The sequence below is a fragment of the Blautia sp. MCC269 genome (assembly GCF_018785655.1).
Classification (GTDB): Bacteria; Bacillota; Clostridia; order Lachnospirales; family Lachnospiraceae; genus Blautia_A.
In genome coordinates this window covers 57,672-112,276 of sequence record NZ_WQQE01000038.1, presented here as the reverse complement: position 1 = coordinate 112,276, position 54,605 = coordinate 57,672, and the positions used below count along the sequence as shown (strand labels likewise).

The 54,605-nt window shown below is 43.6% G+C and carries 48 protein-coding genes and 1 pseudogene (1 of these 49 only partly in view); 41 read left to right on the top strand and 8 right to left on the bottom strand.

From position 1 onward, the window contains the following. Positions 1-964 (top strand): RNA-guided endonuclease InsQ/TnpB family protein (locus GPK88_RS11960; RefSeq protein ID WP_252197763.1); only part of this gene is annotated, 964 nt, incomplete at its 5' end. 121 nt (positions 965-1,085) lie between these two features. On the opposite strand, the gene GPK88_RS11955 is transcribed toward GPK88_RS11960, so the two are convergent. Continuing rightward, positions 1,086-1,949 (bottom strand): AraC family transcriptional regulator, encoded by an 864-nt coding sequence (locus GPK88_RS11955; protein ID WP_173741623.1) that lies wholly within the window; start codon positions 1,947-1,949, stop codon positions 1,086-1,088. A gap of 199 nt (positions 1,950-2,148) precedes the next feature. Here GPK88_RS11955 and GPK88_RS11950 point away from each other — a divergent pair, with 199 nt between their 5' ends. The 6 genes and pseudogenes from GPK88_RS11950 (at position 2,149) to uvrB (ending at position 12,088) form a co-directional block, all read left to right on the top strand. Then, positions 2,149-5,187, top strand: a complete 3,039-nt coding sequence (locus tag GPK88_RS11950; protein ID WP_173762413.1) for a glycoside hydrolase family 2 TIM barrel-domain containing protein — start codon at positions 2,149-2,151, stop codon at positions 5,185-5,187. Positions 5,188-5,354: 167 nt separating this feature from the next. Then, positions 5,355-6,752 carry an MFS transporter gene (locus GPK88_RS11945; RefSeq protein WP_195566921.1) on the top strand — a complete coding sequence of 466 codons (1,398 nt, stop codon included), beginning with the start codon at positions 5,355-5,357 and terminating at the stop codon, positions 6,750-6,752. 351 nt (positions 6,753-7,103) lie between these two features. After that, positions 7,104-7,904: a helix-turn-helix transcriptional regulator gene (locus tag GPK88_RS11940; RefSeq protein WP_195566919.1), complete on the top strand. Its 801-nt coding sequence runs from the start codon at positions 7,104-7,106 to the stop codon at positions 7,902-7,904. A gap of 161 nt (positions 7,905-8,065) precedes the next feature. Beyond that, positions 8,066-8,877, top strand: a pseudogene (locus GPK88_RS11935) (HAD-IIA family hydrolase). A gap of 32 nt (positions 8,878-8,909) precedes the next feature. Beyond that, a complete protein-coding gene (locus GPK88_RS11930) occupies positions 8,910-9,458 on the top strand; it encodes a hypothetical protein (protein WP_117539071.1) in 549 nt (182 codons plus the stop codon). A gap of 551 nt (positions 9,459-10,009) precedes the next feature. Beyond that, complete coding sequence (uvrB, locus tag GPK88_RS11925) at positions 10,010-12,088, top strand: excinuclease ABC subunit UvrB (protein WP_173762410.1); 2,079 nt, start codon at positions 10,010-10,012, stop codon at positions 12,086-12,088. A gap of 86 nt (positions 12,089-12,174) precedes the next feature. On the opposite strand, the gene GPK88_RS11920 is transcribed toward uvrB, so the two are convergent. From GPK88_RS11920 to GPK88_RS11910, 3 genes are all read right to left on the bottom strand, one after another. Further along, complete coding sequence (locus GPK88_RS11920) at positions 12,175-12,444, bottom strand: hypothetical protein (RefSeq protein WP_173762409.1); 270 nt, start codon at positions 12,442-12,444, stop codon at positions 12,175-12,177. 117 nt (positions 12,445-12,561) lie between these two features. Beyond that, positions 12,562-14,157: a response regulator gene (locus GPK88_RS11915; RefSeq protein ID WP_243279008.1), complete on the bottom strand. Its 1,596-nt coding sequence runs from the start codon at positions 14,155-14,157 to the stop codon at positions 12,562-12,564. After that, complete coding sequence (locus GPK88_RS11910) at positions 14,132-15,958, bottom strand: sensor histidine kinase (protein WP_059085385.1); 1,827 nt, start codon at positions 15,956-15,958, stop codon at positions 14,132-14,134. The genes GPK88_RS11915 and GPK88_RS11910 overlap by 26 nt, the downstream gene beginning before the upstream one ends. Before the next feature lie 245 nt (positions 15,959-16,203). Between GPK88_RS11910 and GPK88_RS11905 the strand changes: the two genes are divergently transcribed. The 13 genes from GPK88_RS11905 to thiI all read left to right on the top strand — a co-directional run bounded on the left by GPK88_RS11905 (position 16,204) and on the right by thiI (position 30,947). Next, positions 16,204-17,439, top strand: coding sequence for an ABC transporter substrate-binding protein (locus tag GPK88_RS11905; protein WP_092071267.1), 1,236 nt, complete (start codon positions 16,204-16,206; stop codon positions 17,437-17,439). A gap of 78 nt (positions 17,440-17,517) precedes the next feature. Further along, a complete protein-coding gene (locus GPK88_RS11900; RefSeq protein WP_044961978.1) occupies positions 17,518-18,396 on the top strand; it encodes a carbohydrate ABC transporter permease in 879 nt (292 codons plus the stop codon). 11 nt (positions 18,397-18,407) lie between these two features. Then, positions 18,408-19,262 (top strand): carbohydrate ABC transporter permease, encoded by an 855-nt coding sequence (locus GPK88_RS11895; RefSeq protein ID WP_021652326.1) that lies wholly within the window; start codon positions 18,408-18,410, stop codon positions 19,260-19,262. 41 nt (positions 19,263-19,303) lie between these two features. Beyond that, a complete protein-coding gene (locus GPK88_RS11890; RefSeq protein ID WP_215707842.1) occupies positions 19,304-20,413 on the top strand; it encodes a glycoside hydrolase family 172 protein in 1,110 nt (369 codons plus the stop codon). A 15-nt stretch (positions 20,414-20,428) separates the two neighbouring features. Next, a complete protein-coding gene (locus GPK88_RS11885; RefSeq protein WP_252197762.1) occupies positions 20,429-21,625 on the top strand; it encodes an ABC transporter substrate-binding protein in 1,197 nt (398 codons plus the stop codon). Between the two features lie 232 nt (positions 21,626-21,857). After that, positions 21,858-22,901: a heat-inducible transcriptional repressor HrcA gene (gene hrcA / locus GPK88_RS11880; RefSeq protein ID WP_059085387.1), complete on the top strand. Its 1,044-nt coding sequence runs from the start codon at positions 21,858-21,860 to the stop codon at positions 22,899-22,901. Positions 22,902-22,919: 18 nt separating this feature from the next. Then, positions 22,920-23,555: a nucleotide exchange factor GrpE gene (gene grpE, locus GPK88_RS11875; RefSeq protein WP_059085388.1), complete on the top strand. Its 636-nt coding sequence runs from the start codon at positions 22,920-22,922 to the stop codon at positions 23,553-23,555. A gap of 53 nt (positions 23,556-23,608) precedes the next feature. After that, positions 23,609-25,501, top strand: a complete 1,893-nt coding sequence (gene dnaK, locus GPK88_RS11870; RefSeq protein WP_148447345.1) for a molecular chaperone DnaK — start codon at positions 23,609-23,611, stop codon at positions 25,499-25,501. Positions 25,502-25,522: 21 nt separating this feature from the next. Further along, a complete protein-coding gene (gene dnaJ, locus GPK88_RS11865; RefSeq protein ID WP_021977659.1) occupies positions 25,523-26,722 on the top strand; it encodes a molecular chaperone DnaJ in 1,200 nt (399 codons plus the stop codon). A 159-nt stretch (positions 26,723-26,881) separates the two neighbouring features. After that, positions 26,882-27,835 carry a 50S ribosomal protein L11 methyltransferase gene (gene prmA / locus GPK88_RS11860; RefSeq protein ID WP_118071205.1) on the top strand — a complete coding sequence of 318 codons (954 nt, stop codon included), beginning with the start codon at positions 26,882-26,884 and terminating at the stop codon, positions 27,833-27,835. A gap of 4 nt (positions 27,836-27,839) precedes the next feature. After that, the gene (locus GPK88_RS11855; protein WP_118062783.1) at positions 27,840-28,583 is read left to right on the top strand and encodes a 16S rRNA (uracil(1498)-N(3))-methyltransferase; all 744 of its coding nucleotides are present in this window, start codon (positions 27,840-27,842) and stop codon (positions 28,581-28,583) included. 3 nt (positions 28,584-28,586) lie between these two features. Next, positions 28,587-29,741: a cysteine desulfurase family protein gene (locus GPK88_RS11850; protein ID WP_021977656.1), complete on the top strand. Its 1,155-nt coding sequence runs from the start codon at positions 28,587-28,589 to the stop codon at positions 29,739-29,741. Positions 29,742-29,765: 24 nt separating this feature from the next. Continuing rightward, positions 29,766-30,947, top strand: coding sequence for a tRNA uracil 4-sulfurtransferase ThiI (gene thiI, locus GPK88_RS11845; protein WP_021977655.1), 1,182 nt, complete (start codon positions 29,766-29,768; stop codon positions 30,945-30,947). A 166-nt stretch (positions 30,948-31,113) separates the two neighbouring features. Here the strand turns inward: thiI and GPK88_RS11840 are convergent, their stop codons facing one another. Continuing rightward, positions 31,114-31,350, bottom strand: coding sequence for an HPr family phosphocarrier protein (locus GPK88_RS11840; protein ID WP_015527084.1), 237 nt, complete (start codon positions 31,348-31,350; stop codon positions 31,114-31,116). Positions 31,351-31,481: 131 nt separating this feature from the next. Here GPK88_RS11840 and mtaB point away from each other — a divergent pair, with 131 nt between their 5' ends. The 9 genes from mtaB to GPK88_RS11795 all read left to right on the top strand — a co-directional run bounded on the left by mtaB (position 31,482) and on the right by GPK88_RS11795 (position 38,524). After that, the gene (gene mtaB, locus GPK88_RS11835; protein ID WP_118062784.1) at positions 31,482-32,810 is read left to right on the top strand and encodes a tRNA (N(6)-L-threonylcarbamoyladenosine(37)-C(2))-methylthiotransferase MtaB; all 1,329 of its coding nucleotides are present in this window, start codon (positions 31,482-31,484) and stop codon (positions 32,808-32,810) included. Positions 32,811-32,926: 116 nt separating this feature from the next. Then, a complete protein-coding gene (locus GPK88_RS11830; protein ID WP_015527087.1) occupies positions 32,927-33,199 on the top strand; it encodes an IreB family regulatory phosphoprotein in 273 nt (90 codons plus the stop codon). A 1-nt stretch (position 33,200) separates the two neighbouring features. Next, positions 33,201-33,653 (top strand): Holliday junction resolvase RuvX, encoded by a 453-nt coding sequence (ruvX, locus tag GPK88_RS11825; protein ID WP_118062785.1) that lies wholly within the window; start codon positions 33,201-33,203, stop codon positions 33,651-33,653. 48 nt (positions 33,654-33,701) lie between these two features. Then, positions 33,702-33,971, top strand: a complete 270-nt coding sequence (locus tag GPK88_RS11820) for a DUF1292 domain-containing protein (protein ID WP_118062786.1) — start codon at positions 33,702-33,704, stop codon at positions 33,969-33,971. Further along, positions 33,953-35,890 carry a ribonuclease J gene (locus GPK88_RS11815; RefSeq protein ID WP_420314377.1) on the top strand — a complete coding sequence of 646 codons (1,938 nt, stop codon included), beginning with the start codon at positions 33,953-33,955 and terminating at the stop codon, positions 35,888-35,890. The genes GPK88_RS11820 and GPK88_RS11815 overlap by 19 nt, the downstream gene beginning before the upstream one ends. A 4-nt stretch (positions 35,891-35,894) precedes the next feature. Then, complete coding sequence (locus GPK88_RS11810; RefSeq protein WP_021977650.1) at positions 35,895-36,233, top strand: YlbF/YmcA family competence regulator; 339 nt, start codon at positions 35,895-35,897, stop codon at positions 36,231-36,233. 14 nt (positions 36,234-36,247) lie between these two features. Next, positions 36,248-36,652: an endolytic transglycosylase MltG gene (locus GPK88_RS11805; RefSeq protein ID WP_021977649.1), complete on the top strand. Its 405-nt coding sequence runs from the start codon at positions 36,248-36,250 to the stop codon at positions 36,650-36,652. Further along, positions 36,649-37,341 (top strand): O-methyltransferase, encoded by a 693-nt coding sequence (locus GPK88_RS11800; RefSeq protein WP_215707841.1) that lies wholly within the window; start codon positions 36,649-36,651, stop codon positions 37,339-37,341. The genes GPK88_RS11805 and GPK88_RS11800 overlap by 4 nt, the downstream gene beginning before the upstream one ends. Beyond that, positions 37,301-38,524: a peptidase U32 family protein gene (locus tag GPK88_RS11795; protein ID WP_215707840.1), complete on the top strand. Its 1,224-nt coding sequence runs from the start codon at positions 37,301-37,303 to the stop codon at positions 38,522-38,524. The genes GPK88_RS11800 and GPK88_RS11795 overlap by 41 nt, the downstream gene beginning before the upstream one ends. Before the next feature lie 40 nt (positions 38,525-38,564). Here the strand turns inward: GPK88_RS11795 and sigK are convergent, their stop codons facing one another. After that, entirely contained in the window at positions 38,565-39,194 is a 630-nt protein-coding gene (gene sigK / locus GPK88_RS11790; RefSeq protein WP_021977646.1) for an RNA polymerase sporulation sigma factor SigK, read from the bottom strand. 172 nt (positions 39,195-39,366) lie between these two features. Here sigK and GPK88_RS18895 point away from each other — a divergent pair, with 172 nt between their 5' ends. Genes GPK88_RS18895 through GPK88_RS11775 form a run of 3 tightly spaced genes read left to right on the top strand, consistent with a single transcriptional unit; the run spans position 39,367 to position 44,953 of the window. Then, complete coding sequence (locus GPK88_RS18895; protein WP_252196565.1) at positions 39,367-42,906, top strand: DUF5717 family protein; 3,540 nt, start codon at positions 39,367-39,369, stop codon at positions 42,904-42,906. Beyond that, a complete protein-coding gene (locus GPK88_RS11780) occupies positions 42,903-44,177 on the top strand; it encodes a DUF5716 family protein (protein ID WP_021977643.1) in 1,275 nt (424 codons plus the stop codon). The genes GPK88_RS18895 and GPK88_RS11780 overlap by 4 nt, the downstream gene beginning before the upstream one ends. Beyond that, entirely contained in the window at positions 44,174-44,953 is a 780-nt protein-coding gene (locus GPK88_RS11775) for a hypothetical protein (protein WP_118170419.1), read from the top strand. The genes GPK88_RS11780 and GPK88_RS11775 overlap by 4 nt, the downstream gene beginning before the upstream one ends. On the opposite strand, the gene GPK88_RS11770 is transcribed toward GPK88_RS11775, so the two are convergent. Further along, positions 44,950-45,669 carry a hypothetical protein gene (locus GPK88_RS11770; RefSeq protein ID WP_215707839.1) on the bottom strand — a complete coding sequence of 240 codons (720 nt, stop codon included), beginning with the start codon at positions 45,667-45,669 and terminating at the stop codon, positions 44,950-44,952. The two genes, GPK88_RS11775 and GPK88_RS11770, sit on opposite strands and share 4 nt — an antisense overlap. A gap of 153 nt (positions 45,670-45,822) precedes the next feature. Then, a complete protein-coding gene (locus GPK88_RS11765; protein WP_215707838.1) occupies positions 45,823-46,389 on the bottom strand; it encodes a helix-turn-helix domain-containing protein in 567 nt (188 codons plus the stop codon). A gap of 169 nt (positions 46,390-46,558) precedes the next feature. On the opposite strand from GPK88_RS11765, the gene GPK88_RS11760 reads away from it, so the two are divergent. The 9 genes from GPK88_RS11760 to GPK88_RS11720 form a co-directional block, all read left to right on the top strand. Then, complete coding sequence (locus GPK88_RS11760) at positions 46,559-47,281, top strand: LytR/AlgR family response regulator transcription factor (RefSeq protein ID WP_021977640.1); 723 nt, start codon at positions 46,559-46,561, stop codon at positions 47,279-47,281. Positions 47,282-47,373: 92 nt separating this feature from the next. Continuing rightward, a complete protein-coding gene (locus GPK88_RS11755) occupies positions 47,374-48,261 on the top strand; it encodes an amino acid ABC transporter substrate-binding protein (protein ID WP_118062792.1) in 888 nt (295 codons plus the stop codon). Positions 48,262-48,488: 227 nt separating this feature from the next. After that, positions 48,489-49,139: an amino acid ABC transporter permease gene (locus tag GPK88_RS11750; RefSeq protein WP_118062793.1), complete on the top strand. Its 651-nt coding sequence runs from the start codon at positions 48,489-48,491 to the stop codon at positions 49,137-49,139. A 21-nt stretch (positions 49,140-49,160) separates the two neighbouring features. Further along, the gene (locus tag GPK88_RS11745) at positions 49,161-49,853 is read left to right on the top strand and encodes an amino acid ABC transporter ATP-binding protein (RefSeq protein WP_118062794.1); all 693 of its coding nucleotides are present in this window, start codon (positions 49,161-49,163) and stop codon (positions 49,851-49,853) included. Positions 49,854-49,975: 122 nt separating this feature from the next. Beyond that, positions 49,976-51,409 (top strand): adenylosuccinate lyase, encoded by a 1,434-nt coding sequence (purB, locus tag GPK88_RS11740; protein WP_118062795.1) that lies wholly within the window; start codon positions 49,976-49,978, stop codon positions 51,407-51,409. A 121-nt stretch (positions 51,410-51,530) separates the two neighbouring features. Beyond that, positions 51,531-52,805 (top strand): adenylosuccinate synthase, encoded by a 1,275-nt coding sequence (locus GPK88_RS11735; protein WP_022426147.1) that lies wholly within the window; start codon positions 51,531-51,533, stop codon positions 52,803-52,805. Positions 52,806-52,933: 128 nt separating this feature from the next. Beyond that, entirely contained in the window at positions 52,934-53,755 is an 822-nt protein-coding gene (locus GPK88_RS11730; RefSeq protein ID WP_118062796.1) for an HAD family hydrolase, read from the top strand. Positions 53,756-54,002: 247 nt separating this feature from the next. Continuing rightward, positions 54,003-54,512, top strand: a complete 510-nt coding sequence (locus tag GPK88_RS11725; RefSeq protein ID WP_021977629.1) for an SEC-C metal-binding domain-containing protein — start codon at positions 54,003-54,005, stop codon at positions 54,510-54,512. Beyond that, positions 54,512-54,605 carry the 5' portion of a YdcF family protein gene (locus tag GPK88_RS11720; protein ID WP_118062797.1) on the top strand. The gene runs 389 nt beyond the window's last position, so only the first 94 of its 483 coding nucleotides appear in the window; the start codon lies at positions 54,512-54,514; its stop codon lies beyond the right edge, outside the window. The genes GPK88_RS11725 and GPK88_RS11720 overlap by 1 nt, the downstream gene beginning before the upstream one ends.

The following is a 54,605-nucleotide window of genomic DNA, read 5'->3' as shown; positions in this document are numbered from 1 at the left end:
AAATCCGCCCCGTTTTAAACAGGACAATATCCCGGTCACATACATGCAGATGGGGATCCGGCATGAGAAAGGTTCAGACCAGCTGCGGCTGTCTCTGCCAAAGGATCTGAAAATCTATATGGAAGAAACCTATGGGATCCATGAAAGATTTCTATATCTTGAAAATAAGATTTTCAGGGACATGGATCATATAAAACAATTGCGGATCTATCCGCCGGAAAACGGAAAATGTGACCTTATCGTTATCTATGAGATTGAAGGACCAGAGCAGCTTTCCCAGAATGGACATTATTTATCTATTGATCCTGGACTTCATAATCTGATGACCTGTTATGATTCCGGAAATGGCCGGACTTTTATCCTTGGAAGGAAATATCTTTCATTGGAAAGATACTTTCATAAAGAGATCGCCAGAGTGCAGTCTGTTTGGTATGCGCAGCAATCGGAAAGAGGGATAAGATATCCAGGATCATCGAAACATATCCAGAGACTTTACAGAAAAAAGCAGAATACAGTGAAGGATTATCTTCATAAAGTGACCAGATGGATTGCAGAATACTGCAGAAAAGAAGATATCCGCTGTGTGGTTGTGGGAGATATCCGAAATATCCGTAAAGAGAAAGATATGGGGCATAAAGTCAACCAGAAGTTTCACGGACTGCCATATAACAGGCTTTATATCATGCTGGGATATAAGCTGAAACTGTATGGGATCCAATTGATAAAACAGGAGGAAAGCTATACCAGCCAGTGCAGTCCGTTATCACCGGAAGTATCAAAAAGATATGCAGAAGCAACAAACCGAAAAGAACGGGGTATGTATATAACTGACAGAGTAAGCTACAATGCAGATGCAGTAGGCGCATTTAATATCCTGCGGAAATATCTTTCCGTATCCGGAAAGCAGAAGGAACTGTCCGTAACCGGACTAAAAAATCCAGAAGTAATAAAAGTAGCTGTATAGCCGAAAGGCAAGCAGTATTGGTGTCATGGACGCACCCTGAAAAAAGGCGGTATCCCGCCAGATTTCAGATGCTCTGGTAACTAAGTTGCCGAGTAGTTCACTTTTTATGACATTATAGATTTCATAACCTATTTCTTATTTTTCGGTATTCTCTTGGCGAATATCCTTTCAATTTGTGAAAAAGCCGACTGAAATAAAGCTGGTTATCATATCCGACAATCTTAGAAATCTCATTGATGGAATAAGTTGTTGTTTCTAGTAACATCTGAGCATTGTTGATGCGGATTCCCACAATGAATTGCATTGGTGTAGAACCGGTATATTTTTTGAAATTTCGGATAAACCAGCTGACACTCATGCCTCGTGAGGCAGCATAATCATCAATATTGATATTTTGATTGTAGTTTTCACTGAAAAAGGTAACAGCATTATCCATCTCATGATCAAGGTATTCATTTTTTAATATGTGCTCTCTTGTCAGTTCCCGGTGGAAACTGATCAGAAGATGACGTAGCAAAAGGACAAGCATTTCCTCATAATTGTCTTGACAGCGTTGGAGTTCGATAATGATACGTTTGAAAATTTGTTCATATTCATTAGATGTACCCACTTGAAAGACACGTTCTTTATCTGGAAACCCATATTGACGTAAGATATTTTTCACATTGCTTCCTGTGAAGTGAATCCAGTATACTTCTGTCTTATCTTCTCCGTAATATTCATATTTTTGGAGTTCTTTCGGTCTGTACAGTACAATGTTGCCGGCTGGAACAATCGTTTCATTATTTACATTATCAAAATGAAAATGCCCACAACCAGCAGTGATATATATAATCTGATAATCCAGACGACCCTTTGGACGGTAGGTCGGAAGTTTGGGATGTCTGGAAAGACGGTAAGTACCACAGCTACCTACAATCAGCGGACGACTTTTGTCTTTGAAATCCATATGTGAGTGGTTCAAATAACCGGTGTTCAAATACATAGGACAGCACCTCTTTTCGTATTTTTTATCATTGTATCATTTAGTGCATATTTTGTCTAATCCAATTCATAGACATATTTTGCGGATTAGGATAAGCTATATATAACATAACTAAGGAACGTAAACAAAAAGTAAAGTATAAGGTTTGCTTTAGGAAAACAAAGAACAAAAAAGTATATGTATTGGAGGAGAGCTATTTATGATCGTACCACGTTATTATGAAAATCTAAGCGTACTGCACGAAAACACAATGCCAGCCAGAGCCTATTATATTCCGGCATCCAGAAGAATGGATAACTTGGTGGAACACAGAGAAGAGTCAGATCGTATGCAGTTATTGAATGGAACTTGGAAATTCCAGTATTTTAACAGCATCTATGACATTCAGGATTCTTTCTTTGAGAAGAATTATGATACAGAAAATTTTGATGAGATTCAGGTTCCAAGTGTATGGCAGATGGCTGGATATGATACACATCAGTATACAAACATCCGGTATCCATTTCCGTTTGATCCACCATATGTGCCACAGGACATTCCGTGTGGAGCCTATGTACATACTTTTGAGTACAGTAGAGATGAGAAAGCGCCAAAATCTTTTTTGAACTTTGAAGGAGTAGACAGTTGCTTTTACGTATGGATCAATGGCTCTTACATAGGATACAGCCAGGTTTCGCATATGACCAGTGAGTTTGATGTTACCGATGTACTTCAGGATGGAACGAATACGGTGGCAGTGTTGGTAATGAAGTGGTGTGATGGTTCCTATTTGGAAGATCAGGACAAATTCCGTATGAGTGGTATTTTCCGGGATGTGTACATTTTGAAACGCCCAAAACAGGCAATCAGTGATTATCATATTAAAACAAGAATTGAGGATATGCTTGCGAAAGTAGAAATTGAAATGAAATTCTACTCTCCGTTAAATGTAAATATTTCGATTGAAGATAGAAACGGAGCAGTTGTAGCACTAGGAAGTATTGCTGAAGAAGGAACAGCTGTATTAGAAATCGCAAGTCCGGAACTTTGGAATACAGAAAATCCATATCTATATAAAATGATTCTTGAAACAGAGAATGAAGTAATTGTAGATCACATTGCATTAAGAAAGATAGAGATTAAAGACCAGGTTATTTATTTAAATGGACAGAAGATTAAATTCCGTGGTGTCAATCGACATGATTCTGATCCGGTTACTGGATTTACAATCAATCCGGAACAGATTACAACCGATCTTACGTTAATGAAGCAGCATAATTTTAATGCGATCCGTTCCAGCCACTATCCGAACGCACCATTTTTCTATGAAATGTGTGACAAGTATGGATTCATGGTAATAGATGAAGCAGATATTGAAGCTCATGGTCCATTTATGATCTACAGAAAAGAAGACACTGATTACAATCGGTTCAAACGATGGAATGAGAAGATTGCAGATGATCCGGTATGGGAAGAGGCAATCGTTGATCGCGTAAAACTCATGGTGGAACGTGACAAAAACCGTTTCTGTATTGTTATGTGGTCAATGGGAAATGAGAGTGCTTATGGCTGCAACTTTGAAAAAGCACTGGAATGGACAAAGAATTTTGATCCAGACCGTATCACACAATATGAGAGTGCAAGATACCGTAATTATGATGAAACATATGATTACAGCAATCTGGATGTGTACAGCCGGATGTACCCAGCGCTTTCCGAAATTCAGGAATATCTGGATAAAGATGGAAGCAAACCCTTCCTTTTGGTAGAGTACTGTCACAGCATGGGAAACGGACCTGGAGATTTTGAAGATTACTTCCAGATGATTCAGGATAATGATAAAATGTGCGGCGGCTTTGTCTGGGAATGGTGTGATCATGCGATTGCTCATGGAACTGCTGAGAATGGAAAGACTATATATGCTTATGGGGGCGACCATGGCGAAGAAATTCATGATGGCAACTTCTGTATGGATGGATTAGTATATCCGGACAGAACGGTACATACAGGACTTTTGGAATACAAGAATGTTTATCGCCCGGCAAGAGTTATTTCCTATAACAAAGAAAGCGGAGAACTGGTGCTTCATAACTACATGGATTTTGATGACTTGAAAGATTATGTGAAGATTAGTTATGAGCTGACACAGGATGGTCTTGTGATCAGCAAAGGCATACTTCCGGAGTTTTCTGTGGCACCACACGGGGAAGGAAAAACAAACCTGAAGATCAATGTTCCAGAGAATGGGAAATGTTATTTAAAACTTATTTACCATCTGAAAAAAGAATTGCCACTGTTGGATGAAGACCATATTCTTGGATTTGATGAAATTGAGGTAAGTAAAGAGGATACAAAATGTAAACTTGCAGAGAAATGGATACCAAAAACAGTAGTGGACACTGAATTACAGGTAAATGAAAATGATACACAGATTCATATCAAGGGGCGTGAATTTGCTTATACCATAGACAAACGTACTGCACTCTTTACAGAGATGAAATTCGCAGGGCGGGAATACTTGAACCATCCGATGGAATTAAATATTTGGAGAGCTCCAACAGATAACGATATGTACATCAAGTCTGAATGGAAGAAAGCCCACTATGATAAGGCTTACACAAGAGCCTATACGACAGAGGTTGTGCAGGGAAAACATGGTGTGAAAATTACAAGCCATGCATCCGTTGTGGCAGAGACAGTACAGAAGATTCTTGATGTGACGATTACATGGAAAATAGAAGCTGCTGGAAAGATTGATGCAGATATTGCAGTAACAAAAGACGATGAATTCCCGGATCTTCCGAGATTTGGTGTGAGGATGTTCCTGGATAAAAAACTTTCAGCTGTAAGATACTTTGGAATGGGACCACAGGAAAGTTATTGTGATAAACATCAGGCTGCGAGCCACGGTTTGTACCGGGCAGATGTAGGGGATTTACATGAGGACTATATCCGTCCACAGGAAAATGGAAGCCATTATGATTGTGAATATGTAGAGCTTAACAACAGCCGATATGGAATTGTGGCATCCGCAGAAAAGGCATTTTCATTCAATGCTTCTTATTATACACAGGAAGAACTTGAGAAGAAAACGCATAATTATGAATTAATAGAATCAGATAGTGTAGTATTCTGTGTTGACTACGCATTAAATGGCATTGGTTCTAATAGTTGTGGTCCAGTTGTATTGGAGCAGTACCGATTTGATGATGTATTATTCCGGTTCCAGTTTACACTGATACCGTATGTAAAGGGATAATAAAGTTTCATGTAACCCGTAAACAAGGAAAGAGAGTCTGATTGTAATGTAAAGTCCGGATATACAGAGCAATCAGACAAAATCAGAGAAAAAAACAGAATTAGATATCATACGGTTAGCCATATTGAGATTCTAAGTGCGATGAAGATGAGGAGCAAAGAAATTCGATGGAAGAAAAAAAGTATTTGAAATGGTATAACAAAATTGGATACGGATCAGGTGATATTGCAGGTAATGTAGTCTATGCGTTCCTGACATCTTTTATGATGGTCTATCTGACGGACTCGGTAGGACTTGCTGCAGGTGTCGTGGGTACCCTGATTGCCGCATCAAAACTATTTGATGGTTTTACGGATATATTTTTTGGATCAATGATTGACAAAACACACAGTAAAATGGGAAAAGCGAAACCCTGGATGCTATACGGATATATTGGTTGTGCCATTACGCTGGTCGGCTGCTTTGCAGTACCGGTGAGTTTGGGAACAACGGCTAAATATGCATGGTTCTTTATTTCTTATACACTGTTAAATGGTGTGTTTTATACAGCAAACAATATTGCTTATTCAGCACTTACGTCACTGATTACAAAGAACAGCAAAGAGCGTGTACAGATGGGATCTTACCGTTTTATTTTTGCATTTTCAACAAGTCTTCTGATTCAGGCGATTACAGTTGGATTTGTAGATAAATGTGGTGGAGATGCTGCGGCATGGAGAACGGTTGCTATTATCTATGCAATCATTGGTCTGGTCGTAAATACGATTTCAGCACTTTCTGTTAAGGAACTTCCGGAGGAAGAACTTAACGAAGGAGAAGTAAAGAATGATAATGAAAAGTATGGAATGGTACAGGCATTCAGGCTTCTTGTCAAAAACAAATATTACATGATGATTTGTGGAACATATATTTTACAGCAGTTATATGGTGCCATGATTGGAGCTGGCATTTATTACATGACATGGGTACTGAAAAATAAGAATTTGTTTGGACAATTTGCATGGGCAGTAAATATTCCACTGATCATTGCTCTGATTTTCACACCGACATTAGTTGGTAAGTGGAAAGGTATGTATAAACTGAACTTAAGAGGTTACGTCTTAGCAGTCATCGGTAGAGCACTTGTTGTTGTTGCCGGATATATGGGCAGTGTTCCGCTGATGATGGCATTTACAGCTCTTGCAGCCTTAGGTCAGGGACCATGGCAGGGAGATATGAATGCAGTTATCGCATCCTGCTCTGAATACACTTATCTTACGCAGGGAAAGAGAATTGACGGAACGATGTACTCTTGTACTTCTCTTGGTGTAAAAATCGGTGGAGGTATTGGAACCGCTGTTGTTGGATGGATGCTTGAGTTCAGTGGATATGTCGGAACAAATGTAACTCAGCCACAGTCTGCACTTGATATGATGCAGTTCATGTATCTTTGGCTTCCGTTAATCTTTGATGTATTGATTATGTTTGTACTTTCAAGAATGAATGTAGAAGATGCAAATAAAAAACTGAAAGCAGAAAAAGGAATTGCTGCAGATGAAGTAACAGATGCATTAGACATAAATTAGAATTGACAGGAGAAAGCGTTGTCTGGTCGTTGCTCGATGAGACAGTGCTTTTTTCTATATATAAAGTGATAGAACTGTATTTTGAAAATAAAAAAGGACCACTTCATTTTTGTGAAATGGCCTTAAGAAAATATTCAGTTTTCACAAAATAGTCCTTTTAGTATTTATACATGGTAAGGATGCTCAAAATATTCAGTGTAGAATACCAAAAGGTTATTCAGATATTTTTTTAGGTTGCTCATTTGCAATTCCTCCTTTCCTTATTTACAAGTTGATTATAAGATAGGTGTAAAAGGATTGCTTGCCAAATCGAAAGAAGATATAGACAAATGTTGCAAAGGGGAGTATTTCATGCAGTTAAAATATGTTGACACAAAAGAGGAGATCATAGCAATAAATAGGAAGTCAAAACATATTGAACCACATCTTCATAATGCACTGGAGATCGTTTGTGTAACAAGTGGATCATTAGAACTTGGTGTCGGACAGGAACTATACCATATGGAAAAAGGAGATATAGGCTTTGTATTTCCAGATGTTATTCATCACTATCAGGCACTGACACCCGGTGTAAATAAAGCGACTTATCTGATTGCATCGCCATTTACGATAGCCAAATTTGCAGATATCATGCAATCCATGGCTCCTGAATACCCAATCATCAAAGCGGAAAAGGTTGAACCGGAGGTATATAGGGTTATAAATGCAATTTTAGAGACAGAACAGTCGGATATTACTGTTGCACAGGCATATCTTCAAATTGTGTTGGCACGCTGCATAGGAAAATTAAATTTGGTAGAAAAGAGCAGTGTGGGGAGCAACGATCTTATTTACCAGACAGTTTCCTATATATCAGCAAATTTTAAGAAGAAATTTTCGCTGGAAGAGATGGCAAAAGATCTGGGGGTGAGCAAATATGTTTTATCCAGACTCTTTTCCAAGACATTCCATAGAAACTTTAATCAATATCTTAACGATGCAAGGCTGAACTATGCATGCCATCGTTTGGAAAATACGAGTGATTCTATTACAAATATTTGTCTGGATAGTGGATTTGAAAGTCAGAGAACGTTTAATCGAGTATTTAAAGAAAGATATAAAATATCACCAAGTGATTATCGAAGTACTTGTGTGAAAGAGATGTTGTCATAAAAGGTTCTGTTGATCGAAATATTTACTTTGATTTCACAGTACTATGTATTTGATTTTATGTGTGGATGATATAATATAAAAATATTTGTAGAAAATAGCGCTTTATTTTATTATGAAAAGAGTAAGGTGTATTCTAAAGAAACAAGAAAGGCAGGGCGCATATGAACATGATAAAATCCATAATCGATTTTAATGAAAAAAAGGATTCATCTGTGATATGGATGGTGTGATCTATCATGGCAATCAGATATTGCCAGGTGTTCCAGAATTCATCCAGTGGTTGCATGATGAAAAGAAAGAATATTTGTTTTTGACAAATAATAGTGGATATACACCACGAGAATTAAATCAGAAACTGGCTAGGATGGGACTTGATGTGCTAGAAGAACATTTTTATACCAGTGCATTGGCAACAGCCGCTTTTTTAAAGGAACAGGCGGCAGGCTGTTCAGCATTTGTGATAGGAGAAGCAGGTCTCTTAAATGCACTTTATGATGTTGGCATTACAATGAATGATGTAAATCCGAATTATGTTGTTGTGGGAGAGGGACGATCCTATTCATTGGATACCTTAACGAAAGCAACGAATTTAGTTCTGAAGGGAGCTAAGTTGATTGGAGCAAACTCGGATGTTTCCGGACCGATTGAGAACGGCATTGCTCCTGCTTGTCGTGCATTGATTGCACCTATAGAAATGGCAACAGGTACACAGGCATATTTCTGTGGGAAACCGAATCCACTGATGATGAGAACAGGATTGAATATGCTTGGCTGTCATTCTGCAGAAGCAGTGATGGTTGGAGATCGGATGGATACGGATGTAATTTCTGGTATGGAAAGTGGTATGTCTACCGTATTGGTTCTTTCTGGATGTTCAACGAAGGATACGCTCAAAACTTATGCTTATCTTCCGACAATGGTATTGAATGGAGTGGGAGATATCGCCAGTATGGCAAAATCAAAAGAGGAATAGTGTGATTAGGCAAATACCAGGAGGTAAAGTATATGATGAAACTTGATAATTTTGTAGGAATGATGACAGGACATTTTGATAATAAGGATCAATTTAATAAGATGCAGGCAGAAGGGAAAACATATCCATATGCGGAACATGTAAATACAATCTGTAATGACAAAATAAATAACCTTCCTGAAGATTTCAAAGGAAAATTTGTTGTTGAAGAGAGTTATTATGAAATTAATGGAAAACGTCATGCATCTCCACATCTTTTCCTTATCACGGAAATAGAACAGGGAATTTTACTTTCTTCTTATGAAATTCCAAAAGGAGAAGATAAAAATACATTTTCATATGATTCTATGAAGAATGTTGATTACTCTAAACTAGAAAAATCTGAAAAATTTAATCCGGCACTTTATCATGAAAAGGACGGAATCTGGGAGGGAGGTAGCACAAGCCAGTTCTCTCCGGTAATGACATTCAAACTTTGGGAAAAGTTTTCCAACAATTTTCTGGAAGTATCGGAAAGCATGGAAGTTAATGGAAAGAGAACTTTTGGATATGATGAACCAATAATTTATAAGCGTGTATAATCAAAGGTCTGCATATTGGGATGAACTTCAGTTTGTAGAGGACTCGATGAATTTGCGTAATATTGGGCGTTACATGAATGTTAATTTAAGAAAATAATATGGTAAGCAAAAGCGGGATAACTTTTCAAAGTCGCTGTTTCTTTGCGTTTACGCAAACTTATCATATTGAGTGAAGTATCGAAAGTGATTGAAATAGACTTAATCCTGGAGGAATATTTCAACGCAGCATGATAAAAAATAGAATAGTAGTGATAGAAAAAAGTACAAATAAGAATCGAACATTTGTACTTTTTTCTTGCGTTAATCTATATACTTTCAAAAATTTATTTGATATAATAGGGACTGTTACAAGAACAAACAGTAAAAATATGACAGAACCGGAGCCTGGTATCATCAGGTATTTCCGAGTGCTGTTTTATCCGCAAAAATCAGTTTTGTGACTTTTATTCGTAACGAGGTGGGAAACACATCTATTCACTATAAAAATGAGCTTTTCGTCACGAATCTGGATACGAATTTTTGGCTGATAATGATCATAGTAAAAGTCGCAAATGGAGGGATTTACCATGAATGCAGAAAAAGGACATTCGCAATCCGCTGACAATAGTCAGCTACTTGCTCATAAAAGCAGCCCACAGGGCGGACATGCTTTTAAATTAAAAGCCCCATACAAACCCACAGGAGACCAGCCTCAGGCAATTGAGAAATTGGTCGAGGGATTTAAAGAAGGCAACCAGTTCGAGACTTTGCTTGGTGTTACTGGCTCAGGTAAGACTTTCACAATGGCGAATGTCATTGCCCAGTTAAATAAACCAACTCTGGTACTTGCACACAATAAAACACTGGCGGCACAGCTTTATGGCGAGATGAAGGAATTCTTCCCTGAGAATGCAGTGGAATACTTTGTCTCTTACTACGATTACTACCAGCCGGAGGCTTACGTCCCCTCAACAGATACCTACATTGCCAAAGATGCATCCACCAACGACGAGATCGACAAGCTCCGTCTTTCCGCCACAGCGGCCTTATGTGAGCGGAAAGACGTGATCGTGGTTTCGTCGGTATCCTGTATTTACGGCCTGGGTGCACCTCAGGAGTTTTTTGATATGATGATCTCTCTTCGCCCTGGAATGGAGAAGGACCGTGATGAGGTTATCAAACAGCTGATCGATATCCAGTACACAAGAAATGAGATGGATTTTCATAGAGGAACTTTTCGGGTGCGTGGCGATGTGCTGGAAATCTTTCCAGCTAACTCTACAGACCGGGCAGTGCGTGTGGAATTTTTTGGCGATGAGATCGAGCGGATCACAGATATCGATGTGCTTACCGGTGAGATCAAAAGTGTGGAAAGCCATGCGGCGATTTTTCCGGCGTCCCATTATGTTGTGCCTCAGGAGCAGATCCGCCGTGCGGCAGATGCCATCCTGGAAGAGATGAAACATCAGGTGGAATATTTCAAAAGTGAGGACAAGCTGATCGAGGCCCAGCGAATTGCCGAGAGAACCAACTTTGATGTGGAAATGATGAAGGAAACAGGATTCTGTTCCGGAATCGAGAATTATTCCAGACATCTGACCGGGCTGGCACCGGGACAGCCGCCATATACCCTGATGGATTACTTCGGAGATGATTTTTTACTTATTATAGATGAGTCCCATAAGACAGTTCCCCAGGTTGGCGGTATGTATGCCGGTGATCAGAGCCGTAAACAGACACTGGTGGATTACGGCTTCCGACTTCCGTCTGCTAAGGATAACCGTCCATTGAGCTTTGATGAATTCGAGAACAAGCTTGACCAGGTAATGTTTGTATCTGCGACACCGGGAGAATATGAATATGACCATGAGCTTCTCCGCGCAGAGCAGATCATCCGTCCTACAGGGCTTCTTGATCCGAAGGTGGAGGTGCGTCCGATCGAAGGACAGATCGATGATCTTGTAGCAGAAGTAAATAAGGAAATAGAAAAGAAAAACAAAGTCCTGATCACGACCCTGACCAAACGTATGGCAGAGGACCTTACCGATTATATGAAGGATCTGGGAATCCGTGTCCGATACCTCCATTCAGATATTGACACTCTGGAGCGTGCAGAGATCATCCGCGATATGCGACTGGATGTGTTTGATGTGCTGGTTGGAATTAACCTTCTGCGAGAAGGGCTGGATATTCCGGAGATTACACTGGTAGCGATCTTGGATGCAGATAAGGAAGGCTTCCTTCGTTCGGAAACATCCCTGGTACAGACTATCGGCCGTGCTGCCCGGAACAGCGAAGGCCATGTGATCATGTATGCGGATAACATGACAGAATCCATGGAAAAAGCAATCTCGGAGACAGAAAGAAGGAGAGCGATACAGGAGGCTTACAACAGGGAGCATGGCATCACTCCGACCACGATCAAGAAGGCGGTCCGTGATCTGATCGCTGTTTCGAAGAAGGTGGCAGAGACAGAAGTGAAGCTTAAAAAGGATCCGGAATCCATGAACCGAAAAGAACTGACGAAGGTGATCGCTCAGGTAGAGAAGCAGATGCGTGCTGCGGCAGCAGACCTGAATTTCGAGCAGGCTGCTGAGTTGAGAGACAAGATGCTCGAATTAAAAAAGAATCTGGAAGAATTAACGGAATAGGCTGCAAAGCAGCTGACAGTACAACACCCCTGGCTGTAATAGCCAGGGGTGTTGCCGGGTATGCTCGATCTGTTTTTAGGAAAAGCTTATTTTGTAGTTGAAAAGCCTAGGGAGCGCAGGGTGATGCCGGAGCCCTTGAGAAGATCAGCCCAATATGGAACAGCCATATCCAGAGTGTCGTTGGCAAGCTCGGAAGCATCTTTTTGTGTCAGGATCTGCCTTAGCCTGGAAGAACTGATCCTGGGAGCGGCCTCTGTAACACAGACTGTGCCAGGCAGAATTGCCGATTCTGCCGGAAGCATGGCCAGTACAAAGACTGTTATCAGAGATATCAGGATTTTTTTCCATTTTTTCATAGCGATCCCTCCTTCGAAAAAATATGAGGGGTCTCTTTATTGATTGATTATAAGTAAAATTCCGGAGAAGGGCACTGGCATTTGTGCCAGTAACTTTGTTATAAAGAAGAGAAGAAGTTATGTATTCTGTTCCCGATAGGCGGAAGGTGTGATCCCCATTTTCTTTTTGAAGCTGGTGCTGAAATAATATTGATTGGCATAACCACATTTCAGGCTGATCTCCTTCAGACTCATAGTAGTCGTAGTCAGGTAACGGGCGGCTGCGGAAATTCGCTGAGATGTGATAAAGTCACTGAGACTGATCCCCTGATTTTTTTTGAAAAGAGCACTTAAATAAGCAGGGCTTACATTGGCAGAGGCAGCAATGTCATTGAGGCAGAGCGTATTGTCAGTGTAGTGTTCGTTGATATAGGAAATCACCAGTTCACAGAGCTTCTGGTGATAATCATTCATGGAGGAATCAAGCTTCCGGCATAAAAGATGGCACAGATCCTTCAGCCATTGACATAGCTCTTCCGTATTATGAAACTCATTTATGTGGTTGTAAACATACAAAATTTTAGCTTCAAGGTCATGCGTATCCAGATTTAATTCATAGAAAAATTTCAGGATCCGGCCAAGAAGAGAATAAATCTGTATGAAAGCGAAATTCTTTGTGCGAAATTTCTGAGTGAGCCAGTCGGAAAAATTCTGAAACCAGAGATCTATGGCAGCGGTATCCTTTTTGCAGAGAAGCCGGATCAGTTCATCCTCCTTTGTATCTGAAAAATCTGCAACAGACAGATCGGAACCCAGAGCGTCTCTTCCGTCAAAGATATTCTGATGAGGGAAAAAGAATCTGTATTCCAGCGCATGTACGGCGCTTTTATAAGAATGGTTCAGGTTCCAGAAATCCTGGACAATTGTTCCAATGCCTGCGTTGAGAGAAAGTCCCAGTGGCTGGCAGGCATCTGCGATTGAGGAAATAAGTCCGCTGGTAAGCTGGCGAAAGCTGTTGGACTGACAGCCGCTGTGTCCCAGAATGCACAGATAGCCATCCATATCCGGGAGAAGATACACAAAATCAAGAGAAGCGGTTTCCTCTGTTATCAGATCCTGAAGGTTGAGAAGCTCCATCTGAAACTTTTCAATCCCGTAAACGGATTTTAGATCCGGAGCATTTTCAAGCTCCAGAATAACAATTGCATAAAAATCATAATTCAGCTCCAGATTCAGATACTTAAGATAAGGCTTCAGTCGGTAGGCTGCTTCAGAAGACGGAAGGTGTGTGATCTCGCGGAAAAATTTTTCCGTAAGAAGAGGCCTGCTTTGTTTCAGAAGCTGGAGATTTTTCTGTTCCTTTTCCATCAGTGCAAAAGCGTTTTTTACCTTCTGGATAAGATAGGCATAATCCAGAGGCTTTTCGATATAATCCAGAGCACCGAGGAGCAGAGCACGTCTTGCATATTCAAATTTATCATAGGCACTGATCAGGATGATCTTCACCATAGGATTGATCTCAAGAGCTTGACGGCTCATGGAAATGCCGTCAAGATCAGGCATTTCAATGTCAGAAATGATCAGATCTGCCGGTTCTTTTTTCATGGCTTCGATAGCAGAGGTTCCATTGTAGCAGACATGGATGATCTCTGCATTCAGTGTTTCCCAGTCTATGTTTTTTTCGATACCTTCTGCAGATAAGTAATTATCATCTACGATCATTATTTTTTTCATCGATATCTTCCTCCATCTGTTCGAATTCAATGGTGACGTATGTGCCGTTTCCGGGGTTGCTGCGGATCCTTACGGAACCGTTTCCGTATAATGGGTTGGAAATACGGGAACTTACGTTGGAAATTCCAAAATGCTTCTCATAATCAATAACATTATGCTCAATAGCATGGCGCAGCTGTGCAAGGGTTTCGGAGTCCATGCCGGCACCGTTGTCCTCAATGGAGATCACAACCGTATCATCGCCATAAAGAACATGGATCGAAATGAAAACAGCTGGTGTGCCCGAAGAAATCCCGTGCAGAATGGAATTTTCGAGAAATGGCTGAAGTGTAAACTTGCAGATCAGGAAATTTTCGATTCCATCTTCTGCTTCGATCTCCCAGTCCAGATTATCTTTATGACAGAGCTTTTCCATTTCCAGATAAAGCCGGGCAATTTCCAATTCATCTTTAATAGGAATAAGTTCCTTTGATTTACGCAGGGTAAGACGGTAAAAGGCAGTCAGATTTGCAATCATCTGATCAGCAATGTCAAGCTTTCCAAGGGACTGGCAGGTACGGATCGATCCCAGGATATTGTAAAGAAAATGCGGATTGATCTGTGATTGGAGCAGCTGGTATTTCAGACGTTCTTCGTTTACGGAAAGATTTACAATGGACTTCAGGTTTCCGGCTATTGTGTGCTGCATATCTTCAAAGGTGATGCCCAGTCTGTCAATCTCATCATACCTGGAAGGATCATCCGGGTGGGGAACAGTAACGATAGATAGATGTTCCGGGTCATATCCCAGCTGAAAGGCTTCCATTGCATAGGAAAGTGCAGTGATCTTCCGGGTAAGATTTTCGGAAAACAGGATAACGATGATAACAGTAAGGAGCAAGAAAATAAGGACAGTGATCAGTAAGGCACGGATCAGGATGTGCGTGTTGCCCTGAATATAGCTTTCCGGGATTTCGGTAACATGAAGCCAGCCATTGCTTAAGGTGCAGCAGTTATAATATTTGTCGCCGCTGTGAAAAGAAGAATCTGCATTTCCTTTGAGTTTCTGAAACTGTGCTTTGGAAATTCCGGATAAATTCAGTGAGGATGTATTTTTTGCTGCAATCTCTCCGTGATCTGTGAGAATGTAGCTGTATATGCGGGAATCCAAAGCAGCAGGCTGCAGATAAGTGGTAAGCTCTGAGGTGTCCAGAGCAATGCCGTAGGCGTATTCCAGAATACCGGTGGCCTGATTTTTCAGTGCCCGGACGCAGAGGATCACATCGGCAGATGATTTTTTTGTGGACAGTATTTTAGGCAGAGGCATATTGGAAACCGGTATCCAGACAGAGGAAAAGCCTGAACCGGAAACAATATTTTTATCCAGACCATATGCAGAAAGCTCATCTGTGGAAAAGAAGTACAGGCTTTCTTTTGAACCGAGCTGATCGGGCTGCAGAAAAACATATATATGGAAGAAATCGAATGTGGATTTATACAGCGAAATATTGTTTTTTACAGTGGTGAATTTTTTCAGTGCATCTACCTTATTAGAGGAAGGCTGATTTAGGGAGTACATTTGAAACTGTATGGTATCTGCTACATTTTCAACCTGACCGAGGCGGTCGTTCAGCTGAGAGACCAGCTGCTTGTCAGTCATTACGGCAGAATCGATGATACGATCTCTGGCAATGTTATAGGAAATGTGATAGCTGATGAAGGTCAGGGAAATCAGAGGTACCATAGTTGCGATCAGAAATGCGAGCAGGAGCTTATAGCGAAATGAGGAAAAAATGGGTGGGATACATTTGTGGAATTTCATAGTACATATTCTCCTTTATGTCAAAAACAAATTAATGAAACCGAATTCAGCTGTGAAAAAAGCCGTTACAAATATAGATTATATAAAAGGATTATAAAAAATTAACAACAAAAATACAAGAGAACGAAAAATAATATAAATAAATCATAAAATATTGTATTTAGAATGAGGGGGCTCTCTGGTATCCTTAAACCATCAAAAACAGGTGTGGACAAACACGAAAATGTCCAGAAAGGAAGAAAGATATGAAGAAAAAAGTAATGAGTGCAGTTTTGGCAGCAGCGATGGTTGTGGGTATGGCAGGTAACGTGGTTACTGTTTCCGCAAAGGAAAAATATGATCTTACCTTATACAGCGTCAACACCACAGACCCGGATTTTGAGGACTGGCTTGCAAATGTGGAAGATGCCACGGGCCTGAACATTAATGTAATTGCGGCACCTACAGATACAGATACCCGTCAGCAGAAGATCACCACAATGCTTTCCACAGGAGATACTTCCGTGGATGTCATTGAGATCAACGATGAGATGAGCGCGGCATTTAAAAATTCCGGATGGCTGGAAGGACTGAACGATACAGTAATGACAGATGATATCGCTGATCAGTTTGCCCAGGGATATGTAAAGGATATGATCACAGATAAGGACGGAAACATCGTCGGTGTTCCAGGCTATACAGGATATCTTGCATTCTGGGTAAATCAGGAGATCATGGATGAGGTCGGAATCAAATCCATTGATACAAAAGAGGATTTCATGAAGTATATGAAGGCTGTTTCCAAGGACGGAAGATTCGGCTACGGCGGTTCCTGGGAGAAAACCTATGCATTTAACGAGCTTGCACAGTTTGTAAACATGTTCGGCGGCGATTATTTTGACTGGACCAAAGAGGAAAACAAGGAAGCAGTTCAGTTCCTTCACGATCTGGTTGCTAATAAAGAAACATCCATCGAACAGATTGCAGATAAATATGACCAGATGAATCCGAAGATCAATGACGGAAAATACGGATGCTGGTTCATGTGGGGCCTTGGAACAGATTATGCAAAGGCAGATATGCTTGGCGCAGATAAGATCCACATGGAAATGGTACCGGATTTCAGCGGCAAGGGAGAGCGTGCGATCTTTACAGATTCCTGGAGCTATGTTCTCAACAAAGCATCCAAGAATAAAGATGCAGCTGTGAAATTCCTCCAGTATATGGCTGATGAAGGCGGAATGGAAGCTTCCTATAAAGCATTTGACAGATATCCTGCAAGAAAGGATGTTGCAGAGAAGGTAGTTCCGGATTCTGACCCGGCAAAAGAAATGTACAGCAGATATGCAAATGAATGCAATGTACAGGGACGTCCGATGGTGGCACAGACAATGGAATTTATCAGCGATATGGGAACAATCTTCCAGTCCTGTATGAAAGACGAGATTACAGTTGATGAGTTCTGCAAGAAGGCTCAGGATGTGGTAGATATGTATAAGTAAAAGATATAAAAAAACAGCAATGTAAAGCAGAGGTAAAAGTCTGCTTTACATTGCTTGATGAACAGGGAGGAAAGTTCCATGACAATAAGCAAAAAAAATATGAAGTGGATACCATGGCTTTTGATCCTGCCGGTTGTACTGATTCGAGGTTTTACAACAGTATATCCCATTCTGATGACTGTGAAAAACAGCTTCTTTAATATCAGTATCCTTGCAGGTATCAATGAATTTATAGGCTTCAAGAATTACCTGAAGGTATTTTCTGATCCTAAAGTGCTCACATCGATCAGCTTTACGGCAATATTTGTGGTTGCTTCCATGATCTTTCATGTGATCCTCGGAGTTATCCTGGCACTGATCCTGAATATGAAATTCAAAGGCCGCCGTTTTCTGAGGACCATCGTGCTGATCCCGTGGGCTATGCCTGCAGTAGTAGCCGGTATGGCTGCAAAATGGGCATTTAACAATGATTATGGTCTGATCAATGATTTTATCCGCTGGTTTGTACCGGGTTACCAGAACAGCTGGCTGATCAATACAGGTACTGCAAGAGCAGCGGTAATTGCAATGGACCTGTGGAAGGACCTTCCGTTCTTTGCAATTCTTGTACTTTCCGGACTTCAGTTTATTTCCGGCGATATCTATGAGGCAGCAAAGGTAGACGGTGCAAACGGGATCCAGAGCTTTTTCCGGATCACACTTCCGCTGATCGCAAAAAATGTCCTGACTTTATGTATTCCGTTCACACTCTGGAGACTGACAACCTTCGATCTGGTTTATTCCATGACATCTGGAGGCCCTGGAGAGGATACTGCGCTGATCGCATACAGAATCACAACAGAAGCATTTACAAATCTAAACGTAGGATATGCTTCGGCGCTGGCTATGCTGCTGTTTGTTGTAATGGCGATCTTCAGCTGGCTGAATATACGTGTTATGAATAAGTTTGACAGTTAGGGGGAATTATCGTGAAGAATACAGGAAAATATAATGTTTATCATGGAGTGGTAGCCGTTGGAAGATGGGTTCTGTTTGCAGTTGTGGCTTTTCTGATCCTGTTCCCGGTTTACTGGATCTTTATTTCTTCGATCACACCGTCAGGAGAACTGTTTAAAACACCGATCGATTATCTTCCGGATCATCCCACACTGGAAAGCTATAAATTTCTGATACAGAATGTAGGACTGCTTTCAAAGATCGGAAATACAGTTCTGATCGTAGGCATTACACTTGTGATCAGTACCGTGCTGTGTGCAATGGCTGCCTATGGCTTCTCAAGATTTAACTCAAAGGGAGTTTCTGTTGCATTTGCGTTTGTTCTGGCTACCATGCTGATCCCTGAGGTTGTCACAGCCCGCCCGCTGTATGAGTTTATGCAGAAGGTAAAGCTGTATGATACATATCCGGGACTTATCCTTCTTTATATCAGTACCGTTATACCGTTTACGGTTCTGATCCTCAGAAACTTTGTCGGTGAGATCCCGATCTCACTGGAGGAGGCAGCTGCTATTGACGGCGCATCTTTTTCACAGAGACTGTTTACGATCGTTCTGCCGCTGATGAAGCCGGCAATCGCTACGGTTTGCATTATCAACTTTATTACCTGTCTGAATAACTTTTTCACACCGTTGTTTTATTCAAATGGTATTCAGGTACTTTCTGTTTCCATCGTACAGCTTCCGTTACGTGACAACATGTATGGAGTTCCGTGGGATCTGGTCAGCGCCATGGGATGGATCATCCTTCTTCCGATCATTATCTTTGTAGCTGTTTTTGAGAAACAGATCATGGATGGTATCATGGCAGGTGGAGTAAAAGCGTAAATATAATATTTTTAATTTCCAAAAGAGAGGAGAAAACAGATATGTATCAGGCATTTACAGGCGGACTGGGAGGGATCGCACTTGCAAAGCATGGAAAAAGCCGTGCGATCAACGCAGAAAATCCTCATGGAGAAAAAGGCAGAGGCGGTATGGCTGCAAGTCATCTGGGACCGTCCAGAAAAGGAAGCCCGTGTCTCAGGGATATTGAGCCGGGAACTGTGGTAACTCTGGCAGAAATGGAAGGACCGGGACAGATCAATCATATCTGGATCACCGTTGATAACAAGACTACAGAGGCAGATTGCTTTGTACTGAGAGATCTTGTAATCCGTATGTACTGGGATGACGAGGAAACTCCTTCCGTGGAAAGTCCTCTGGGTGATTTCTTCTGCTGCGGATTCGGAAGGGAATGTTTTGTAAATTCTGTTCCGGTGGCTGTTGTTCCAAACAGGGGCTTTAACTGCTATTTCCCGATGCCGTTTAAGAAGAAAGCAAAGATCACACTGGAAAACCAGCATGCAAATAAAATCCCGGCTTTCTTTTATCAGGTAGATTACTGTCTCTATGATGAGCTTCCGGACGATATTGCTTATTTCCATGCGCAGTGGAGAAGGGAACGGTTGACAGAAAAAACAAAAGATTATACAATTTTGGATGGAGTAAAAGGAAAAGGCCATTATATAGGAACCTACATGGCACTTACCACACTGGAACGTTACTGGTGGGGCGAGGGAGAAATGAAGTTTTATATTGACGGAGATGAGGAGTATCCGACCATCTGTGGAACAGGAACGGAAGATTACTTTGGTGGTTCCTGGAGCTTTGCCAAACAGGTGGATGGAAAAACCGTGGAACAGAATTATAACACGCCGTATCTGGGATATCCGTATTATTCTGCCAATGACGAGCTGATCCACAATTTTTATCATAATGATGACTGCCCGCCAATGAGAGGCTTTTACAGATGGCATTTACAGGATCCAATCTGCTTTGAAGAGGATCTTCGCGTTACGATTCAGCAGATAGGCGTCGGATACCGTGGCCTGTTTGAACGACAGGATGATGTGGCAAGTGTAGCGTACTGGTATCAGACACTTCCTCATGCACCGTTCCAGCCGTTGATGTCAAAAGAGGATAGATGGCCCAGATAAAAAGGGTGGTAGAGATTGAAAAAACAGGTATTTTGCGGGGTATTTGCCCTGGCTCTGGCAGTGACAGGATGTGGAGTCCAGAAGAAGGAGGCTGCATCTGATATTGTGCCGGAGAACAGACAGGAACTGACGATCCTTCATGTGGATGCAGGCACAGAAGGCTTTGATTCTTTTATCAGCCAGGCGGAAAAAGATCTTGGAATAAAGATCCATATTGAAAAATGTCCGGCCAATGCGGACAATCGCCAGGCCAAAATAGCAACTCTTCTGACATCAGGAGATGATTCTGTTGATCTGATCACAGTAAATGATGAGATGATATCCGAATTTAAACATAAGGGATTTCTTCTTCCGTTGGAAGATACGGTTATGACAGAGGAGACAGCGGCGAATTTTCTGCAGGAATACCTGAAAGAAATATGCATGTCAGACGGACATATTTTTTCGGTACCGTTCAGGATGGATATCATGGCATTCTGGGTGAACCAGGAATTGCTGGATCAGGCTGGTCTGGACAGACTCTCCTGTCTCAGTGATCTTGAGATCCTTCAAAAAAAGCTTCAGAATACGGGAAAATATGCATATGGGGATGCATGGGAGATTTCTTACATATATAATAGTATCAGCGAGTATGTCGATTTTTTCGGAGGAGATTATACAGACTGGACGGATCCGAAAACAAGAGAAGCGGCAGAATATATGAAGCGAATGCTGGATACAGGGATGATATCAGAGGAGAATCTGATCGACCAGCATGACCAGCTGAATGAAAAATTTATAAACGGCCAGTATGGATGTATGTTTATGTATACCGGTGTGTTGAGTACTTTTCAGAATGCAGGCGTGTATGGAAAAGATAAGATCCATATGGCACCATTTCCGGAATTTGACGAGAAGGTGACCAATATCGCAACCTGGCAGTATGTACTGAATAAAAATTCTGATCATAAAGAAGCAGCTCTGAAGTTCCTTCAGTATGTGTCCGGATATGAGGCCAGTAAAAATTACGGACAGCTGACAAAAATGTGTCCGGCAAGACTGGATGTGATCGAGGATAAGAATTTTGATCTGGATGGCATTGAAATGATCCGGCAATATCTGAAAGATTATAAGCTGAAAGCAAGACCACTGTGTGCCGATTCCATAGAAGCCGTTTCGTCCATGGGAACGGAATTTCAGAAATATATGCTGGGACAGAAAACAGAAGCGTAATTTTTTGCCGGGGCACAGAACTGCATAGACCAGTATTACAAAAAAGCATCGTACTGATGCTTTTTTTGTTTTGAAAAAATAAGAACTTTTTTTCAAAACATATTGACAAATATTTTACATGGTGATATCTTAAAGACTGTAGATGTTAGCACTCCACTAAAATGAGTGCTAACAGATGTAAAAAAGAATCAACATCCGTCAGGAAAGAATAAAAAGGAAAGGAGATGGATTCATGGAAGAGGTGTTGAATGAGCGCAAGCAAAAAATCTTAAAAGCAATCATCAAGACCTATATGGAAACCGGAGAACCGGTTGGTTCCAGGACCATTTCCAAGTATGCGGATCTCAATGTCAGTTCCGCAACGATCCGAAATGAAATGTCAGACCTGACAGATATGGGCTATATCGTCCAGCCTCATACCTCAGCAGGAAGGATTCCTTCAGATAAGGGCTACAGACTTTACGTCAATGAGTTGATGAAGGAGAAGGAAGCGGAGGTCGCAGAGCTGCGAGATCTGATCATTGAGAAGACAGATAAGATGGATAAGGTGCTTAAGAAGGTTGCGAAGGTTCTTGCTTCCAATACCAACTATGCTACCATGGTTTCCGTTCCGCAGTACAGCGGCAACAAGGTCAAGTTCATCCAGCTGTCGAGGATGAGCGAGCTTCAGCTTGTGGCAGTGGTTGTCAGTGACAACAACACAGTCCGGAACCAGATCATCAATCTGGATGAGGAAATGGACGACCAGACGATCCTGAAACTGAATCTTCTTCTTAACACCAATCTCAATGGGATTCCAATCCAGGATATCAACCTTGGGATGATCGCCAGACTGAAGGAACAGGCAGGCAGCCACAGCGGTGTGGTGGCAACGGTTCTGGATGCAGTGGCAGCCACCATTCATGTGGAAGAGGAAGATATGGAGATCTATACTTCAGGTGCAACTAACATTTTCAAGTATCCGGAGCTTGCCGATAAAGAGAAGGCAACGGAGCTGATCTCCGCATTTGAGGAGAAGCATGAACTTGCCGATCTTGTAAAAGAACAGATGTCAGATGGAGAGAATACAGGAATTCAGGTTTACATCGGTGATGAGATGCCAATCCAGACCATGAAGGACTGCAGCATTGTAACTGCCAGATATGAACTGGGAGACGGAATGTACGGAACCATCGGGATCATCGGTCCCAAACGAATGGATTATGAGAATGTAGTGGACAGTCTGAAGGAACTGAAGAATCATCTGGATGACGTTTTGAAAAAGAAGAAAACTTAGAAAGGCGGTAGAAAAAAAGTGTCGGAGGAAACAAAGAAAACATCCGAAGAGCAGGAAGCGGAGAAGGAAATCCCCGTAACTGACGGAGATCAGGAAGAAGAAAACCTGACACCGGAGGGAGAAGATCTGCCGGAGGAAGAAAATAATACTCCAGGCGAAGAAGCTGCCTCAGAGGATAAAAAAGAAGAAAAATCAAAAACTTCCTTCTTCGGAAAGAAGAAAAAAGATAAATCTGAGCAGAAGGTGGAGGAACTTACCGATCGCCTGAAGCGTACCATGGCTGAATTTGATAATTTCCGTAAAAGAACGGAAAAAGAAAAATCCAGCATGTACATCATCGGCGCAAAAGAGATCGTTGAAAAGATCCTGCCGGTTGTGGATAACTTCGAAAGAGGTCTTGCACAGGCACAGGAAGGCGATGCTTTTGCAGATGGAATGAAAATGATCTACAAGCAGCTTACCACAACACTGGATGAGCTTGGTGTGAAGCCGATCGAAGCAGTGGGAAAGGAATTCAACCCGGATTTCCATAATGCAGTGATGCATGTGGAGGATGAAGAGGTTGGAGAGAACATCGTGGTGGAAGAATTTCAGAAGGGCTACACCTACAAGGATTTCGTAGTACGCCACAGTATGGTAAAGGTTGCAAACTAACTGACAACAAACTTTATTTTAACAGATACAGACTAAAACAGGAGGAAAAAATCATGGGAAAGATTATTGGTATTGACTTAGGTACAACAAACAGCTGTGTAGCCGTAATGGAAGGTGGACAGCCGACAGTTATCGCAAATACAGAAGGCGCAAGAACAACACCATCCGTTGTAGCATTCACAAAAACAGGAGAGCGTCTGGTAGGTGAGCCTGCAAAACGTCAGGCAGTTACAAATGCAGACAGAACAATCTCCTCTATCAAAAGAGAGATGGGTACCGATTACCGTGTAACCATCGATGACAAGAAATATTCTCCACAGGAGATTTCCGCAATGATCCTTCAGAAACTGAAAAAGGATGCAGAGGCATATCTTGGTGAGAAAGTAACAGAGGCAGTTATCACAGTTCCGGCTTACTTCAACGATGCTCAGCGTCAGGCTACCAAAGATGCAGGTAAGATCGCAGGTCTTGATGTAAAACGTATCATCAACGAGCCTACAGCAGCAGCTCTTGCATATGGCCTTGACAATGAGAAAGAGCAGAAGATCATGGTATACGACCTTGGTGGTGGTACATTTGATGTATCTGTTATCGAGATTGGTGATGGCGTTATCGAGGTTCTTTCCACAGCTGGTAACAACCGTCTTGGTGGAGATGACTTTGATAAGAAAATCACAGACTACATGCTTTCCGAGTTCAAGAGAACAGAGGGCGTAGATCTTAGCAACGATAAGATGGCTCTTCAGAGACTGAAAGAGGCAGCTGAGAAAGCTAAGAAAGAGCTTTCTTCCGCAACAACAACAAACATCAACCTTCCGTTCATCACAGCTACAGCTGAGGGACCGAAGCATTTCGATATGAACCTTACAAGAGCTAAATTTGATGAGCTGACACATGATCTTGTAGAGATGACAGCAGAGCCGGTTCGCCGTGCACTGTCTGATGCAGGTATCACAGCTTCTGAGCTTGGCCAGGTACTTCTGGTTGGTGGTTCTTCCCGTATCCCAGCTGTACAGGATAAGGTAAGACAGTTAACTGGCAAAGAGCCGAGCAAGAACCTGAACCCGGATGAGTGTGTTGCACTTGGTGCTTCCGTACAGGGTGGTAAACTTGCAGGTGATGCAGGTGCCGGTGATATCCTTCTTCTGGATGTTACTCCACTGTCACTGTCCATCGAGACAATGGGTGGTATCGCAACTCGTCTGATTGAGAGAAATACTACAATTCCTACAAAGAAGAGCCAGATCTTTTCTACAGCAGCAGATAACCAGACAGCTGTAGATATCAACGTTGTACAGGGTGAGCGTCAGTTCGCAAAAGACAACAAATCCCTCGGCCAGTTCCGTCTGGATGGAATCCCGCCAGCACGTCGTGGAGTTCCGCAGATTGAGGTAACATTTGATATTGATGCCAACGGTATCGTTAATGTATCCGCTAAAGACCTTGGAACAGGCAAAGAGCAGCACATCACAATCACAGCTGGTTCCAATATGTCCGATTCCGATATCGACAAAGCTGTCAAAGAAGCAGCTGAGTTCGAGGCTCAGGATAAGAAACGTAAAGAAGCTATCGACACAAGAAACAATGCAGACTCCATGGTATTCCAGGTTGAGAATGCATTGAAAGAAGCTGGCGACAAGCTTGACGCAAACGATAAAGCAAGTGTTGAGGCTGACCTCAATGCACTGAAAGATCTTCTTGCACAGACAGCAAATGCTCAGGAGCTTACTGATTCTCAGGTTGCAGACATCAAGGCTGCACAGGAGAAGATGATGGAGAGCGCTCAGAAACTGTTCTCCAAGATGTATGAGCAGACTCAGGGAGCTCAGGGTCAGGCTGGTCCTGGACCGGATATGGGCAACATGGGCGGAAACGCTGGTGCTCAGGGCGGAAATGAAGCAGGATACGGCGATGATGTTGTAGATGCTGATTACAAGGAAGTCTAAGACAAGTAGGAAATAATTACAATGGCTGATAAAAGAGATTATTATGAAGTCTTAGGTGTGGATAAAAACGCCGACGACGCAACATTAAAAAAAGCATATCGTAAGCTGGCCAAGAAATATCACCCGGATGTAAATCCGGGTGATAAAGAGGCTGAGGCGAAGTTCAAAGAGGCGACAGAGGCTTACTCCGTTTTAAGTGATGCCGACAAGAGAAGACAGTATGACCAGTTTGGTCATGCAGCATTCGAAAACGGCGGCGGAGGCGGTGCCGGCGGCTTTGGCGGATTCGACTTCAACGGTGCGGATATGGGAGACATCTTCGGAGATATCTTCGGAGACCTGTTCGGCGGCGGAGGCAGAACCAGACGGGCCAACAATGGACCGATGAAAGGTGCCAACCTTCGTGCACGTGTGAACATTACTTTTGAGGAAGCGGTTTTCGGATGCGAGAAAGAGCTGGAGATCGTTCTCAAAGATGAGTGTACCACATGTCACGGAACCGGAGCAAAACCGGGAACATCACCGGTCACATGTCCGAAATGTAAAGGCCAGGGCCAGATCGTTTACACCCAGCAGTCCATGTTTGGTATGGTACGTAATGTTCAGACCTGTCCGGACTGTAACGGAACCGGTAAGGTGATCAAGGACAAATGCAGTGCCTGCCGTGGAACCGGATATACTTCTTCCAGAAAGAAGATCCAGGTATCTGTACCGGCCGGTATCGACAATGGCCAGTGTATCCGTATCCGTGAAAAAGGTGAGCCGGGAACCAACGGCGGACCGAGAGGAGATCTGCTGGTTGAGGTAAATGTAGCCCGTCATCCGATTTTCCAGAGACAGGATATGAATATCTTTTCAACAGCTCCGATCACATTTGCACAGGCTGCACTTGGCGGTGAGATGCGGATCAATACCGTTGACGGTGAGGTTTCCTATGAGGTGAAGCCGGGAACACAGACGGATACAAGAATCCGCCTGAAAGGAAAAGGTGTTCCGTCATTACGTAACAAGAACGTTCGTGGTGATCACTATGTAACACTGGTAGTCCAGACTCCGACCAACCTTAATGAGGAGGCAAAGAAAGCTCTGGAGGCTTTTGATGCTGCATGCGGCAACCGTCCGGCAGCAGACAGTACAGCCGAGACTTCCGAAAAATCTGAAAAAACAGAAAAGAAGAAAAAAGGTTTCCGTGAGAAAGTCAAGGAAATGTTTGAGGAATAAATAAAGTGAAAACAGGAAAGAGGCATAAAAAGCCTCTTTCTTTTTTTTCTGTATTCGTGTATATTAAAAGAAGTGCCCGTTTTCAGGGAAACAGAAAACAGGCAACAGACAGGAAAAGAAATCCGTAAATGTGTATACAGCATAAGGAGATATAGAAATATGAAATGGAACCGTTTTACACTTAAGACAAAAACAGAGGCAGAGGATATTGTGATCTGCACACTTGCCGAGGTGGGAATTGAAGGTGTGGAGATTCAGGATAAACAGCCGCTGACCGATGAGGACAAAGCGCAGATGTTCGTGGATATCATGCCGGAAGGACCGGCAGATGACGGCATCGCATATCTGAATTTCTATCTGGAAGAGGATGCAGATACAGAAGCCATTTTGAAAGATGTAAAAGAAGCACTGGAAGATTTAAGAAGCTTTGTGGATATCGGAGAAGCTACCATCACAGAATCCCAGACAGAGGATAAAGACTGGATCAACAACTGGAAACAGTATTTCCATCAGTTCTATGTGGATGATATCCTGATTGTACCGTCATGGGAAGAAGTGAAGGCAGAGGATAAGGACAAGATGATCCTTCACATTGATCCGGGAACAGCTTTTGGTACAGGAATGCACGAGACTACACAGCTTGTGATCCGCCAGCTGAAGAAATTTGTGAAGCCGGGAATGGAGATTCTGGATGTGGGAACCGGAAGCGGAATCCTTGGAATCGTTGCACTGAAGCTTGGTGCAGGCCATGTGGTTGGTACAGACCTTGATCCATGTGCAGTTCCGGCAGTATCTGAGAATAAGGAGGCCAACCAGATCGAGGAGAAATCCTTTGACATGATGATCGGAAACATCATCGATGACAAAGACGTTCAGGATCAGGTAGGATATGAGAAATATGATATCGTAACTGCAAATATTCTGGCAGATGTTCTGGTACCGCTGACACCGGTGATCGTTGCACAGATGAAAAAAGGCGCTTATTACATTACATCTGGCATCCTGGATGTAAAAGAAGACGTTGTAGTGCAGGCTGTAAAAGACGCCGGACTGACTCTGGTAGAAGTGACTCATCAGGGCGAGTGGGTATCTGTGACAGCAAGAAAGGACTGATCTCATGCAGCGATTTTTTGTGGAACCTCATCAGATCGACGGGGAAAGACATGAGATCCACATCACAGGAAGTGATGTGAACCATATCGTGAACGTGCTCCGCATGAAAAAAGGCGAGGAGCTCTGGATCAGCGACAAGGAGAAAGAATATCACTGTGTGATCGAAAATGCCGGGGAGGATGAAGTGCTGCTCCACATCCTCTATGTCCAGGAGCCGGATTATGAGCTGAAAAACCGCATTTATCTTTTTCAGGGCCTGCCGAAAGCGGATAAGATGGAGCTGATCATCCAGAAAGCAGTGGAACTTGGGGCATACTCCGTAGTTCCGGTTTCAACCAGACGATGTGTGGTAAAACTGGATAACAGGAAAGCGGAAAAAAAGGTATCCCGCTGGCAGCAGATCGCGGAAAGCGCGGCAAAACAGTCCAAGCGCATGCTTGTTCCGGAAGTCCATTCCGTGATGACATTTAAGGAAGCCCTTGCTTACGCAAAAGAACTGGATGTTCTGCTGATCCCTTACGAACTTGCAAAAGGAATGAAAGAGACAAAGGAACTGATCCAGGCAATCGAACCGGGAAAAAGCATCGGTGTTTTTATCGGCCCGGAGGGTGGATTTGAAGAGCAGGAAGTGGCAGATGCCATGGAAGCCGGTGCGAAACCGATCACCCTGGGACACCGGATCTTACGGACAGAAACTGCGGGACTCGCAGTACTTTCTGTTCTGATGTTTCAACTGGAGGATGAATAAACTATGGAAGCATATTTTGACAATTCCGCGACAACGAGATGCTTCGATGAAGTAAAGGATATTGTCTGCAAAACCATGACAGGAGATTTCGGAAATCCTTCTGCCATGCATAAAAAGGGAATGGAAGCGGAGAATTACGTCCGCAAAAGCGCCCAAACCCTTGCAAAATTATTGAAAGTTAACGAAAAAGAGATTCTTTTTACCTCCGGTGGAACAGAATCAGATAATCTTGCCATTATCGGCGGCGTGGAAGCCAACAAGCGTATGGGAAACCATATCATTACAACGGCAGTGGAGCATGCGGCAGTGGCTCAGCCTTTTGCCTATCTGAAAGACCAGGGTTATGAGGTGACCATCCTTCCTGTGGATCATCAGGGAGTTGTGAAACTGGAAGCGCTGGAAGCAGCTCTGCGCCCGGATACGATCCTGGTGTCTGTGATGTACGTGAATAACGAAGTGGGAGCTGTGATGCCGGTAGAAGAGATCGGAAAGCTCGTCCACGAAAAAAGCCCGAAAGCGCTTTTCCATGTAGATGCCATCCAGGCTTTCGGAAAGTACCGTATCTATCCGAAAAAGCTGGGAATCGATCTTTTATCTGTAAGCAGTCACAAGATCCACGGACCAAAAGGCGTGGGCTTCCTCTACATCAACGAAAAAGTAAGAGTACAGCCACAGATCCTTGGAGGCGGACAGCAGAACGGCATGCGTTCCGGAACAGACAATGTACCGGGAATTGCAGGCCTTGGCGTTGCCGCAGAGATGGTATATACAGATTTTGATAAAAAAATACAGCACCTTTATGACCTGAAAGAACGGATGGCAGAGGGACTTTCAAAGCTTGGAGACATCACCATCAACGGAATGCCTTTAAGAGAAGGGGCACCGCACATCATGAGTGTGACTTTCCACGGGGTCCGAAGCGAAGTCCTGCTCCATACACTGGAAGAATTCGGAGTATATATTTCCGCAGGAAGTGCATGCTCCAGTCATAAGAGAAAACCAAGTGCAACACTGACAGCTATGGGACTTTCAAGAGCAGATGTGGAGAGTACCGTCCGCATCAGTTTCTGTGAGGAGAATACTTTCGAAGAAGTAGATTACTGCTTGGAAGCCCTGGGAAAAACCATCCCGATGTTACGCAGGTATGCACGTCGATAGAGAACACACAAGAAAGGAATTTTTATGTTAGTACATGCATTTTTGATCAAATATGCGGAAATCGCCCTGAAGGGAAAAAACCGCTACCGTTTTGAAGATGCTCTCGTACATCAGATGGAGATTGCGCTCTCCAAGATCGAGGGAGATTTTGAAGTAAAAAAAGAGCAGGGAAGAGTCTATGTATTCTGCCCGGAGAATTATGATTACGATGAGGCTGTAGACGCACTGCAGCACGTATTCGGTATCGTAGGTATCTGCCCGGTTATGATCTACGAAGAGCAGGGCTTTGAGAAACTTGCCGAAGACGTAGTAAGCTATATGAAACAGTGGCATCCGGACTTTAACGGAACCTTTAAGGTTTGGACACGCCGTGCAAAGAAATCCTATCCGATTAGCTCCATGGAAGTTAGCGCAGAGCTTGGCGGACGTATCCTGGATGCGTTCCCGGAGGCAAGTGTAGACGTTCATCATCCGGAATTGGATCTTTCTGTGGAGATCCGTGACAAGATCTATGTATATTCCCAGACCATTCCGGGCGCAGGCGGAATGCCTATCGGAACAAACGGAAAAGCCATGCTGCTTCTTTCTGGCGGAATCGACAGCCCGGTTGCCGGTTACATGATCGCAAAACGTGGCGTTAAGATCGATGCGGTATATTTCCATGCACCGCCTTACACCAGCGAGCGTGCAAAACAGAAGGTCGTGGATCTTGCCCGCCTGGTAGCCAAATACAGCGGACCGATCCGTCTCCATGTAGTTAATTTTACAGATATCCAGCTTTATATTTACGACCAGTGCCCACATGATGAGCTTACCATCATTATGAGAAGATACATGATGCGTATTGCCGAGCATTTTGCAAAAAAAGACCGCTGTCTCGGATTGATCACAGGTGAGAGTATCGGTCAGGTTGCAAGCCAGACATTACAGAGTCTTGCTTCCACAAACGAGGTCTGCACACTTCCGGTATATCGTCCGGTGATCGGTTTTGATAAAGAGGAGATTGTTCGGATTTCCAGAAAGATCGATACTTTTGAGACATCCATTCAGCCGTTTGAGGACTGCTGTACCATCTTTGTTGCAAAACATCCGGTAACCAAGCCGAATCTTAAGGTGATCCGCCGTTCCGAGCAGAAACTTTCTGAGAAGATCGATGAGCTGATGGAGACTGCTCTGAATACCACAGAGATCATTGAAATTCAGTGATTGTTTTTCCGTAAGAAAAAACAATCAGGGAACCCCGCTTTGGAGGTTCCCTGGGATTATCAAACGGTATCAGAAAAAGGGAGATCATTGAGATCAGAAAAATTCTGAAAACATGAAAAAAGAGGAACTGTATCCAATACAGTTCCTCTCAAATATACATCATAGATTAGTCGATTGTATATTTGGAAATAATCTGCATTACGTTATCCAGAGCAGCGCCGTCTGCGTGGATGTTGAGGTCGATCGGCTTGGAAAGATCCAGGCTGAAGATACCCATGATGGATTTTGCATCGATCACATATCTTCCGGATACTAAATCAAAATCGCAGTCGAATTTGCTGATCTCGTTTACGAATGCCTTCACCTTATCGATGGAGTTCAGTGAGATTTTAGCTGTTTTCATTATAATAACCTCCCTTGATAGATTTTTGTATTTACAGCTTTCATCTTACCTGTCGGCCCCAGAAAAGTCAAGGTAAAAAGAGATAAAAATTGTTTTAATAATTAGTTAAAGTGTAAAAAAAGTGAGGAAAAATGGGAAATAGAGTTGCATTACACAACCTGGGCTGCAAAGTAAATGCCTATGAAATTGAGGCCATGCAGCAGCTTCTGGAGGAGGCAGGATATGAGATTGTGCCTTTTGAGCCGGGAGCGGATATTTATGTAATCAATACCTGTACGGTAACGAATATTGCAGACAGAAAATCAAGACAGATGCTTCATAAAGCAAAAAAAATGAATTCGGAAGCAATCGTGGTAGCAACGGGATGTTATGTACAGACCGGTGGTGATAAGCTGGAAAAAGACGAAGCCATTGACCTTGTACTTGGAAATAACCAGAAGATCAATATTGTGGAAGCACTGGCAGAATATGCGGAAAATAAACCGGGACATGGCTCCCATGTGATTAAGATCAACCAGACAAAAGAGTATGAGGATCTTTCCATTGATCATACAGCAGAACATGTAAGGGCATACATCAAGGTTCAGGACGGATGTAATCAGTTCTGTACGTACTGTATTATTCCTTATGCGAGAGGCCGTGTCAGAAGCCGTAACATTGAAAGTGTGCTGAAGGAAGTCCATTCCCTTGCAGAAAAAGGGTATAAGGAAGTAGTTCTTACAGGAATTCATTTAAGTTCCTACGGCGTAGATTTTCCGGAGGAGAAAAAAGAGACACTGCTTTCCCTGATCCGCGCTGTACATGAGATCGAAGGAATTCAGCGTATCCGCCTGGGATCTCTGGAACCGGGAATTGTTACGAGAGAATTTGCCGAAGGGATTGCGGCACTGCCAAAAGTATGCCCGCATTTCCATCTTTCCCTGCAGAGTGGCTGTGATGAGACTCTGGAGAGGATGAACCGCAGATACAGAAGCGGAGAATACAGAGAACGGTGTGAACTTTTAAGAGAAGTATATGAAAATCCAGCACTGACTACGGATGTGATCGTAGGTTTTCCACAGGAATCCGAAGAAGAATTCCAGAAGTCCTATGATTTTGTGGATGGTATTCATTTTTATGAGACCCATATCTTTAAATATTCCAGGAGACAGGGCACAAAGGCAGCAGCCATGGACGGCCAGCTGACAGAGGCTGAAAAAGCCCGGCGCAGCGAAAAAATGATCGAGATGCATCACCGTCATGCAAAGGATTACGAAAGGTCCATGCTGGGAAAAGAACTGGAAGTTCTTATTGAAGAGGAATATACAAAAGATGGCCAGATCTGGTATCTGGGACACAGCCGTGAATATATAAAAACAGCGGTACCGAAATCCGAAAATTATGGCGTAAATGATATCGTAAGAGTAAAGGCAGAGAGTTTCCTTGAAGAGCATATCATGACCGGTGAAGTTGTAAAATAAAGCACGGAATCGTATGTTGACAGTTTGCATTCGCAATCCGCGTTAAATTTAAGATTGTAATTTATGTAAATTTATATTAAAATAAAAAAGAATATATTTTAAGGACGTGAGAGACAATGGCAGAAAATAATCTGGGAAATACACAGTATTTCAGAACAAAACCGGATCAGGAGCTTCAGGTAAAGGAAGTCCTGGATCTGGTGTACAATGCAATGGATGAGAAGGGATACAATCCGGTGAATCAGATCGTAGGATATATTATGTCCGGAGACCCGACTTATATCACAAGCCACAAGGGTGCGAGAAGCATGATCATGAAAGTGGAGCGTGATGAGCTGGTAGAGGAACTTCTTACCGAGTATATCAAGAACAAGTCCTGGGAACGGTAATATGAGAGTACTGGGACTGGATTATGGCTCGAAGACTGTGGGAGTTGCAGTAAGCGACCCTCTTGGTCTGACAGCCCAGGGCGTGGAAACGGTATGGCGCAAGCAGGAGAACAAGCTTCGCCGTACACTGGCACGTATTGAAGAAATTATTTCGGAGTATCAGGTTACGGAGATCGTTCTGGGATACCCGAAAAACATGAACAATACCGTAGGGGAGCGGGCCGAGAAATCTCTGGAATTTAAGGAAATGCTGGAGAAACGTACAGGCCTGCCTGTTATTATGTGGGATGAAAGACTGACTACCATGGCAGCGGACCGCACACTGGAAGAGACCGGCGTGCATAAGGAAGACCGTAAACAGTATCTGGATCAGGTAGCTGCAGTCTTTATTTTGCAGGGATATTTGGACTCTGTTGCACATAAGAAGGCGCAACAGGAAAGTGAGAAAGAATAAACCGGAAATACGGATATTTTCATAAGAACGGATAAGGAAGAATTAAATATGGAAAAAATAATATTTCAGTCAGACGACGGCACAACTGCTGAGTTTTACGTAGAGGAGCAGACCAACATTGCGGGTGTGACTTATCTTTTGGTGTCCGATTCACAGGATGAGGAAGCAGACGCATATATTTTGAAGGATATTTCTGCTCCGGGAAGCACGGAAGCTTGTTATGAGATGGTCGAGGATGAGGACGAGCTTCAGGCTGTTTACGCAGTTTTTCAGCAGATGCTGGATGACGTGAATTTTGAATGGAGGAGCGATTTTTGAAAAGCGAAAATAACGGTGACAACAGAAATGCGGAGAACAGAACAGTAAGTTCCGCAGGCGGCGCCAGAAAACAGGCACCAAGACAGAAGAACGCTGGATCAAGGACAAGACAGTATCGTGGCGGAAATAAGAACCGCCAGGATAAGCCGTTCCGCCCGACAGCGAAGAAAGCAGCCACAGGCGGTGCTGTAAAGAACAGCAGCAGAAACACACAGAGACCGGTTAAGAACAGCGGCAGACCATCCGGACGGAAAAACAGCCGCAGATCATCCTCGAAACTTAAAATCATACCACTTGGCGGTCTGGAACAGATCGGAATGAACATCACCGCTTTTGAGTATGAAGACAGTATTGTAGTGGTAGACTGTGGACTTTCTTTCCCTGAGGATGATATGCTGGGAATCGATCTGGTCATCCCGGATGTAACCTATCTTAAGGAAAATATTTCCAAGGTTAAGGGATTTGTGATCACCCACGGACACGAGGATCATATCGGAGCCCTTCCTTATGTACTGAAAGAGATCAATGTTCCAATCTATGCTACAAAGCTGACACTGGGACTGATCCGCAACAAACTGAAAGAGCACAATCTTGTGCGTTCTACGAAACTGAAAGAAGTAAAACACGGACAGGTGATCAATCTCGGAGATTTTGCTGTGGAATTTATCAAGACCAACCACAGTATCCAGGATGCATCCGCGCTTGCCATTTACTCTCCGGTAGGAATCGTGGTACACACAGGAGACTTCAAGGTAGATTACACACCGGTATTCGGAGATGCCATCGATCTGCAGCGCTTTGCAGAGATCGGAAAGAAAGGTGTACTTGCATTGATGTGTGAGAGTACCAATGCGGAGAGACCGGGATTTACCATGTCTGAGCGTACGGTGGGACATGTATTTGATAATCTTTTTAATGAGTACCGTACATCCAGGATCATCATTGCGACTTTTGCGTCCAATGTGGACCGTGTGCAGCAGATCATCAACACTGCATACCGTTTCGGAAGAAAGGTTGCGGTGGAAGGCCGCAGTATGGTCAATGTTATTTCTGTAGCATCAGAACTTGGATATCTGCAGATTCCGGAGAATACTCTGATCGAGATCGATCAGGTGAAGAATTATCCGGATGACAAGGTAGTTCTGATCACAACCGGAAGCCAGGGTGAGTCCATGGCGGCACTTTCCCGTATGGCAGCCAATATCCACAAGAAGATCACCATCAAACCGAACGATACCATCATCTTCAGTTCCAATCCGATCCCCGGAAATGAAAAAGCAGTTTCCAAGGTTATCAATGAGCTGTCCATGAAGGGCGCCAAGGTTATTTTCCAGGATGTCCATGTGTCCGGACATGCATGCCAGGAAGAAATCAAGCTGATCTATTCCCTTGTGAAACCGAAATATGCGATCCCGATCCATGGCGAGTACCGTCATCTGACTGCACAGAAACATATTGTGGAAGATCTGGGAATTCCGAAAGAGAATATCTTCATCCTTTCTTCCGGAAATGTACTGGAACTGGATGGACAGGATGCCAAGGTGACAGGAAGTGTTCACACAGGAGCAATTTTCGTAGACGGACTTGGCGTGGGTGATGTTGGAAATATCGTGCTCCGTGATCGTCAGCATCTGTCGGAGGACGGAATTATGATCGTAGTTATGACCCTGGAGCGTCACAGCAATGTGGTTCTTGCAGGACCTGACATTGTTTCCAGAGGTTTTGTATATGTAAGAGAATCCGAGGATCTTATGGAACATGCCAGACAGGTTGTGGAAACCGCACTGGATTCCTGCCTGGAAAACAATATCACAGACTGGGGCAAGATCAAAACAGAAGTCAAGGATGCACTTGGTGAATATCTGTGGAAACGTACCAAGAGAAGTCCTATGATCCTGCCGATCATTATGGAGGCATAGGAACATGGATGAGATCAGCATAGACATTGAGAAACTTCTCGATGCTGTGCACAGAAGCGACGAATACCAGGAATATCAGAAACAGGCGGCGGAGCTTGATAAGGAACCTGAGCTGAAGGCCAGGGTGATGAGATTCCGGGGAGATAATTTCAGACTTCAGAACCAGGCTGATAAGGATGAGCTGTTCCAGGTAGCGGAACAGCTCAACCGGGAGTCTGCAAGTCTGAGACAGAACCTGAAAGTAAATGCCTATCTTGACGCCGAGCTTGCACTGTGCAGACTGATGCAGAGAATCTGCAGAACGCTGGTAGCCGGGATAGACATACAGATTCCTGACTTATAGGAGGAAGAAAGACTATGGCAGACACAAGAGACAAGGCAGGCAGAGCCGGGGTTTTTCTGGCTGGAGGGGCATTTAAGATCGCTCTGTATATCTGTATCCTTGTATTTCTGATCTGGGTTGGAAAATCCGCATATCAGTTTGGATATGATGTATTTAATCAGCAGGCCATGAGTCCGGGAGAAGGACAGCAGGTAACTGTAGTCATAAAAGAAGGTGCGTCTGCATATAAGGTAGGTAAGACTCTGGAGCAGAAAGGGCTTATCAAGGATGCAGCTGCTTTTGTAGTGCAGGAGAGAATGTCCGCGTACCACGGTCAGATCAAGGCCGGTACATACCTTCTCAGTACAGCTTATACACCGACCAGGATCATAGCGGTACTGTCCGGAGAAGAGAGTGAGGAAGGATCGAACAGCCAGTGATCGTAGAAGAACGCATGAAGACCTATATCAATTCTCTTGATATGGGGAATACTCCGTTTCTGCAGGAGTTGGAATCAAGGGCACTTGCGGACCGGGTGCCGATCATCCGAAGGGATATGCAGAGTTTTATGAGGATGCTTCTGGCAGTAAAACAGCCGAAGCGAATTCTGGAGGTGGGGACTGCCGTAGGCTTCTCCACACTTCTTATGTGTGAATACGGCCCGAAAGATCTTAAGATCGTTACCATAGAAAATTACGAAAAAAGGATTCCTGTGGCAAAGGATAATTTCAGGCGTGCAGGAAGGGAATCCCAGATCACACTTCTGGAGGGAGATGCCGGTGAGATCCTGAAAAACCTTACCGGAACATTTGACATGATCTTCATGGACGCGGCCAAGGGACAGTATATCCACTGGCTTCCGGATGTGCTGCGTCTGATGAAAGAGGGAAGTGTACTGGTATCAGACAACGTGCTGCAGGAGGGAGACATTATCGAATCTCATTATCTTGTGGAACGGAGAAACCGGACAATTTATAAAAGAATGAGAGAATACCTCTGGCAGCTGACCCACAGCCCGGTGCTTCGTACATCGGTACTGCCACTTGGAGACGGGGCGGCTGTAAGTGTAAAAACAGGAGAACAGGCTTATGAAACGACCAGAACTTTTAGTTCCGGCGAGCAGCCTTGAGGTTTTAAAGGTTGCCGTCATATATGGTGCAGATGCCGTTTATATCGGCGGAGAAGCCTTTGGACTTCGTGCAAAGGCTAAGAATTTTTCAAAAGAGGACATGCGCGAGGGCATTGCTTTTGCCCATGCCCATGGTGTAAAAGTTTATGTGACAGTAAATATCCTGGCCCATAACCGGGATCTTGAAGGCGTAAGAGAATATCTTCAGAAACTGAAGGAAATCGGTCCTGACGCACTGATTATCGCAGATCCGGGAATCTTTATGTATGCAAAGGAAATCTGTCCGGAGATTGAGCGCCACATCAGTACACAGGCGAACAATACCAATTATGAGACATACCGTTTCTGGTATAATCTGGGAGCAAAACGTGTGGTAAGTGCAAGAGAACTTTCTCTGGAGGAAATCCGGGAAATTCGGGCACATATTCCGGATGACATGGAGATTGAGACGTTTATCCATGGAGCTATGTGTATTTCCTACTCCGGAAGATGCCTTCTGAGTAACTTTATGGCAGGCAGGGACGCCAATCAGGGAGCCTGTACGCATCCGTGCAGATGGAAATATTCCGTTGTGGAGGAGAAACGCCCGGGAGAATATATGCCGGTATTTGAAAATGAGAGAGGGACTTTTATTTTCAATTCCAAGGATCTCTGCATGGTAGAACATATGGAAGATATCCTTACCAGCGGTATTGACAGCCTGAAGATCGAAGGCCGCATGAAAACAGCTCTTTATGTGGCAACGGTAGCCAGAACTTACCGTAAGGCCATTGATGACTGTATGGAAAGTCCGGAAAAGTATCATGCCAATATGCCATGGTATCAGGAACAGATCTCAAACTGTACCTACCGTCAGTTTACGACCGGATTTTTCTATGGAAAACCGGATGAGAACACACAGATCTATGACAGTAATACCTATGTAAGAGAATATACTTATCTTGGATTTGCGGAAGAGATCGATGAGAGAGGTCTGGCAAGACTGACACAGAGAAATAAATTCTCTGTGGGGGAAACCATTGAGATCATGAAACCGGATGGAAGAAATATCCCGGTTACAGTGGAAGCCATTTATAACGAAGAAGGAGAATCCATGGAAAGTGCACCACATGCACAACAGAGAATTTATGTGAAACTGAACGAGACACCGGAGGTATTTGATATTCTTCGAAGAGGTGAGTAAAACAGATATTTAAGGGGAGAACGAAAAGAACGTTCTCCCCTTACTGTTTTTCGGGAAAAAGTGTTCGGAGTTTACGGAGCGCATTTTTTTCAATGCGGGATACATAGGAACGGCTGATGGAAAGATTTCTGGCAATTTCACGCTGTGTCAGAGGATCCTGACCGTTCAGACCGTAGCGGCAGCAGATCACTTCATATTCTTTTTGGGTAAGGATCTGAGGGATATGACTGAGAAGATGGGAAATACTGTCTTTCTGGAAACAGTCTTCCACAACATCTACGGGTGGACTTTCAATGATATCAAGAAGGCTGATCTCATTACCTTCCCGGTCTGTTCCGATAGGCTCATAAAGGGAAACTTCCCTGGATCGTTTTTTTCGGGCGCGGAGCATCATGAGAAGTTCGTTGTCAATGCAGCGTGCCGCATAGGTGGACAACTTGGAAGTACGGCAGGGATCAAAAGTAGAGATTGCTTTGATCAGGCCGATGGTGCCGATGGATATCAGATCATCGGGATCTTCGTCGCAACCCTGGTATTTTTTTGCGACATGGGCCACAAGACGGAGATTACGTTCGATGAGAATGTTTTTTGCCTCCGGATCGCCCCTTTGGAACTGCAGAAGATAAAATTTTTCTTCCGCAGCAGACAGCGGTTTCAAAAATGTTTTCAAAGATTCACCTCAAAGGGGATTTCCATACAGTTTATGAAATGGACGTGCTTTTCGTGCTTTTCCAACAGAATATTTACAGGGGTGTCATCCTGTTGCGCCAGTTTCTGATCTGGTGTATAATCATAAGATATGAGTGTTAATAATCAACGTACATTGACGAGGAGTATATATTTTGAAAAAGAGGATAGAACAGCTTCTTAACGGAAAATTTATTTATGAACAGCCGGAACTTCTGTTTTCCCAGGAGGAGATTTCCGTCACTCTGAAAGCTGGAGAAACGACGAAAGACGAACTTTATTTTGGCACAGATGACAATCGCAGGATCAGTGGATTTGTAACATCCTCTGATCGGAGACTGGTGCCTGGATTTGACCGCTTTTCAGGTACGACAGTACGTATGCCTTATGGCGTGGATGCAGAAGGAATGAAACCCGGGGAAAGTTTTGCGGGATGGTTGTGTTTTACTACCAGCATCGGAGAATACAGGCTGCCTTTTAAGGTAACAGTGCAGACAGAAGAAGTGAAGAGTTCAGGCAGAAAAGTGACTTCCATGGAAGAATTTATCCGGATCGCAAAGGAGGATTTCCATGAAGCATACAGGCTTTTTACGGAACGCCATTTTTCCCTGATCCTGAAAGAACAGAGTGAGAAGCTCCGTTCTCTTTATGAAGGAATGTCTCAGCAGCCGGTAACATACCAGCATCTGGAGGAATTTCTGATCACAGCCGGTGCCAAAGATAAGGTGACACTGGATCTGAACAGAGAAGAGGCAAATTTCTATGAGGTCAGTGAATCCATACAGGAGTCTTTTTATATTCACAGAAGCGGCTGGGGCCATCTGCGTGCAGATATTGAAGTGAATGGGGACTTCCTGGAAACAGGGAAACATGTTGTGACGGAAGAAGATTTTATTGGAAGTACCTGTGAAGTGGAATATGTGATCCATAAGGAAAAACTGGGAAAAGGTAACCAGTATGGTGAGATCATTGTACGGACTCCTTATCAGAAACTGGTGTATCATGTGTTGGCGTCCAGGGGAAACGGAAGCTCTGTCAATCTTGACCTTTTGGAGAAACAGTACCGCGTATCCATGCTCAGGGAGTATCTGACTTTTGCATGCGGGAAAACCGGCTTTCAGACATGGGCAGCCGAAGCACATGAAAAACTGGATAAAATGGGAGAGAGCGGACTGAAATATCCGGAATATCAGCTTCTGGAAGCGTATATTTTCCATCTGGAAGGAGAAGACCAGAAAGCAGAAGACATTCTGGTACGTTATCAGAATAAATCTTTTAATCATAATGAACTGGAACAGGCAGGGCTTTATCTGTATCTGTGTACCCTGACAGGACTGTACAGAGATGAGGAACAGGCGCTTCGTAAGATCCAGAATTTTCAGATGCAGAAAGAGGACAGTTACATTCTTCTGAAACTGGTATTTGAGATGGATCAGACTCTTTCCCCATCCAGAAAGATCTTTTTGATGGAAGAGCTTTTTGAAAGAGGATGTACCAGCCCGTTTCTGTATCTGGAAGCATGGAACAGCATCTGCCGGGATATGTCATTGCTTCACCGGATGAATCGTTTCTGGGCGCAGGTATTTCTTTTTGCCGGAAAAGAGAACATGCTTACAGAGGAACTTGTGATGCGGCTTGCTTATCTTTCCGGTTATGAGAAATCATTTAATGAAAGCCTGTACCGGGCTATGGTACTGGGGTGTGAGGCTTTTCCGTCGGATGACACAGTAGAAGCGATCTGTAAATATATCATGAAGGGAAATCCACGAAAAGCAGAATATTTCCGCTGGTTTTCCGCGGCAGTAGACCAGGGAATCCGGATCACACGTCTTTATGAATATTATGTAGAGACACTGGACACTTCTTACAGAAGAGTACTTCCGAAGCCGCTGCTTATGTATTTTACTTATAATAACAATAATCTCGGAGATTCCAAGAGAGCGTATCTTTATGCCTGCATCATCGCCCGGAAAGAGCAGGATCCGCAGACTTACGAAAGCTATCGGGACAGCATGAGAGATTTTGCCATGCGCAAGCTGAGAGAAGGAAGAATGAATGAAAATTATGCTGCTGTCTATCAGGAATTTATGCGCGAACCGGCAAATACGGAGGAAGCACAGGTTATTGCTTCAAGGATGTTTACGTACCGCCTGTATACAGATGATCCCAAGGTACGCAGCGTGATCATTCGTCACAGACAGATGAAACAGGAAGAAATTTATCCCTGTGTGCATGGAATCGCCTATCCGAGGATCTATACAGAAGATGCTGCAGTGATCTTTCAGGACGAAAAACAGAGACGCTATGCGTCAACAGTGGATTATAACATGACACCACTTTTTGACGACAGGGAAATGGTACCGACAGTATTGGAAAAGGGCGCAGATGAAGCAGGTGTGCTGCTTTATTATTGCCAGACACAGGATATTTGCCGCACAAATCTGGGGATTTTTCAGAAGTTGGTCCTTTCATCTGCGTTTACAGGAGAATACAGAGATGCTGTTCGAAAACGGATCCTGGAATATTACAGGGATCATGTACAGGGAGAAGATCTGGATGCCTGCCTGGAAATGATGGACTATCGGGAATATGCTATGGTCGATAAGAAGATACTGCTGGAAATCCTCATCCAGAGAGGCTTGTTCCCACAGGCAATGAGCGTTGTGGAGGCATTTGGCTTTGAAGGAGTAGAGGAATGTGAGCTGCTGAAACTGGCAAGCCGGATGATCATTCGCTGTGACTGTACGGAAGATGAAGAGCTGATCGCACTTTCTTCCCATGTATACAGAAATGGAATTTATGATGAAGTGATCCTTCAGTATCTGATGAAATTCCGGTTTGGTCCTGTGGAAGAACTTCTGGATATCTGGAAAAGTGCCTGCGGTTTTGAGATGGATACGTACAGCCTGGAGGAAAGGATACTTTCGCTTCTGATGTTCACTGCAGATTACCGGGAAGAAGGCGAAAAGATCCTGAAATCTTATATCAGTCATTCCGGAAAGGAACAGGTGATCGGAGCTTACCTGACACAGATGGCTTATGGAATGTTTGTAAAGGGGATGCCTGAGACTCCGTGTCTCAGAGAATATCTCAAAATCTGCAAACGGAAAGAATGGCCAACAGACAGAATCTGTGACCTGGAACTTCTGAAAATACTTTCCGAAGAAAAAGCATCCGATGAGGAAGAACTTGCTCTGGAGGAAGAAATTCTGGCTTCCTGCGTAAAAGATGATATGGTATTTGAGTTTTTCCATGATCTGGATCAGAGGATCCTGCGCCCGTATCAGCTGGATGATAAAACTTTTGTAGAATATCATGCTTCGCCTGAGACTTCTGTTACTTTGTATTATTTGTTGGATACAGGACTTGGAACCATGCCGGAATATAAGAGCGAGCCGCTGCGTAATGTCTATGAGGGAATTTTTACCAAGACGTTTACTCTGTTTTACGGTGAGACTCTGCACTATTATTTTCAGACAGAAGATGAAAACGGTGTGCACAGGACTGAAGAGAAAATGCTGACCATGAATCTGACGGATGACAGAGCTTCCAGTAAATATCAGCTGATCAATCAGATCCTCTGTGCAAGAAAACTGGAGAAAGATCCGGAAGTGAAGGAGAAACTTTCACAGTATCTCCGGCAGGAACAGTACGTCAATGAAATGTTTGTCATAGAGAAGGAACCGGAAAGATGAATGAAATTCGAGATTTGCTGATAGGAATCGATATTGGAAAAGAATATACACAGATCTGCTATTATGACAGAAAAGCAGAAGAGGCCCGTTCTCTTTCCATGAAAGTGGGAACCAGCCAGTATGAGGCTCCGGGCTGTATCTGTTACCGTACAGAGCAGAACGATTATTGTGTGGGCCTGGAAGCACAGTATTTTTCCAGAGAAAAAGGCGGGATCATGCTCGGAAATATTTATGATATCTGCCAGAAGGAAGAAAGCATACAGGTGGCGGGAGAGGATAAGGAGCCGGCAGAGCTCCTTGCTCATTTCCTGAAAGGAATGCTGAAATTTCTTGGAATTCAGGACATTGTAAAAAACACAAAGTGCATGTGTATCACTTCTCCTGAGCTTGATGCCATACAGGTGCGTAATTATCAGAAGGCCTGTGGAATTGCCGGTTTTCCGGCAGAGAAATACATGCTTATGGATTACGGGGAAAGTTTTTATTACTATGCATTGGGCCAGAAAAGAGAAACCTGGAACCGAAGTGTGGCCTGGTATGCGTTTGATGGAGATAAAATTGCGTTTCGTAAGCTGACGATCAATGCTGCATCCAGACCTATACTTGTCAATCTCGAAGAACCGGTGAGTACAACGCTTGAAACGGAGGATGAGATCCGTGATGTGGAGTTTTGCCGTTTTATAACAAAAACTCTTGGAAAAGAACTTTTTTCCAGTGTGCAGATCACAGGAGAAGGGTTCGACCAGCAGTGGGCACAGCAGTCAGTAAAGCTTCTGTGTCATCAGGGACGCAAAGTATTTTACGGAAACAATCTCTTTGCAAAAGGAGCCTGCATCGCCGGTAAGGACAGACTTGAAGACAAAAAATTAAAAGGGTACAGATATTTAAGCGATTCCCTGGTTACTGCGGATGTGGGAATGGATATGCGGGTGATGGGTTCTCCTGCGTATTATCCGCTGATCGAAGGCGGCAGCAACTGGTATGAATGCAATGCAGAGTGTGAACTGATCCTGGATGATACGGAAGAACTGGTCTTTGTAGTAAATCTTCCGGATGAAACGGAGAGAAAGCGGGTGGCAATGGCGCTTAAAGGTTTGCCAAAACGACCAAACCGGACGACCAGACTTGCACTTACGTTGAAATACGTATCATCGAAAGACTGTGAGATCACAGTAAAGGATCTTGGATTTGGGGAAATGTATCCATCCAGCGGGAAGACATGGAAAGAACTGGTACGCTGGGATGAGACAGAAGAAAGGAAACAGGTATGAGCGGATATATTTTATGCCAGGTAAAGAAAGCAGAGAAACCATTTTACATTGAAAATATCAGCACGAATATTTATTCCATAGAAGAACTCTGCTATTATCTTTATAATAATCTTTACCTTGTGGATCGTTCTCTTATCAGTAATAAGCTGTGTACCTGGCTGGATGAGGAACTGAAACTTCCAAAACTTGCGGCGAAGCTTCGACCTTTCATTGGAAAAGAGGCAGGTCTGGAGGAAATTCTGTATCCGATATTTAAAGAGATCAATTATCTGGCTTATGAAGAACTTCGTATCCTGAATGGAAGGATTGAAAGAAGAAATAAGGAATCCGAGGAGATACGGGAAAAGAGAAAAGGGGATGCCCTCATGGAAAACCGGATGTACGTGAACGCAATCCGTGTTTATCAGAAGCTTCTGGAAAAAGATTCCAGAGAAATCTCCAGAGAAATGAGAGAGCGGATTCTGCATAATCAGGGATGTGCTTACAGTTATCTGTTTCAGATGGATAAGGCACTGGACTGTTTCTTTGCTGCATGGAAGGTAAACCAGTCAGAAAAGGCACTGAAGATTTATCTTCTGGCTTACCGAAGTGTGCATACACCGGAAGAATTTGAAAAGATACAGGAAGATCTGAAGGCAGAGGATTCCGTAAAAAAAGAAACTGCCAGAGCTCTGGAACAGTTTATCAGCCTCCCGGAGCAGAAGATTGCACCCGGAGAGACTGACAGGATATTGGAGGATCTTACAAGAGAATATCACAGAAGTACAGGCTCTTAAAGCTGTTCAAGAAGTCCCAGCAGGATCTGCCGGGCTTCTTTTTTTGTGTAGACAGCTTCTTCTTCGGAAAGAGAAGAGAGATAGTCGTCCAGAGCCTGTCCGATACTGGTTTCTTTCAGATAAACGCACATAAAAGTATCTTCTTTGGAAAGAAAACAGAGAAAAACAGAATAATCGGACAGAACTTCAAGATGGATTCCCGTTTCAGGGAGGACAGAATGCTTAAGGATCTTGCATTTTTCACCGCCCATATCTGTGTCAAGAATGTGCTGGATCGATTTTCTCCGTTCTTCTTTTGGAAGTGGTGTCTGATGATAGGAATATGGACCGTCCAGAAGACCGGTCTGTGCAAACTTCCGGATTCCATTCAGGGTGAAATAGTTACAGGAAGTGTCGTTTTCTGTAAAGGCAAACTGCGGCTGTTTTAAAATAGAAACCAGTTGTGTATAAACAGAGTTGGAATGATCAATATCTCTGTTTTCAAAGAGGGCCTGTACAAAGTCGGGTCCATAGGACATCAACGCAAGACATGGATGAGACTCCAGCGCAAAGTTTGTTGTAATATTGGTGTTCATAATGGAACCGAAAATCTCCAGGATCTGTGAAGGAGAATCCGACTGCTGGAAAAAACGGCTGGAGTTTTCCAGGATTTTCTGAAATTCCTGCTGATAGGAATGTATAACTTCCGGATTTTCTGTAGATATGAAAGTTGACATATCAGAAGAAATAAGCAGGAGTTTCTTTTCTGTAATAAAGAAAAACGGAAACAATTCATAACAGGAAAGTTCTCTTCCGGCCTGGGTGTAATAATAGTAGGGCTGATAATTGAGAAAGCCGCACAGGATCGGAAGAATGGTACACAAAAAAGTTTACAGGTTCATATTATAGTCCGGTGATGCGGTAGGATTCTGGTGAAGCGGAAGAATCTGGATAACAGGAGGAAGCTTTTGATATTCCGGATAGAGATGTGCAGAAACTTGTACAATAAGCCGACAGTTTGCAGGAATGTTGGTGCAGATCTTTTCGTCGGAACCGGAGAGCAGGATATCTTCAAAAAGGTTTAAAACTTTTTTTTCCACATCAAGTGAAAAGTCTCCACTGTAAAACGGAAGAGAAGTAAGACTGTGAAAACCAGAGGAGAAAAGCATCTGCTGGGTGCTGATCACACGGAGAAGTTCCTGGATGTATTTCCGATTATAGTAAATTTCTTTTCCAATTTTTTCGATTTTATATAATTCAATCAGTTCCTGACGCTGGGATGGATTAATCCGGATCGAATCGCAGAACTGACGGACAAAATCCATTCCAGGCAGACGTTTGCCTGTGATCATACGCTGCAGAGAGGTACGGTCAAGGCCTGAGGATGCAGATAACTGGTATACCGTTTCTCCTGTATTTTTTAGATATTCACGGCATTTGCTGCTGAAGTCAGACATAATAATTCTCCTTTTTTCATACTTGTGGCATTATTATACAAAAACAGATCAGGAATTGCAATTATTTGTAAAAAATCCGAGCACAATTGGTGGCACATATTGCGAGAGAGTTTTTTTGAAAATAGAATAGATCATATCAAGAAAGAACAGGGCGGAGGGAACCAGAACCATGGCAGTGATAACTATTGCGGTATGTGATGAAATACGAAAAGATGCTCAGAAGCTTTACAGACAGCTTTCAACGCTGCTTCCGGATGCAGAGATCCTGATATACCGTAGCAGGCAGAGCCTTCTTGACGGACTGACGGAAGGGCATAAGATCTGTAATGTGGTATTTATGGGTCTGGATGGTGAAAATGGAAAGAGCCTGGAGACAGTCCGTGCGATACGGCTTCGGGGAAATTATATTCCGGTCATCATGGTAGCGGAAAATGAGAAATTTTATAAAGAAGCTTTTGAGGTATTTGCTTTTAATTATCTGACGAAACCTGTAGAAAGCGGAGAACTGGAGCATGTGCTGTTACCTATCCTGACCACCTGTGAAAGAGAAGGCGGAAAGGCGCTGCATTTTCATTACAGAACTCAGGTTTATACACTCCAGCATAACAGTCTGGCGTACATATCCAGCAGCCTCCATAATGTAACCTTCCACCTTACCGACGGAAAGAAACTCAGCTGCAGAGCGCGTCTGGGAGATTTTGCGGGACAGCTTTCCGACAGTAATTTTATGAGATGCCATCAGAGCTTTTGCATCAATCTGGAGAAAGTGAACACACTCAAAAAGAACAGTTTTGTAATTGGACAGACTGAGATCCCTATTTCCAGAGCCTATTTAAAAACCGCAAGAAAGAAATACAAAGATTATCTGGCAGAGCAGAAGGTTTGCTCTTGACAGCTCCTTTTTGGTATGTTACTATAACCATACGCTTTCGCGTAGTAGAGTGACCACGTGATAAAGGGATAACGAAAAAAAGGAGAACGATCATGAAGAAGAGAACAGTTGCAGTAGTAATGGCGGCAGCGATGACAATAGGAATGATGGTAACAGGAGTAAGTGTACAGGCTGGTGTTGAGGATAAGACACTGATCGTCGGATTTGACGCAGAGTACCCTCCATTCGGATATAAGGATGATAATGGAGAATATGTGGGATTTGACCTTGACCTGGCTCAGGAAGTATGTGATAATCTTGGCTGGGAGCTTGTCAAGAAGCCGATCAACTGGGATTCCAAGGATATGGAGCTGAATTCCGGAACCATCGACTGTATCTGGAACGGATTTACCATTAACGGCCGTGAGGATGATTATACATGGAGCGATCCTTATATCAACAATGAGCAGGTGATCGTAGTTGCCAAGGATTCCGGAATTGAGAAGCTTGCAGACCTTAAGGGTAAGAACGTAGTTGTACAGGCTGCATCCGCTGCACTGGACGCATTGAACAACGATGACAATAAGGAACTGAAGGACAGCTTTGCATCTCTCACAGAGAACCCGGATTACAACACCGCATTTATGAACATTGATTCCGGTGCTGCAGATGCGGTTGCTGTTGATATTGGTGTTGCCAATTATCAGCTTTCCCAGAGAGGCAAGGATAAATATGTGATCCTTGACGAGCCGATCCAGAATGAGCAGTATGGCATCGGATTTAAGAAGGGTAACGATGAACTGAAAGATCTGGTATGGGATGAAGTCAAGAAACTTGACGAGTCCGGTGAAGTTGACAAGCTTGCAGATAAATATGAGCTGGATAAGAGTATGCTCTGCATCAGCGAGGATAAGGAGGACTCAGATTCCGATTCCACAGAAGCTGACACAGAAGAAAGTGCAGATAGCACAGAGAAAGAAGCGGATTCTGAATCTAAGTGATCCAGTCTCAGATTACAGCAAAAACTGTGAAGATATTTTTCAGAAACTATCAAACAGCAGGAGAAATAAGAAACATAGCAGAAGTTTTTGAAGCTTTTGCATAAAAAGGAAATGAGGGTGCTTCGGCGTTGGAAGAGCTGCCGGGCATGCTCATTTCCTGTTGTTTACAGGAATTACAGGTATCAGTCCGATAAATGGGACAGATACTCCGAACCAGGAGGAAAAAAATGAGTTTTATTGTAATGCTTCAGCAGCTGGCAGGAGGAATGCTGGTCTCCATTGAGATCTTTTTTGTAACTTTGCTGTTTTCTCTGCCGCTGGGACTTCTGATCTGTTTTGGCAGAATGTCCAAAAACAAAGTGATCCGTGCCATTGTATCCGCTTACATATCCATCATGAGAGGAACTCCTCTGATGTTGCAGCTGATGGTTGTATATTTCGGTCCATATTTTATCTTTGGAATCCGTATTTCCATGGGATACAGCCTGATCGCTGTATTTATCGCATTTGCCATCAACTATGCGGCCTATTTTGCAGAAATCTACCGTGGCGGCATTGAGTCCATGCCGGTTGGACAGTATGAGGCTGCAAAGATCCTCGGATACAATAAAGTGCAGACGTTTTTCCGCATCATCCTTCCACAGGTGATCAAAAGGATCCTGCCATCCATTACCAATGAAGTTATTACACTGGTCAAGGATACTTCCCTTGCCTTTGTTGTGGCAGTAGCGGAGATGTTTACCATTGCCAAGCAGATCGCAAGTGCACAGACGACCATGATGCCCTTTGTGATCGCTGCCGTATTTTATTATGTATTCAATCTGATCGTGGCTGTTGTGATGCAGAAGGTTGAGAAGAGCATGAATTACTACCGTTAACCGGAATGGAGAGTACAGAATATGAAATTATTTGAAATGAAACATATCAAAAAAAGCTTTGACGGGCTGGAAGTTCTCAAAGACATTTCGCTTGATGTGGAAGAGGGGGAAGTTTTAAGTATCATCGGTCCTTCCGGTTCCGGCAAGTCCACCATCCTGCGCTGCGCCACAGGTCTTGAGACACCGGACAGCGGCGAGATCATCAAAACAGGAGATGTGGGACTGGTATTCCAGCAGTTTAATCTGTTTCCTCATTTTTCCGTAATGAAAAATATCGTGGATGCACCTTTAAAAGTGCAGAAGAGAAAGAAAGATGAAGTTTATGCCCAGGCAAGAAGCCTTCTTAAGAAGATGGGCCTGGCAGATAAGGAGAACGCATATCCTTTCCAGCTTTCCGGAGGACAGCAGCAGCGAGTATCCATTGCCCGTGCCCTCTGCATGAACCCGAAGATCTTGTTTTTTGATGAGCCGACATCTGCACTGGATCCGGAGCTCACCGGTGAGATCCTGAAGGTTATCAAGGATCTGGCACAGGAGCATATCACCATGGTGATTGTTACCCATGAGATGAATTTTGCAAGAGATATTTCCGATCGTATCATTTTTATGGACAAGGGTGTGATCGCAGTGAAAGGAACCCCACAGGAGGTATTTTCTTCCGATAATGGCAGAATGAAGGAATTCCTGGGAAAATTCCATCAGGGTATGGAGTAACAAACGGTTGCTTTTAAAGAGGCAATGTTATATAATTTCAAGAGGCGTGAATTAACCAGATTCGGGCAGATAACGGATCATTCGCCATTCCGGCCCGGATGTATGTAATCAGGAGGATAATAATGAATACAGACAGATATGTAAGCCCGCTGTCAGAGCGGTACGCAAGCAAAGAGATGCAGTACATTTTTTCCCCGGACATGAAATTCCGCACATGGAGAAAGCTGTGGATCGCACTTGCTGAGACGGAACGTGAGCTTGGCCTTAACATCACCCAGGAGCAGATTGACGAGATGAAAGCTCATGCGGATGATATCAACTATGATGTGGCTAAGGAGCGTGAGCGTCAGGTTCGCCATGATGTAATGTCTCACGTGTATGCGTTTGGTGTACAGTGCCCGAAGGCAAAAGGTATCATCCATCTGGGAGCGACCTCCTGTTATGTAGGAGATAACACTGACATTATCGTTATGACAGAGGCACTGAAACTTGTCCGCAAGAAACTTGTGAATGTGATCGCTGAGCTTTCCAAGTTTGCTGCACAGTATAAGGATCAGCCGACTCTGGCATTTACTCATTTCCAGCCGGCACAGCCCACAACCGTAGGTAAGAGAGCAACTCTCTGGACACAGGAATTCCTGATGGATCTGGAGGATCTTGAGTATGTATTAAGCACCATGAAACTTCTTGGTTCCAAGGGAACAACCGGTACACAGGCAAGCTTCCTGGAGCTCTTTGACGGAGATCAGGAGACGATCGACAAGATCGATCCGATGATCGCCGAGAAGATGGGATTTAAGTCCTGCTATCCGGTTTCCGGACAGACTTATTCCAGAAAGGTTGACACCCGTGTACTGAATATCCTTGCGGGAATCGCTGCAAGTGCACATAAGATGTCCAACGACATCCGTCTTCTTCAGCATCTGAAAGAAGTGGAGGAGCCGTTTGAGAAATCCCAGATCGGATCTTCGGCTATGGCATATAAGAGAAATCCGATGAGAAGTGAGAGAATCGCTTCCCTGTCCAGATATGTGATGATCGATGCCCTGAACCCGGCAATCACATCTGCAACACAGTGGTTTGAGAGAACTCTGGATGACTCTGCAAACAAGCGTCTCAGCGTTCCGGAAGGCTTCCTTGCCATCGATGGAATCCTGGATCTCTGCCTCAATGTTGTAGATGGACTGGTTGTTTATCCGAAGGTTATCGAGAAGAGACTGATGTCCGAGCTTCCGTTCATGGCAACTGAGAATATCATGATGGATGCAGTTAAGGCAGGCGGAGACCGTCAGGAGCTTCATGAGCGTATCCGTGAGCTTTCCATGGAAGCAGGCAAGAATGTGAAGGTAGAAGGTAAGGAAAACAACCTTCTTGAGCTGATCGCTGCGGATCCGGCATTTAACCTGACTCTTGAGGATCTTCAGAAATCCATGGATCCGTCCAGATATACAGGACGTGCCAAAGAGCAGACAGAGGCATTTATCGCCAATGTGGTACAGCCGGTTCTGGATGCACATAAGGATCTGCTTGGCGTTAAGGTTGAGATCAACGTATAATTCCAAGATGTTATAAACATTAAGAAATGAACACAGACAGGAATGACGTGTCTCTGTGTATTACAGGCAGAGAACATGTCGTTCCGAATAATAGAGAAAGACACAAGGAGGAAACTGTGTTATGGTAACTGCAGTAGTAGGAGCAAATTGGGGAGATGAGGGTAAAGGCAAGATCACTGACATGCTTGCTGAGAAAGCCGATATCATCGTAAGATTTCAGGGTGGAGCCAATGCGGGCCACACCATCGTAAATGATTACGGTAAATTCGCACTTCATACACTTCCGTCAGGTGTGTTTTACGGACATACAACAAGTGTCATCGGAAACGGTGTTGCACTGAATATTCCGGTATTCTTCAAGGAGTACAACGAAGTAGTAGGCCGTGGAGTACCGGCACCGAAGATCCTGATCTCCAACAGAGCACAGATGGTAATGTCTTACCACATTCTGTTCGATCAGTATGAAGAGGAGCGTCTTGGCGGCAAGGCTTTCGGTTCCACAAAATCCGGAATCGCTCCGTTCTATTCTGACAAATATGCAAAGATCGGCTTCCAGGTAAGTGAGCTCTTTGATGAGGAAGCACTGAAAGAGAAAGTTGTACGTATCTGTGAGACCAAAAACGTAACACTTGAGCATCTCTATCACAAACCGCTTCTGAAACCGGAAGATATCATGAACGAGCTGATGGAATACAAGAAAATGGTTGAGCCATACGTATGTGACGTATCTCTCTATCTCTGGAATGCACTGAAAGAGGGCAAACAGGTTCTTCTTGAGGGACAGCTCGGAACTCTGAAAGACCCGGATCACGGAATCTATCCGATGGTTACATCCTCTTCCACACTGGCTGCTTATGGTGCCATCGGTGCAGGCCTGCCTCCATATGAGATCAAGAAGGTCGTAACCGTATGCAAAGCTTACTCCAGTGCAGTTGGAGCAGGTGCATTCGTTTCTGAGATCTTCGGCGAGGAAGCAGATGAGCTGAGAAAACGTGGCGGTGACGGTGGTGAGTTCGGTGCTACTACAGGCCGTCCGAGACGTATGGGATGGTTCGACTGTGTTGCATCCAAATACGGATGCCGTCTCCAGGGAGCTACAGACGTTGCTTTTACAGTACTGGATGTTCTGGGATATCTGGATGAGATCCCGGTTTGCACAGGCTATGAGATCGACGGAGAGGTAACAACAGAATTCCCGACAACTGTGCAGCTTGAGAAAGCAAAACCGGTTATTGAGAAGCTTCCGGGATGGAAATGCGATATCCGTGGAATCAAAAAATATGAGGATCTTCCGGAAAACTGCAGAAAATATGTAGAGTTCGTAGAGAAACACATCGGATTCCCGATCACCATGATCTCCAACGGACCAGGAAGAAACGACATCATTTATAGATAATCATTTACTGTGACAGGATTATGACAGGCAGCGCCGGGGAAACTTCTCCGGCGCCCTTTTGTTAATTGCTAAGTGGATGAAGATAAGGATGCCTGTAATAACTGACATATCATGTGAAAGGAATCTCAATGAAAAATTTTAAAAGAATTGCGGCACTGGCAGGTGTTGTTCTTTTGCTTCTCATATTCTGCCTTCCAATGGTGTTTGCATGGGGCAATAGTGAGAGCTCACAGACACTGTTCCGTGGCGCTTTTGCGGCAGCTGTGCTGGTACCGATCGTGGCTTATGTTTTCTGGATGGCGTACCGGATCTGGGGACCTAAGAAACCAAAGGAGGATGAGGACCGTATGATCGAGAATGTTATTTTTGATGTGGGAAATGTGCTGATGGGATATGACTGGGAAGAGTATCTGAAGAGCTACAACTTCCCGGAAGAGAAATATCAAAAAATCGCAGATGCAACATTTCGAAATCCAATCTGGGAGGAGCAGGACAGAGCACTCCATGAGGAATCCTGGTATGTGGATAAATTTGTAGAAAGTGCGCCGGAATATGAGGCAGACATCCGTGAGGTGGTACGACGTGACCCGGAATGCATGCATCTCTATGACTATGCGGAAACCTGGGTAAAATATCTCAAAAACCAGGGATATCATCTCTACGTTCTTTCCAATTACGGAACTTATATGCTGGATCGCACAAAGAAGGATATGCCGTTCCTGAAATATATGGATGGAGTGGTATTTTCCTGTGATGTACAGCAGATTAAGCCGGAAGTGGATATTTATGAGACACTTCTGAAACGCTATGATCTGAAACCGGAGAAGTCAGTATTTATGGACGATCGGGCCATCAACTGTGAAGGGGCCAGAAAAGCAGGAATCCGTACCATTCAGTTCGAAAACCTGAAACAGGCGGCAAAAGAGCTTGAAAAACTTGGCGTGAAATAACCTCCGGTGTAAAAAGAGAAACGCAGAGAACCTGCACCATCGCGAAGCCCTCTGCGTCTAAAGGGGAGGATATAAAAAGTATATCCTGAAGCTGTGTTTATTATACAAATTATATATAAAATTATAGGATTTTATGATATTATAATTTGTGTTTTTGTGGAAAAGATGCTATAATAAACGCACATCATAAAGCGGAATGTAAATGTCCGCTTTACTCATTTAAAATTTTGGAAAAGAGGATCAGACAATGAGCGATATGACAATTCTTGAGCAGTGGCGTTCCGTTGCTTATAATCAGAATGCAGATAAGAATAAGCTTCAGCGCTTCTGGGCAACTTATTTTAACATTGAGAAGAACATTTACGAGCAGCTTCTGGAGAACCCGGATGAGGTTGTTTCCGGAACCGTTAAAGAGCTTGCTGAGAAATACGGCCAGGACGTTATGACTATGGTTGGTTTCCTTGACGGAATCAACGACAGCCTGAAGGTTCCGAACCCGATTGAAACTATGGATGAGAACACCAAGGTTAACCTTGCATTCGATAAAGAAGCTCTCTACAAGAACATGGTAGATGCTAAGGCTGACTGGCTGTACAACCTTCCTCAGTGGGATAAGATCTTCACAGAAGAGAAGAAGAAAGCTCTCTACATGGAGCAGAAGAAATCCGGCACAGTTGTGAAACCACATAAAGTCGGAAGAAACGATCCGTGTCCATGCGGAAGCGGCAAGAAATACAAATACTGCTGCGGAAGATAATGAGCGTAAAGAAGAATCTGGATTACATTATCGTGTTAGGTGCCCATGTGGACGGAACACGGATGACACTTGCCCTTCTGGAACGAGCCAGAA

Bases quoted from the DNA above. Each gene is read 5' to 3' on its own strand.
- GPK88_RS11830 (WP_015527087.1), top strand. From the start codon at position 32,927: ATGGCAGAAAATAATCTGGGAAATACACAGTATTTCAGAACAAAACCG.
- GPK88_RS11940 (WP_195566919.1), top strand. From the start codon at position 7,104: ATGCAGTTAAAATATGTTGACACAAAAGAGGAGATCATAGCAATAAAT.
- GPK88_RS11900 (WP_044961978.1), top strand. From the start codon at position 17,518: ATGACAATAAGCAAAAAAAATATGAAGTGGATACCATGGCTTTTGATC.
- GPK88_RS11930 (WP_117539071.1), top strand. From the start codon at position 8,910: ATGATGAAACTTGATAATTTTGTAGGAATGATGACAGGACATTTTGAT.
- thiI (WP_021977655.1), top strand. From the start codon at position 29,766: ATGTTAGTACATGCATTTTTGATCAAATATGCGGAAATCGCCCTGAAG.
- GPK88_RS11810 (WP_021977650.1), top strand. From the start codon at position 35,895: ATGGATGAGATCAGCATAGACATTGAGAAACTTCTCGATGCTGTGCAC.
- GPK88_RS11765 (WP_215707838.1), bottom strand. From the start codon at position 46,389: ATGTCTGACTTCAGCAGCAAATGCCGTGAATATCTAAAAAATACAGGA.
- GPK88_RS11775 (WP_118170419.1), top strand. From the start codon at position 44,174: ATGAGCGGATATATTTTATGCCAGGTAAAGAAAGCAGAGAAACCATTT.
- GPK88_RS11755 (WP_118062792.1), top strand. From the start codon at position 47,374: ATGAAGAAGAGAACAGTTGCAGTAGTAATGGCGGCAGCGATGACAATA.
- GPK88_RS11725 (WP_021977629.1), top strand. From the start codon at position 54,003: ATGAGCGATATGACAATTCTTGAGCAGTGGCGTTCCGTTGCTTATAAT.
- GPK88_RS11915 (WP_243279008.1), bottom strand. From the start codon at position 14,157: ATGAAAAAAATAATGATCGTAGATGATAATTACTTATCTGCAGAAGGT.
- GPK88_RS11735 (WP_022426147.1), top strand. From the start codon at position 51,531: ATGGTAACTGCAGTAGTAGGAGCAAATTGGGGAGATGAGGGTAAAGGC.
- dnaK (WP_148447345.1), top strand. From the start codon at position 23,609: ATGGGAAAGATTATTGGTATTGACTTAGGTACAACAAACAGCTGTGTA.
- GPK88_RS11820 (WP_118062786.1), top strand. From the start codon at position 33,702: ATGGAAAAAATAATATTTCAGTCAGACGACGGCACAACTGCTGAGTTT.
- GPK88_RS11910 (WP_059085385.1), bottom strand. From the start codon at position 15,958: ATGAAATTCCACAAATGTATCCCACCCATTTTTTCCTCATTTCGCTAT.
- mtaB (WP_118062784.1), top strand. From the start codon at position 31,482: ATGGGAAATAGAGTTGCATTACACAACCTGGGCTGCAAAGTAAATGCC.
- GPK88_RS11850 (WP_021977656.1), top strand. From the start codon at position 28,587: ATGGAAGCATATTTTGACAATTCCGCGACAACGAGATGCTTCGATGAA.
- GPK88_RS11805 (WP_021977649.1), top strand. From the start codon at position 36,248: ATGGCAGACACAAGAGACAAGGCAGGCAGAGCCGGGGTTTTTCTGGCT.
- GPK88_RS11730 (WP_118062796.1), top strand. From the start codon at position 52,934: ATGAAAAATTTTAAAAGAATTGCGGCACTGGCAGGTGTTGTTCTTTTG.
- GPK88_RS11760 (WP_021977640.1), top strand. From the start codon at position 46,559: ATGGCAGTGATAACTATTGCGGTATGTGATGAAATACGAAAAGATGCT.
- prmA (WP_118071205.1), top strand. From the start codon at position 26,882: ATGAAATGGAACCGTTTTACACTTAAGACAAAAACAGAGGCAGAGGAT.
- GPK88_RS11780 (WP_021977643.1), top strand. From the start codon at position 42,903: ATGAATGAAATTCGAGATTTGCTGATAGGAATCGATATTGGAAAAGAA.
- GPK88_RS11955 (WP_173741623.1), bottom strand. From the start codon at position 1,949: ATGTATTTGAACACCGGTTATTTGAACCACTCACATATGGATTTCAAA.
- GPK88_RS11950 (WP_173762413.1), top strand. From the start codon at position 2,149: ATGATCGTACCACGTTATTATGAAAATCTAAGCGTACTGCACGAAAAC.
- GPK88_RS11945 (WP_195566921.1), top strand. From the start codon at position 5,355: ATGGAAGAAAAAAAGTATTTGAAATGGTATAACAAAATTGGATACGGA.
- GPK88_RS11905 (WP_092071267.1), top strand. From the start codon at position 16,204: ATGAAGAAAAAAGTAATGAGTGCAGTTTTGGCAGCAGCGATGGTTGTG.
- GPK88_RS11795 (WP_215707840.1), top strand. From the start codon at position 37,301: ATGAAACGACCAGAACTTTTAGTTCCGGCGAGCAGCCTTGAGGTTTTA.
- GPK88_RS11890 (WP_215707842.1), top strand. From the start codon at position 19,304: ATGTATCAGGCATTTACAGGCGGACTGGGAGGGATCGCACTTGCAAAG.
- purB (WP_118062795.1), top strand. From the start codon at position 49,976: ATGAATACAGACAGATATGTAAGCCCGCTGTCAGAGCGGTACGCAAGC.
- ruvX (WP_118062785.1), top strand. From the start codon at position 33,201: ATGAGAGTACTGGGACTGGATTATGGCTCGAAGACTGTGGGAGTTGCA.
- uvrB (WP_173762410.1), top strand. From the start codon at position 10,010: ATGGAGGGATTTACCATGAATGCAGAAAAAGGACATTCGCAATCCGCT.
- GPK88_RS11840 (WP_015527084.1), bottom strand. From the start codon at position 31,350: ATGAAAACAGCTAAAATCTCACTGAACTCCATCGATAAGGTGAAGGCA.
- GPK88_RS11745 (WP_118062794.1), top strand. From the start codon at position 49,161: ATGAAATTATTTGAAATGAAACATATCAAAAAAAGCTTTGACGGGCTG.
- hrcA (WP_059085387.1), top strand. From the start codon at position 21,858: ATGGAAGAGGTGTTGAATGAGCGCAAGCAAAAAATCTTAAAAGCAATC.
- GPK88_RS11770 (WP_215707839.1), bottom strand. From the start codon at position 45,669: ATGTCAACTTTCATATCTACAGAAAATCCGGAAGTTATACATTCCTAT.
- GPK88_RS11855 (WP_118062783.1), top strand. From the start codon at position 27,840: ATGCAGCGATTTTTTGTGGAACCTCATCAGATCGACGGGGAAAGACAT.
- GPK88_RS11750 (WP_118062793.1), top strand. From the start codon at position 48,489: ATGAGTTTTATTGTAATGCTTCAGCAGCTGGCAGGAGGAATGCTGGTC.
- dnaJ (WP_021977659.1), top strand. From the start codon at position 25,523: ATGGCTGATAAAAGAGATTATTATGAAGTCTTAGGTGTGGATAAAAAC.
- GPK88_RS11815 (WP_420314377.1), top strand. From the start codon at position 33,953: ATGGAGGAGCGATTTTTGAAAAGCGAAAATAACGGTGACAACAGAAAT.
- GPK88_RS11920 (WP_173762409.1), bottom strand. From the start codon at position 12,444: ATGAAAAAATGGAAAAAAATCCTGATATCTCTGATAACAGTCTTTGTA.